This window comes from Kitasatospora sp. NPDC036755 (assembly GCF_040636595.1).
Classification (GTDB): Bacteria; Actinomycetota; Actinomycetes; order Streptomycetales; family Streptomycetaceae; genus Kitasatospora.
Genome location: NZ_JBEZUT010000023.1, coordinates 1 through 47,639 on the forward strand (window position 1 = coordinate 1; position 47,639 = coordinate 47,639).

Below are 47,639 nucleotides of genomic sequence, written 5' to 3' on the forward strand. Positions count from 1 at the left end.
GCTCACCATCTCCGGCGCCATGGTGGTCGGCTGCGAGCTGTTCGTCACCAAGTACGTGCAGCGCTGGCGGGCCGGCACCGCGGGCGGGGTCGGGCGACACCGCCGCACTGGACGCGGAGGCGGCCCGCAAGCTGGCGCTGACCGGTTCGGCGGCGACCGAGGTCTCGCACACCGCCTGGCCCTGGGTCGCGCTGGTCGGCGGGGCCCTGCTGGCGCTGGCCGGACTGCTCACCCTGCGCTACGGCCGGAGCTGGCCGGCCATGGGCAGCCGCTACGAGGCGCCGACCCGCCGGACTCCGGCGAAGACGGAGACGCCGGGTGACCTGTGGAAGGCGCTGGACCGCGGCGAGGACCCGACCGCGGTGTGAGCGGCGCGCATGTGACGCGATAGACCCACCACCCGCTTTGGGCCGCCGGTGTGTGGCCCGGCACAATGGAACCCGTCAACCCGCCGGCGGCCCCGCAGGCCCGGCCGGGCCCCGAGAGCCAAGGAGCACCACTCAGATGGCAGCAGCAGCACACGGCCACACCCCCGCCGCCTGGACCGGCGTCATCATCTCCTTCGTCGGCTTCGGCGTCGCGGGCGTCGCGATGATCCTTCCGTCGGTGCTGCTCACCATCGTCGGTGCGGCGATCATCGTGGCGGGCGGCGTGGTCGGCATGATCATGTCCGCCGCGGGCATGGGCAAGCAGGCGAGCACCAACGTCTACAAGACGCGCGAGGAGCAGATCGCGGCCCGCGAGGCCCGCGCCGCCGTCACCGCCTGACGATTCGCTCGTCGCACCACACGTTTGTCGTACATCGGAACGGCGGGCGCGCCGCGCCCGCCGTTCCGTCGTGTCCGGGCCCGACCCGGGCAGAATCGGGGCGTGAACGCCGCGCCGACCGCTTCCGCCACCTCCGCCCCGCCGCCCGTGCTGCGCCGGCTGGGCCCGCCGCTGGCCGCGCTGGCGGCGGTGGCCGTCCCCACCGCGTACGTCGCCGTGGTGGATCCGAACGCCCCCGGGCACTACCCCGAGTGCCCGTTCCTGACCGCCACCGGCTGGTGGTGCCCGGGCTGCGGGGGGTTGCGCTGCGTCCACGCGCTGGCCCACAGGGACCTCACCGGCGCCCTGCACGACAACGCCGTCGCCGTGCTGCTGTTCGGCGTGCTGGGGGTGCTCTGGCTGCGCTGGAGCTGGGCCGCGCTGACCGGTGGGCCGCCGCCCAGGATCACCGTCGGGGCCCGGCGCTGGGCGCTGATCGCCCTGCTGGTGCTGGTGTTCACCGTGGTGCGGAACTCGCCGGTCGGCGCGGGGCTGGCACCGCCGCTGGTCTGATCCGGCCACGTGTCCGCGGTCGGCCCGAAGACCGTCCGAAAACCGGTGCGCGGGACGTCCGAAAACCGGTGCGGCCCGGAGAAGCCGCAGCTGGGAGCCGTCGGAGCGGGAGTCCGGTCCGCGAGACGCGGTTCGAACCGATGCGCCCCCCGCCCCCGGGTGCCGATACCATCGAAGAGCCGGTGGGCTGTCGCCCGCCGGCTCACGCCGGCCAACTGGCAGAAAAGATGGGGGCTCCTGAGTGAGTGTGCTCGACTCGATCATCGAAGGGGTCCGCGAGGACCTCGCCGAGCGGCAGGCCCGGGTCTCCCTGGACGAGCTCAAGGAGCTCGCCGCCAGGGCACCGGAGGCCAAGGACGGCGTCGCCGCCCTCAAGGGCGACGGGGTCCGGGTGATCTGCGAGGTGAAGCGCTCCAGCCCGTCGAAGGGCGCCCTGGCCTCGATCGCCGACCCGGCCGCCCTGGCGGTCGACTACGCGGCGGGTGGCGCCGCCGCGATCAGCGTGCTGACCGAGCAGCGCCGCTTCGGCGGGTCGCTGGCCGACCTGGACGCCGTCCGCGCCGCGGTGGACACCCCGCTGCTGCGCAAGGACTTCATCGTCACCGCGTACCAGCTGTGGGAGGCCCGTGCGCACGGCGCCGACCTCGCGCTGCTGATCGTCGCGGCCCTCGACCAGTCGGCCCTGGTGTCGCTGATCGAGCGCGCCGAGTCGATCGGCCTCACCCCGCTGGTCGAGGTGCACGACGAGGAGGAGATCAAGCGCGCGGTGGACGCCGGCGCCCGGATCATCGGCGTCAACGCCCGTAACCTCAAGACCCTCGAAGTGGACCGCAACACCTTCGAGAACGTGGCCCACGCGATCCCGGACGGCATCGTCAAGATCGCCGAGTCGGGTGTGCGCGGCCCGCTGGACGTGATCAACTACGCCAACCTGGGCGCCGACGCGGTGCTGGTCGGCGAGACCCTGGTGACCGGCAAGGACCCGCGCGCCGCGGTCGCCGACCTGGTCGCCGCCGGGGCCCACCCCGCCGTCCGGCACAAGGACTGACACCACCCGATGAAGATCGCCGCCCGACTCGCCCCCGGCTGCCGCCCGCGCGGCTGCCGCGCACCCGCACGCCGGGTGCTGGGGCGTCGGGTGCGCTACGTCATCGGGTGCGAGCCCGGGCAGGTGCCGGGACGGCGATGGCGCGTGACGTCCGGCTGACTCCGACCGACCAGTCGGAGCCCGGCCGGGAAGACGTCATCGTCGTTCCTCTCCGTTCAAGGGAATCCACCATGTCCGAGAAGGACTACCTGCCCGGTGCCCAGGTGCCGGACGCCCGCGGCTACTTCGGCGCGTACGGCGGCCGCTTCATCCCCGAGGCGCTGGTCGCCGCGGTCGAGCAGGTCGCCGAGGAGTACGAGAAGGCCAAGACCGACCCGGCCTTCGCCGCCGAGCTCGACGCGCTGCTCAAGGACTACACCGGGCGCCCGAGCCCGCTGACCGACGTCCACCGCTTCTCCGCCGAGGCGGGCGGCGCGCGCATCCTGCTCAAGCGCGAGGACCTCAACCACACCGGCTCGCACAAGATCAACAACGTGCTGGGCCAGGCGCTGCTCACCAAGCGGATGGGCAAGACCCGGATCATCGCCGAGACCGGCGCCGGCCAGCACGGCGTGGCCACCGCGACCGCCTGCGCGCTGTTCGGCTTCGACTGCACCATCTACATGGGTGAGGTCGACACCCAGCGCCAGGCGCTCAACGTCGCCCGGATGCGGATGCTCGGCGCCGAGGTGGTGGCCGTCAAGTCCGGCAGCCGGACGCTCAAGGACGCCATCAACGAGGCGTTCCGGGACTGGGTCGCCAACGTCGACTCCACCCACTACCTGTTCGGCACCGTCGCCGGGCCGCACCCGTTCCCGATGATGGTCCGGGACTTCCACCGGATCATCGGTGTCGAGGCGCGCGAGCAGGTGCTCGAGCGGACCGGCAGGCTGCCCGACGCGGTCGTGGCCTGCGTCGGCGGCGGCTCCAACGCGATGGGCATCTTCCACGAGTTCATCCCGGACGCCGGGGTGCGCCTGGTCGGCTGCGAGGCGGCGGGCGAGGGGGCCGAGACGCCCCGGCACGCGGCCACCCTCACCAAGGGGGACCCGGGCGTGCTGCACGGCTCCCGGACGTACGTCCTCCAGGACGAGGACGGGCAGACCATCGAGTCGCACTCGATCTCGGCGGGTCTGGACTACCCGGGGGTCGGGCCGGAGCACGCCTGGCTGAAGGACACCGGGCGGGCGGAGTACCGGCCGGTCACCGACGACGCCGCGATGCAGGCGCTGCGGCTGCTGTCCCGCACCGAGGGGATCATCCCGGCCATCGAGAGCGCCCACGCGCTCGCCGGGGCGCTGGAGCTGGGGCGCGAGCTCGGGCCGGAGGCGACGATCCTGGTCTCGCTGTCGGGACGCGGGGACAAGGACATGCACACCGCGGCCGAGTACTTCGGCCTGTACGACGAGCCGGGTGCCGGGTCCGCCGGGGCGGCCGGCTCCGCCGAGGGGGGTAAGTGATCATGGCTTCCAAGCTGAGCAGTGTTCTGGCGGCCGCCAAGGCGGAGGACCGGGCCGCGCTGATCGGGTACCTGCCCGCCGGGTTCCCGACCGTGGACGGCGGCATCGGCGCGGTCAAGGCGCTGATCGAGGGCGGCTGCGACGTGGTCGAGGTCGGGCTGCCGCACTCCGACCCGGTGCTGGACGGCGCGGTCATCCAGACCGCCGACGACATCGCGCTGCGGGGCGGTGTGCGGATCAAGGACGTGCTGCGGACCGTCCAGGAGGTCGCCTCGGCGCACCCCTCGGCCGCGGTGCTCGTGATGACGTACTGGAACCCGGTGGACCGCTACGGCGTGGCGCGGTTCGCCGCGGACCTCGCGGCCGCCGGCGGGGCCGGCTGCATCCTGCCGGACCTCCCGGTGGAGGAGTCCGAGGAGTGGCGCAAGGCGGCGGACGAGCACGGGCTGGACACCGTGTTCGTGGTCGCCCCCAGCAGCAAGGACGCGCGGCTGGCGGAGGTCACCGCGGCGGGCAGCGGCTTCGTGTACGCGGCCGCGGTGATGGGCGTGACCGGGACGCGGTCGGCCGTCGGGTCTATGGCCGAGGACCTGGTCGCCCGGACCAGGGCGACCACGGACCTCCCGGTCTGCGTCGGGCTCGGGGTCTCGGACGCGGTGCAGGCGGCGGAGGTCGCCCGGTTCGCGGACGGGGTCATCGTCGGATCGGCGTTCGTGAAGCGGATCCTGGCGGCGGGCCAGGACGAGGCGGCGGCGCTGGACGCCGTGCGGGCCCTGGCCGGGGAGCTGGCCGCGGGCGTGCGCAGGCGCTGACGCGCGGCAGGAACGCCGGACCGGCGGCCCCCCACTCCTCGCGGAGCGGGGGGCCGTCGGGCTTCCCGGGGGCGTCGCCGGTCTCCCGGTGGGCGCGGGTGCGGGCGCGCGGCTTCGTCGTGCGCTCCGACCGGGGACGCGGACCCGAACGAGTGAACAAGGGGTGGGGACACGCAACAGCCGGGGTTGACGGACGTTGAGTGGAGGGGAGGAGTGCACGAACGGTTGCGGGGCGAGCGGAAGGGGTGAGCCGGTGCGGGGTCTCCAGCGGGCCGTCCTGCTCCGGGCGGTGGCGGCCGTCCTGGTGCTCGGTTGTGCGGTCGGAGTGCACGTCGAGGTGGGGCAGGCGCTGGCCAAGCGGGGGGCCGAGCGGGCCGAGCGGGAGGCGGTGGCGTGCGCGGAGGCGGCCCGGCACCCCGACCTGTTCGAGGCGGGGTGGCCGGCGGGGTGCCACTGATGAACGAATGTTCGGCCCATTCGGACAGAACATCACTCATCCGGCTTAATTCCTGAATCCGGAGGAACCACTCCTCGGCCCTGGCGGTTCATCAGGGAGTGAACGAGTTTCCCGAGGAGGGCCCCCTGATGACCGCGCAGCCCGGTGGCTCCGCGCCCGCGCCGCCGGCGGGGCGTCCGGTGCCGGCCCGGAGTGAGTGGCTCGGCACGGTCGTCCGGCTCGGCCTCGCGGTGGTCTGGGGGTGGGCCGGGCTGGCGAAGGTCTCCGACCCGGCGGAGGCCGCGCAGGCCGTCCGGGCCTACGAGATCCTGCCGGAGGGCCTGGTCAAGCCGATCGGCTACGGCCTGCCGTTCCTGGAGCTGGCGCTGGCCCTGCTGCTGGTGGTGGGCCTCGGCGTCCGGCTGGTGGCCGGGGTCTCCGCGCTGCTGCTGCTCGTCTTCATCGCCGGGATCGCCTCCGCCTGGGCGCGCGGCATCTCGATCGACTGCGGGTGCTTCGGCGGCGGCGGTCACGTCGACGCCTCGCAGACGGAGTACCTCCAGGAGATCCTGCGCGACACCGGGTTCCTGCTGCTGGCCGGCTTCCTGCTGTGGCGGCCCCGCACCCGGCTGTCGGTGGACGGCTGGCTGGCGAGCTGACCCCCGCACCCCCGCACCCCCGCACCCCCGCACCCCCGCACCCCCCCCCACATTCCTGCACCCGACGAAGGCCCCCCGACCGTGGATGTCAAGGCAATGAGCGACAAGAACCGAGAAGGCAAGCGCACCGCCCGCGAGCGGATGCTGGAGCAGCGGGCGGCCGACGAGGCCTCCGCCAAGCGCAAGAAGAAGCTGATCGTGGGCGGTTCCGTGCTCGCGGTGATCGCCGCCGCGGTGATCGTCGGCGTCGTGGTGCAGAACCAGCGCTCCAAGCCGGAGACACCCACCGCCGCCCCGGCCGGAACGATCGGGGACAAGAACCTGGTCATCCCCGTCGGCGCCGGGAACGCGCCCTCCGTCCTCACCGTCTACGAGGACCCGCGCTGCCCCGCCTGCGGCACCTTCGAGCGCGAGTTCTCGGCGACGATCGACCAGCTGGAGGACGCCGGCAAGATCTACACGAACTACCACATCGTGTCGTTCATCGACCGGGCCGTCCCCGGCAAGGGCTCCAGGAGCGGCGCCAACGCGCTGGGCTGCGCCCAGGACGCCGGGCACTTCCGGGACTTCCACGACGTGCTGTACCGCAACCAGCCGGACGAGACCAACGACGCCTTCGGCGACAAGAACGTGCTGCTCGGCCTGGCCAAACAGGTCAACGGCCTGGACACGCCCGCGTTCCAGTCCTGCGTCAAGGACAACAAGTTCGGCGGGTGGGTGTCCGCGGTGCAGCAGGACTTCGACAAGTCCAGCTTCAAGTCCACCCCCACGGTGCTGCTCAACGGCCAGCCGATCTACCCGAAGAACGGCAGCGACGAGATCACCCCGGCCAACCTGGTGAAGTGGGTGGACGCCGCGAACGAGGGCAAGCAGCTGGGCACGGCCGGCTCGCACGGGCAGACCCCGGCGCCGACCAGCACCGCTTCGGAGGCCAACAACCCGTCGCCGGCGGCCGGCTGAGCCCGTCCCGCCGTGCCGCCCCCTCCCCGTCCGGAGGGGGCGGCGCCGCCCGTTGTTCGGTTTCTGTGACATCAAGCGTGTCCGAGCGGGCCGCCGGACCCTGTAGCGTCGGAACTGCCATGGATATCGCCTACATTCCCAGCCCGTCGCGGGGCGTCCTGTACCTCGGACCGATCCCGCTGCGCGCCTACGCCTTCTGCATCATCCTCGGTGTCGTCGTGGCCGTCTGGCTCGGCAGCAAGCGCTGGGTCGCCCGGGGCGGTGCCAAGCACACCGTCGGCGACATCGCGGTGTGGGCCGTGCCGTTCGGCCTGGTCGGCGGACGCCTGTACCACGTGATCACCGACGGTGGCCGACTGTACTTCGCCGAGGGGAAGAACCCCTGGGACGCCCTCAAGATCTGGGAGGGCGGCCTCGGCATCTGGGGCGCGGTCGCGCTGGGCGCGGTCGGCGCCTGGATCGGCGCCCGCCGCCGGGGCGTGCCGCTGCCCGCGTACGCCGACGCCATCGCGCCGGGCATCGCGCTCGCGCAGGCGCTGGGCCGCTGGGGCAACTACTTCAACCAGGAGCTGTACGGCCGCTCGACGACCCTGCCCTGGGGCCTGGAGATCGACAAGACGCTGGCCAACGGCGAGGTCGTGAAGGGCGTCTACCACCCGACCTTCCTGTACGAGTCGCTCTGGTGCGTGGGTGTCGCGCTGCTGGTGATCTGGGCGGATCGCCGGTTCACACTGGGCCACGGCCGGGTGTTCGCGCTGTACGTGGCCGCGTACACGGTGGGCCGGTTCTGGATCGAGTGGCTGCGGATCGACGACGCGCACGTCTACTTCGGCCTGCGGCTGAACGACTGGGTGTCCATCGCGGTGTTCCTGGGCGCGGTGGCGTACTTCGTGCTCGTCGGGAAGAAGCTGCCCGGGCGGGAGGACCCGGCGAGCATCGACCCGGCCGCGCACCCGGCGCAGGACGTGGAGTCCGGCGAGCCGAGCGGCGGGGCCGGCGAGGCCGACGGCGCCGGGAAGGCCGAAAACGGCGGTAAGAAGGCCGGGGAGAAGCCCGCGGGCAAACCCGTGCTGACCGAGCAGGCCGAGCCGGCGGACGGCGAGGCGGCTGCCGAGACGGCCGGCAAGGACGCCAAGAACCCGATCTGACCTGGGGCTTTCCCCTGACTGAGGCCACCCTTCGCGCGTGCTGCGAAGGGTGGCCTCAGTGGTGTTCGGACAGCCTTACTTTGCTGGAAATGCCCAGGTCAGACGGGCTACGTTCAGGGCTGACGAACGACGACGGAGGGGAAGAGACGATGAGTGCGATCGCTGTGGAGGCCGACGCCGGGCAGCAGCCCCGGATACCCGCGGCCGACCACCACCGGGACGTCAACGGCGGCTGGCTGCGTCCGGCCGTGTTCGGCGCGGTGGACGGACTGGTGTCCAACTTCGCGCTGATGACCGGCGTGGTCGGCGGCGCGGCGTCCAACGGGACGGTGATCCTGACCGGGCTGGCGGGCCTGGCGGCCGGCGCCTGCTCGATGGCGGCGGGGGAGTACACCTCGGTGGCCTCCCAGCGGGAGCTGGTGCAGGCCGAGATCGAGGCCGAGCGGCTGGAGCTGAGCCGCAACCCGCACGGGGAGCTGGCCGAGCTGGCCCAGCTGTACGTCTCGCGCGGGGTGGATCCGGAGCTGGCCCACGAGGTGGCCCGGCAGCTGTCCGCGGACCCGGAGCTGGCCCTGGAGGTGCACGCCCGCGAGGAGCTGGGCGTCGACCCGACCGACCTGCCCTCGCCGCTGGTGGCGGCCGGCTCCTCGTTCCTGTGCTTCGCGCTCGGTGCGCTGCTGCCCCTGCTGCCGTACCTGCTGGGGGCGACGGCGCTGCTGCCCGCCCTGCTGCTGGCGGGGGCCGGGCTGTTCCTCTGCGGCGCGGTGGTGGCCCGGGTGACGGCCCGCAGCTGGTGGTTCAGCGGGCTGCGGCAGCTGGTGCTGGGCGGCGCGGCGGCCGGGGTGACCTACCTGCTCGGGTGGCTGATCGGCGGCCACCTGGGCTGACCGGCCCCCTCGGGCCGACCGGGGGGAGTGCATGACTATGCTGTCGAGTGCGTGACGTTTCACACATGGACGCCCGGTGGCGCCTGGCAGTGTCTCATCATTCGGGCCCCCGAGCCGCGGATTCGCATCCGCGGACGGGCTCCCGGGATGGATTCGCAGGCGCCCATGATCGGCTTCCATGGCGGCCCGGTTTCGCCCCTGTTTCAGGGCGCGCACGGTTGGGCACAATCGTCGGGACGCGCACTGTGGCGCGTCCTCTCGCACACCCCCTGACCTGCGCGTCGTCCCGCCATGTGGACGGGACATTTCCGTTACCCGGGATCATGGGCATCATGTAACTTGCACGACACCGCACCATCGCATCAGGGCCAACGTCGTCCCTCCTTGCACCAACTTGCCGAAAGACGACGACGGGAGAGCCGATGCTGTCTGCATCCATGCACTCCGCCAACGAGCCCCAGGCCGGCGCCGCCCGCCCGCCGTACGCGCTCGTGCCGGATGCGCGACCTGCTGCTCAGGGCCTGTACGACCCGCGGAACGAGCACGACGCCTGTGGCGTCGGTTTCGTCGCCACGCTGACCGGCATCGCCGACCACACCATCGTCGAGCAGGCGCTCAGCGTCCTGCGCAACCTGGAGCACCGCGGCGCCACCGGCGCCGAACCGGACTCCGGCGACGGCGCGGGCATCCTGACCCAGATCCCGGACGCCTTCCTGCGCGGGAACGTCCCCTTCGAGCTCCCGGCGGCCGGCTCCTACGCCGTCGGCATCGCCTTCCTGCCCGACGCGGACGAGGCCGACGCCGCCGCCGTCGCCCGGATCGAGGGCATCGCGGCCGAGGAGGGGACGACCGTCCTCGGCTGGCGCGACGTCCCGGTCACCCCCGACCTGCTCGGCTCCACCGCCCGCGGCGTGATGCCGCGCTTCCGCCAGCTCTTCCTGGCGCAGGACGGCAAGGCCGGCATCGAGCTGGACCGGATCGCCTTCGTGGTCCGCAAGCGGGCCGAGCGCGAGGCCGGGGTGTACTTCCCGTCGCTGTCCGCGCGCACCATCGTCTACAAGGGCATGCTGACCACCGGCCAGCTGGAGCCCTTCTTCCCCGACCTGTCGGACCGCACCTACGCCTCCGCGATCGGCCTGGTGCACTCGCGGTTCTCCACCAACACCTTCCCGAGCTGGCCGCTCGCCCACCCGTACCGCTTCGTCGCGCACAACGGCGAGATCAACACGGTCAAGGGCAACCGCAACTGGATGCGGGCCCGGGAGTCGCAGCTCGCCACCGACCTCATCCCGGACAACGCGAACGGGCAGGGCCTCAGCCGGATCTTCCCGATCTGCACCCCGGACCACTCCGACTCCGCCTCCTTCGACGAGGTCCTGGAACTGCTCCACCTCGGCGGCCGCTCACTGCCGCACGCCGTGCTGATGATGATCCCGGAGGCGTGGGAGAACCACGCCACCATGAGCCCCGCCCGCCGCGCCTTCTACCAGTACCACTCCAACCTGATGGAGCCCTGGGACGGCCCGGCCTGCGTCACCTTCACCGACGGCACCCGGATCGGCGCCGTGCTCGACCGCAACGGCCTGCGCCCGGCCCGGTACTGGATCACCGAGGACGGCCTGGTCGTCCTCTCCTCCGAGGTCGGCGTGCTCGACATCGAGCAGGAGCGGATCGCCAAGAAGGGCCGCCTCCAGCCCGGCCGGATGTTCCTGGTGGACACCGCCGAGGGCCGGATCGTCGAGGACGAGGAGATCAAGTCCGCCCTCGCCGCCGAGCACCCCTACGAGGAGTGGGTCGCCGGCGGGCAGATCCAGCTCGCCACGCTCCCCGAGCGCGAGCACATCGCCCACACCCACGCCTCCGTCACCCGCCGCCAGCAGACCTTCGGCTACACCGAGGAGGAGCTGCGGGTCATCCTCGCGCCGATGGCCCGCACCGGCGCCGAGGCGCTCGGCTCGATGGGCACCGACTCGCCGATCGCCGCGCTGAGCGAGAAGCCGCGCCTGCTGTTCGACTACTTCGTGCAGCTCTTCGCCCAGGTCACCAACCCGCCGCTGGACGCCATCCGCGAGGAGCTCGTCACCTCGCTGCTGTCCAACCTCGGCCCCGAGGGCAACCTGCTGGCCGCCGAGGCCGCCTCCTGCCGCTCCGTCGGCATCACCTTCCCGGTGATCGACAACGACGAGCTGGCCAAGCTCGTCCACATCAACGCCGACGGCGACCAGCCCGGCCTCAAGGCCGTCACCCTCTCCGGCCTCTACAAGGTCGCCACCGGCGGCGAGGGCCTGGCCTCCCGGCTCGCCGAGATCGCCGCCGAGGCCGACGCGGCGATCGCCGACGGCGCCCGGATCATCGTGCTCTCCGACCGGCACTCGGACGCCGAGCACGCGCCGATCCCCTCGCTGCTGCTCACCTCCGCCGTCCACCACCACCTGATCCGCACCAAGCAGCGCACCCGGGTGTCGCTGCTGGTCGAGGCCGGCGACGTCCGCGAGGTGCACCACGTCGCCCTGCTGATCGGCTACGGCGCCGGAGCGGTCAACCCGTACCTGGCGATGGAGACGGTCGAGGACCTGGTCGCCCAGGGCGTCTTCATCCAGGGCGTCGAAGCCGAGAAGGCCATCAAGAACCTGATCAAGGCGCTCGGCAAGGGCGTGCTCAAGGTCATGTCCAAGATGGGCATCTCGACCGTCGCCTCCTACCGCGGCGCCCAGGTCTTCGAGGCCATCGGCCTCTCCCAGGACCTGGTCGACGGCTACTTCTCCGGCACCACCACCAAGCTCGGCGGCATCGGCCTGGAGGAGATCGCCCGCGAGACGGCCGCCCGGCACGCCAAGGCCTACCCGGCCTCCGGCATCCCGGCCGCGCACCGCGCGCTGGAGATCGGCGGCGAGTACCAGTGGCGCCGCGAGGGAGAGCCGCACCTGTTCGACCCGGACACCGTCTTCCGCCTCCAGCACGCCACCCGCACCCGCCGGTACGACATCTTCAAGCAGTACACCGACCGGGTGAACGAGCAGTCCGAGCGCCTGATGACGCTGCGCGGCCTGTTCCGGCTGGACGGCCTCGGCCACGAGCCGATCCCGGTCGAGGAGGTCGAGCCGGTCTCCGAGATCGTCAAGCGCTTCTCCACCGGCGCCATGTCGTACGGCTCCATCTCGATGGAGGCGCACGAGACCCTCGCCATCGCCATGAACCGCCTCGGCGGCAAGTCCAACACCGGCGAGGGCGGCGAGGACCCGGAGCGCCTCTACGACCCCGAGCGCCGCTCGGCGATCAAGCAGGTCGCCTCCGGCCGGTTCGGCGTCACCTCCGAGTACCTGGTCAACGCGGACGACATCCAGATCAAGATGGCCCAGGGCGCCAAGCCCGGCGAGGGCGGCCAGCTGCCCGGCCACAAGGTCTACCCGTGGGTCGCCCGGACCCGCCACTCCACCCCGGGCGTCGGCCTGATCTCGCCGCCGCCGCACCACGACATCTACTCGATCGAGGACCTGGCGCAGCTGATCCACGACCTCAAGAACGCCAACCCGGCGGCCCGCATCCACGTGAAGCTGGTCTCCGAGGTCGGCGTCGGCACGGTCGCGGCGGGCGTCTCCAAGGCCCACGCCGACGTCGTCCTGGTCTCCGGCCACGACGGCGGCACCGGCGCCTCGCCGCTCACCTCCCTCAAGCACGCCGGCGGCCCCTGGGAGCTCGGCCTCGCCGAGACCCAGCAGACCCTGCTGCTCAACGGGCTGCGCGACCGCATCGTCGTCCAGACCGACGGCCAGCTGAAGACCGGCCGCGACGTCGTCATCGCCGCGCTGCTCGGCGCCGAGGAGTTCGGCTTCGCGACCGCCCCGCTGGTGGTCTCCGGCTGCATCATGATGCGCGTCTGCCACCTGGACACCTGCCCGGTCGGCGTCGCCACCCAGAACCCGGTGCTGCGCGAGCGCTTCTCCGGCAAGCCCGAATTCGTCGTCAACTTCTTCGAGTTCATCGCCGAGGAGGTCCGGGAGATCCTGGCCTCGCTGGGCTTCCGCTCGATCGAGGAGGCCGTCGGCCACGCCGAGCACATCGACGCCCGCGCCGCGATCGACCACTGGAAGGCGGCCGGGCTGGACCTCGCCCCGCTGTTCCACGTGCCGGCGCTGCCCGAAGGGGCCGCCCGGCACCGCACCACCACCCAGGACCACGCCCTCGACAAGGCCCTGGACAACCAGCTGATCACCCTGGCCGAGGACGCCCTGGAGCGCGGCGAGTCGGTGCGGGTGCAACTGCCGATCCGCAACGTCAACCGCACCGTCGGCACCATGCTCGGCCACGAGGTGACCAAGCGGTACCGCGGCGAGGGCCTGCCGGAGGGGACCATCGACGTCACCTTCACCGGCTCCGCCGGGCAGTCCTTCGGCGCGTTCCTGCCGCGCGGCGTGACGCTGCGGCTGGAGGGCGACGCCAACGACTACGTCGGCAAGGGCCTCTCCGGCGGCGTGATCGTCGTCCGCCCCGCCCGCGAGGCCGCCGCCATCGGCAACGACGCGCAGAACCACGTCATCGCCGGCAACACCATCGGCTACGGCGCCACCTCGGGCCGCGTCCACCTGCGCGGCAAGGCCGGCGAGCGCTTCGCCGTCCGCAACTCCGGGGCCACCCTGGTCGTCGAGGGCGTGGGCGACCACGGCCTGGAGTACATGACCGGCGGCCGGGTCGTCGTCCTCGGCGAGACCGGACGCAACCTCGCGGCGGGCATGTCCGGCGGCGTCGCGTACGTCCTGGACCTGCGCCCCGCCAACGTCAACGACGGCATGGTCGGCATCGAGGCCCCCACCGCCGCCGACCGCGACTGGCTGCGCGACACCGTGCAGCAGCACTACGAGGAGACCGGCTCCACCGTCGCCGCCGAACTCCTGGCGGACTGGGGCGGCGGGGTCTCCCGCTTCTCCAAGATCATGCCGACCGACTACAAGGCAGTGCTCGCCGCCAAGGACGCCGCTGAGCGCGATGGCCTCTCCGAGGCCGAGACCACCGCGAAGATGATGGAGGCGGCTAATGGCTGACCCCAAGGGCTTCCTGACCACGCCCAAGCAGCTGGCGGAGCGCCGCCCGGTCGACGTCCGGATCAAGGACTGGAACGAGGTCTACGTCGAACGCAGCCTCCTGCCGATCATCACCGAGCAGGCCGGCCGCTGCATGGACTGCGGCATCCCGTTCTGCCACAACGGCTGCCCGCTCGGGAACCTCATCCCCGAGTGGAACGACCTCGCCTACCGGGACGACTTCGTCGGCGCGATCGAGCGGCTGCACGCCACCAACAACTTCCCGGAGTTCACCGGTCGGCTGTGCCCGGCCCCGTGCGAGTCCGCGTGCGTCCTCGGCATCAACCAGGACGCGGTGACCATCAAGAACGTCGAGGTCACCATCATCGACAAGGCCTGGGACCGCGGCGGGGTCACCCCGCAGGTGCCCGAGCGGCTGTCCGGCAAGACCGTCGCCGTGGTGGGCTCCGGCCCCGCCGGCCTCGCCGCCGCCCAGCAGCTCACCCGGGCCGGGCACACCGTCGTGGTGTACGAGCGGGCCGACCGGATCGGCGGACTGCTGCGCTACGGCATCCCCGAGTTCAAGATGGAGAAGCGCCACATCAACCGCCGCATCGAGCAGATGCGCGCGGAGGGCACCCGGTTCCGCACCGGCGTGCACGTCGGCGAGGACATCACCGGGCAGCAGCTGCGCGAGCGCTTCGACGCCGTGGTCGTCGCCGCCGGCGCCACCACCGCCCGCGACCTGCCGGTGCCCGGGCGCGAGCTCAAGGGCGTCTACCAGGCCATGGAGTACCTGCCGCTGGCCAACAAGGTGCAGGAGGGCGACTTCGTGGAGTCGCCGGTCAGCGCCAAGGGCAAGCACGTGGTCGTGATCGGCGGCGGCGACACCGGCGCGGACTGCGTCGGCACCGCGCACCGGCAGGGGGCGGCCTCCGTCACCCAGCTGGAGATCATGCCGCGGCCCGGCGAGGAACGGCCCGGCCACCAGCCCTGGCCGACCATGCCGATGACGTACAAGGTCACCTCCGCGCACGAGGAGGGCGGCGAGCGGATCTACTCCGTCAACACCACCCACTTCAGTGGCGACGAGGACGGCAACGTCCAGGAACTGCACCTCGTCGAGGTGGAGTTCAAGGACGGCCGGTTCGAGCCGGTGCCCGGCACCGAGCGGGCCGTCCCGGCGCAGCTGGTCACCCTGGCCATGGGCTTCACCGGGACGGACGTGCGGAACGGGCTGGTCGAGCAGCTGGGAGCGGACCTCGACGCGCGCGGTAACATTGCCCGTGATGGCCGGTTCGCCACCAATGTCGATGGCGTGTACGTCTGCGGAGACGCCGGTCGTGGCCAGTCGCTGATCGTCTGGGCCATCGCGGAGGGCCGTTCGGCCGCCGCCGCGGTGGACAAGTACCTGGGCGGCAAGTCCCCGCTTCCCGCCCCGATCCGGCCCACGGACCGCCCCCTGGTGGTCTGACGGACGGACGGTCCGACCGGCCCCCACCGAACGCCCGGCGCCGCATCGCCGGGAGCTCAACCCGCTGCCCCCGCCAGCGTCGCCGGGCCAACGCGGTCTCCTGGCGCCTGCCCTCTTCCCCGACCAGTTGGAGGGCGGGCGCCGTCGCGTTCCCGCACGGCCGCCCCTCCGCGGGACGCTCCGCCGCCCCTTCGCGGGACGCTCCGCCGCCCCTCCGCGGGACGCTCCGGACCCGGACGAACGGCCGGAGTCCGCCACCCCCGCGGGATACCGGACAGTGGGCTGTTGTTCGTCGGTGCCAAGTGGCAGACTGCGGCCGACGGCCGGGGGGCTGGGCGAGTGCGGAGGACGACTTCGATGGGCACGACTCAGGCAGGCGGGGGCGCCACCGTACGGCGTCTGCTGCTCGGCACCCAGCTGCGCAGACTCCGCGAGGCCAGAGGCGTCAGCCGGGAGGAGGCCGGGTACTCGATCCGGGCCTCCGAATCCAAGATCAGCCGGATGGAACTCGGCCGGGTCGGCTTCAAGGAACGCGACGTCGCCGACCTCCTGACCCTGTACGGCGTCGAGGCCGAACAGGAGCGCGCCACCGTCCTCGGACTGCTGCGCGACGCCAACGCCACCTCCTGGTGGCACGAGTACGGGGACGTGCTGCCCGGCTGGTTCCAGAACTACCTGGGCCTGGAGGAGGCCGCGGCCGAGATCCGCAGCTACGAGGTCCAGTTCGTCCACGGGCTGCTCCAGACCGCCGACTACGCCCGGGCCGTGGTCACCGCCGGCTGCCACGGCAGCGGACCGGAGGAGATCGAGCGCCGCGTCGACGTCCGGCTCAAACGGCAGGCGGTGCTGACCGGCGAACGGGCACCGCACCTGGTCGCCGTGCTGGACGAGGCCGCGCTGCGCCGCCCCTGGGGCGGTCCGGAGCTCATGCGCGGCCAGCTGGACCGGCTGCTGGAGCTCGGCGAGCTGCCCAACGTCCGGCTCCAGGTGCTGCCGCTGGGCAACGCCGGGCTGAGCGCGGAGAGCGGCGCCTTCACCGTCCTGGGCTTCGCCGAGGCCGAGTTGGCGGATGTGGTGTACCTGGAGCAGTTCACCACCGCGCTCTACCTGGACAAGCCCGCCGAGGTGGCCGAGTACCGGCACGCGATGGACGATCTGGTCGCCGACAGCCTGAGCCCGGAACTGACCCGCGACCTGCTGCATGCGGTGCGCCAAGAGCTGTAATACGTCAGTACGATGAGTCCTCATCAGGTCGGTGCATGAGAGGGATCAGATGTCGTACTTCTCCGAGTTGGCGCTGCAGTACATCGACGGCGAGTGGCGCAGTGGCAGCGGCTCCTGGGACATCGTCGACGTCGACCCCTACACCGGCGACAAGCTCGCCACCATCACCGTCGCCACCGTCGCCGAGGTCGACCTGGCCTACCGCGCCGCCGCGCGCGCCCAGAAGGCGTGGGCCGCCACCAACCCGTACCAGCGGCGGACCGTCTTCGAGCGCGCGCTGCGGCTGCTGGAGGAGTGGGAGCCGGAGATCGTCCGGGCGATCATGGCGGAGCTCGGCGGCACCGCGCTGAAGGCGGGCTTCGAACTCTCGCTGGTCAAGGACGTGCTGCGGGACTGCCTCCACCAGTCGGTCGCCCCCGAGGGCCGGCTGCTGACCTCGCCCGCCCAGGGCCGGGAGAACCGGCTCTACCGGCTGCCGGTCGGCGTGGTCGGCGTGATCAGCCCCTTCAACTTCCCGCTGTTCCTGGCGCTCAAGGCCGTCGCCCCGGCGCTCGCGCTCGGCAACGGCGTCGTCCTCAAGCCGCACCAGGAGACCCCGATCGTCGGCGGCGGGCTGATCGCGAAGCTCTTCGAGGAGGCGGGGCTGCCGCCCGGCCTGCTGAACGTGGTGGTCACCGACATCGCCGAGGTCGGCGACAGCTTCCTGGAGCACCCGGTGCCCAAGGTGATCTCCTTCACCGGCTCGGACAAGGTCGGCCGGCACGTCGCCACCGTCGCCGCCGCGCACTTCAAGCGCACGGTCCTGGAACTCGGCGGCAACAGCGCGCTGATCGTGCTGGACGACGCCGACGTCGACCACGCCGTCGACGCGGCCGTGTTCAGCCGCTTCGTCCACCAGGGGCAGGTCTGCATGGCCGCCAACCGGGTACTGGTGGACCGGAGCGTCGAGGCCGAGTTCACCGAGAAGTTCGTCGCCAAGGTCGCCTCGCTCACCGTCGGCGACCCGCGGGACCCGGCCACCCACATCGGCCCGCTGATCAACTCCGTCCAGGCCGACGCCCTCTCCGCCCAGGTCGACCAGGCGGTCGCCGCCGGTGCCACCGCGCTGCTGCGCGGCAGCACGGTCGGCAGCCTGATGGCGCCGACGGTGCTCACCGGCCTGGCCGAGGACGCGCCGATCCTGCGGACCGAACTCTTCGGCCCGGTCGTGCTGCTGGTGCCGTTCGACGGCGAGGACGAGGCCGTCCGGCTCGCCAACGACACGCCGTTCGGGCTCAGCGGCGCGGTCCACACCGGGGACGTCGAGCGCGGCGTGCGGATCGCCCAGCGGATCGAGACCGGCATGATCCACGTCAACGGCGGCACCATCGCCGACGAGCCGGGCGTGCCCTTCGGCGGCGAGAAGAACTCCGGCGTCGGCCGCCTCAACGGCGAGTCCACGGTGGAGGCCTTCACCACCCTGAAGTGGATCTCCGTCCAGCACGAGCGCGCGGTCTTCCCCTTCTGACCGGGGCTTCGTACGCACGGGCCTCCCGGCGGCAGCCGCCGGGAGGCCCGTGCGTCTCAGGCCGGGTAGCGGAGCAGGCCGTCGGTGGCGAGTTCGAAGCCGAAGGGGGCCGGGAGGGGCACGCGGTCGCCGAACTCGCCGTTCCACTGCTGGTGGTAGCCGCTGCCGGACGGCTCGGAGTAGAGCGTCAGATCGCCCTCGCGGGGGTCGATCACCAGCTACAGCGGGATGGCCATCAGCGGGTAGTCGCGGACCTTGCCGACCAGGTCGTTCTCCGGGTTCGACGGGGAGACGACCTCCACGGCGATGGCCGCCTGCTCGGCGGGGACCTGGTTGCCGCCCTCTTCCACGGCGGAGAGGGGGATGTAGGTCAGGTCGGGGTTGCGCAGCTTGCCGACGTTCGGGGAGGCGAGGTCGGTGTTCTCGCTGGGCATCAGGCCGGCGGGTTCGTGGGCCTCGAACTGCCTGCGGATCAGCAGCAGGTTGCGCTGGTGGATCACCGAGGACCCGGCCATCACGATGATCTCGTCGCCGGAGATCTCGATCTTCCACCCGCTCGGCGGCGTCAGACTCTGCGCGTAGGCCAGCAGCCGAGCGTGGCGGTCCGGGATCCGGGACTCGCTCATGCCGCCATTCTTCCACCCGGACGGGCCGGAAGGCCGTCGCCGGACGGGGCGACGGCCTTCCGGTGGCGGGGTGCGGGTCAGAAGACCGGCTGGCCGGCGCGGACGAGGCGCCAGGAGTCGGTGAAGAAGTCCGCGGGGTCGATGACGCCCTTGGCCTTCACCCAGGCGATCATGGTGTTGCGGATCTCGTCGGAGTTCGCCCAGACCACCTTGGCCTTGGCGACGTGCGGGAAGTTGCCGCCGCCGTTGGCGCGGTAGTTGTTGACGGCGAGGACGAACTCGGCGGCCGGGTCGATCGGCTTGCCCTGGAAGGACAGGTTGACGATCCGCGAGCCCTTCGGCTGGGCGATGTCGATGTCGTAGCTCAGGCCGTAGACCGAGTCGTAGTTGTAGTCCGGGGTGGCCTCGGCGCCGGTCAGCTTGTCCTTGTCGACCGGGGCGCCCGGGGCGAGCTGGTTGTAGTACTTGACCGAGTACTCCAGGTAGTCCTTGAGCTGGGCGCCCGTCAGGATGCGGGCCTCCAGGGTGTTCTCGTAGATGTAGAGGCCCGCGGCGTCGCGCAGCTTGACCTGGCCGGACGGGATCAGCGCGGTGCGGTTGAACGGGGCGGCCTGGGCCAGCACCGGGAGGTTGGCGTACTGCCCGCCGGCCAGCGCGGCCTTGACCGCGTCGGCCTGGACCCTGCCGATCAGGTCAATGATCGGGGTGGCCTTGAAGGGGGCCTCGGCGATCGACAGCGCGATCTTGCTGGTGCCGATGTTCTGGTTGACGTACGCGACGACCTTCTTGTGCTGCTCGGCGATCGCGTCGGTGATCTCCGGGTTCTCCGGCACCGTGTTGGAGTTCAGCAGCCGGGCCGAGACCGAGGCGACCTTCCAGACGCCGGCCGCGAACTCGACCTCGAAGTCGAAGCAGGTCAGCCGCTGGCCGTAGCAGAGCGGCTCGGAGAGCACGACCGTCCGGCCGGTCTTCTTGTTGACGACCAGGCGCTGCGGGATCTCCTTGTGGGCGTGGCCCACCAGCACCGCGTCGATGTCCGGGACGGTCTCCGCCAGCGCGACCGAGGCGTTCTCGGCCCAGGGCAGCTGGTCGCCCCAGGTGGTCGCCTCGTCGCAGCCCGAGTGGGCGGAGACCACGATGACGTCCGCGCCCGCGGCCTTCATCTTCGGGACCCAGACGGCGGCGGTCTCGACGATGCCCGGGAAGACCATCTTGCCGCTCACGTTGGCCTTGTCCCAGATCGCGATGCCCGGGTTGGTGAGGCCGAGGATGCCGACCCGCACCGGGCGGCCCCCGCCCAGCCGCAGCTCCTTGATCACGTACGGCTTGAAGGCCGGCTTCTCGTTCTTGGCGTTCAGCGCGTTGGCGCCCAGTAGCGGGAACTCCAGCTGGTCCTGGTAGGCCTTCAGGAGCGGGATGCCGTAGTTGAACTCGTGGTTGCCGAGCGCGGCGGCGTCGTACTCCATGAGGTTCATGGCGACGGCCATCGGGTGGTCCGGCACCGTGTTGGCCTCGGTGTCGATCGACTCGATCCGGGCGTAGTAGTAGGACAGCTGGGTGCCCTGGATGGTGTCGCCGGAGTCGATCAGCAGGCAGCGGTCCCAGCCCTTCTCCTCGCGCACCTGGTTGGCCAGGGTGGAGATCTTGGCGAGGCCGACCGCGTTGTGGCCCTTGTCGGTGTACTCGGCGTCGGTGAAGTAGTCCCAGTTGAGCACCCGGCCGTGCAGGTCGGTGGTGCCCATGACGGTGAAGGCCTGCTTGTGCTGCGGCTGACGCCCGCCCTTGGCGGCCGCCGGCTCCGGCTGGGCGGCCGCGGCGGAGGGGGCGGCGGCCAGGGTGGCGCCACCGGCCAGGGCGGCGCCGGCGGCGGTGGCGGCGGACCGGGTGACGAAGTCACGGCGGTTCAGGGGCATGGACGACTCTCCCGAGTGGGACCGACGGCGGATGGACCGTCAACTGGCATTCGTTGGCAAAAGTGTGCGTCCACGCGTCGACGCGCGTAGAGGGACGCGCGTAGAAGTGTGCCGTGCGGGCCGGGGTGCTGAATAGCCCCCGGACCTGTCCAAGAGGTGAGATCTTGGCGACTCGTTCGTGACGGGAACGGGGGAGTGCGGAGTGGTAGGGCGGGCCGTTCCGCCGCCGGTCAGGACAGCTCGGCCACCAGCCGCTCGACCTCGCGGCCCAGCCGGACCGCCGGGTCCGGGTCGTCCGGCCCCGCCCACGGCTGCCAGGTCCGCGCCCGCAGGTAACCGGCCACCGCGACGGGCAGCCGGTCCCGGACGATCCGCTCCGCCACCGGGCCCGGCCCGGCCGCGTGCAGGGCCGTCAGCAGACCCTCCACCCCGGCCGAGGGAGGCAGCGGCACGGTGTCCAGATAGGCGGCCAGCGCCACCAGCTCCGGGTCGGGCGCGGGGGGTGGGGTCGGGACGGGGACGGGCTCCGGTTCGTGCGTTCCGGAGCCGGTGGGGTAGCCGGTCGGGAGCGCGGTCGGCGCCCCGGCCGTACCCGGGGGCCTACCCGCTTCGACTTCCGGACCCGTGCCGCTGCCGCTGCCCGCGCCCGGGCCGGGCCGCGGGCCGGGCGTCAGCAGCGCGCCCACCCCGTACAGCCCGGCCACGACCCCCGGCCACCAGACCCCGCCCAGCCCGGCGAAGTGCAGCCCCAGGCCGACCGCGCCGCCCGCGCAGCCGACCAGGTTCCGCGCCGACTCCAGGTAGCGCAGGGCCCGGCGGCCGAACCCGTCACTGGTAGCCACGGATCTCCTCGAACACCCCGTCCAGCGAGCCCGTCCCGTCGAACAGCTTGCCGCCGCTCAGGTCCGCGATCCCCTGGAGCTGGCCCACCGCCGCCTCCCCGAACTTGATCGGGAACACCGGGATCGCCTTCTCCCCGGCCGGCAGGGCGTCGTGGAAGCGCTTGAAGTCGCCGTCCGTCGCCCCGGCGTTGCTCTCCCCGTCGGTCATCAGCACGATCGACGTGAACCGGTCGTCGGCGGCCGCGGCCTGCTGGCGCTCGATCACCCGGTACGCCTCCTCCAGGGAGGAGTACACCGCCGTCCCGCCCGAGGCGGCCAGCGACTGCACGTCCGCGTCGATCTTCGCCAACTCCGCCTGCGGGCCCGGCTGGCCGCCGGTGGCCGGCACCACGTGGGTCCTGGTCCACTTCACCTCGGAGGCGAAGGAGAGCAGCGTGATCTCCTCGCGGTCCCGGAAGCGGCGCACCCCGCGGGTGTCGTCCGCCCCGGTCAGCCGGCCCAGCGCGCTCTTCAGCGCGGCGATCCGGGGGCCCTCCATCGAGCCCGAGGTGTCCAGCACGTACACCGTCCGGGACGGGCGGCGCAGCTCGTTCTGGTACGCGGCCAGCAGGCCGTCCGCGACCGCCCGGGTGCCCGGGAACGGCAGCTCCCTGCGGCGGTCCGTGGGCAGCCCGGCGGCCGGGGCCGCGCCGGCCGTCACCGGGCGGCGCAGCGTCGTCTCGGAGATGCGCTTCTGCACGTCCTCCTTGAGCAGGTACGCGGTCAGCCGCTGGAAGGAGTCGCGCTGCTCCTGCGCGGCGGAGGCCATCAGCGAGAGCGGGTAGTCCGCAGACACCACGCCGTCCACCGGCCGCACCACGGTCAGCTGCTGGGCCGGCGACAGCGTCCTGTTCAACGACAGCAGCACCGACTCGTAGTTCACCAGCGCGCTCACCGTGCCCGACTCGGCCCGGCCGTAGGCCTGCGCCAGCCAGCCGGAGGAGCCGGAGGTCAGCTTCTGGCCCTTGAAGAACTGCTTCAGCTGCGGGTTGGCCTTCTGCACGTCCGCGTCGGTCAGCGCCGCGCCGGCGCCGGAGAAGGCCGAGGCGACCGCGACGAGGGTGGAGAAGCCCGAGTTGGAGCGGGACGGGTCGGCCATCCCGTACGGCAGCTTGCCGGCCGAGGCCGCCTCGCCGACCTGCGCCCAGGTGACCTTGGAGCCGTCGCCCCAACCGAGGTCGCCGAGCGCCGAGGAGCGCACCCCGATCGCCACCGGCGAGACCATCACCGGGGTCTCGGAGACCAGTTTGGACTTGCCGGTCGGATCGAGCCGCAGGTACTGGTTGGACGGGAACCACACGGCGTCGTACTTGCCGTCGGCCCGCCCCGAGGAGACGGCGTCCGCGCCGTCCAGGGTGCCCGTCCAGGAGAACTGCACGGTCACCCCGGTGGCCTTCTTGGCCTCCTCCAACACCGGTGCCAGGTCCTGGAGTTCGCTGCCGGCCAGGACGCGCAGCACACCCGGCTTGGCGGTCGCGGCGGGCGAGCCGTCGGGGTCGGGTACGGGCTTCCCTCCGGCGGAGGTGCAGGCGCTCGCCGCGGCGAGCACGGCGGCCAGCGCGGCGGCGAGCAGGCCGCGGCGCTTCATCGGGATGGTCACTTGGTCCCCTTCGCCGCGGCGGTCAGCTCGCGCAGGTTGTCCAGCGAGGGCAACGTCGCCTGCTTGATCCTGGCGGCGGTCAGATCGGGTGCGAAAGTCGGCTTCTTCTCCCGCATCAGGTTCGCGAAGGCCTCCGGCTTGGCCTGCGGCCGGAGCCCGTACTTGGCCTCCAGGCCGCGCAGCACGTCGTCGTTCTGGAGGACGTCGGCGAGCGTGCGGCCGTTGTCGGTGTGGGCCACGACGGTGTGGTCCGAGTAGACCGTGGTGTCCGGGTACATCACCACCATGTCCCCGGTGGGCTTGCCCTGGAGCGGCAGGGCGGCGGCCTGCGACTCGTACGCGAAGATCAGCGGGCTGCCGATGCCCGCGCCGAAGTCCCGGAACGGTTCGTCGCTGCTGCTCTTCTGGATGCCCTGCAGGGCGTTCGCCTTGTGCAGGACGTCCTTGACGTTGGCGACACCGGCTTCGTCCGACACCACCTGGTGGCCGTTGACGATGTAGGAGAGCAGCGCGAGGTACATCGCGCCGGAGGACGAGCTCTCCGGGTCGGTGGTGGTCACGAACAGCTGGCCGGACAGCTCCGGGTGGGTGGCGGCGCCGGACAGCTCCTCCCACCGGCGGTTGCCCTTCAGGGCGTTGACGTACTCGTCCATCCGGAACGTCCAGACGCCGGTGACTGGGTCCAGATCGGCCAGTTTGTTGTCCCTCAGGACGTTGGCCACCGGCTCGTGGGCCACGATCACCAGCGGTGAGTAGAACGGCACCAGCGGGGAGTCCTGCAGCTTCCAGATGCGCTGGATCTCCCGTGCCGGCGCCGAACTGGCCGGGAAGGCGAAGTCCAGCCCCGGGGTCTTGGCCGCCTGGTCGCTCATCGTCCAGGAACCGGTGGAGTCCGCGCGGACCACCAGGCCCTTCTTCGCCAACTCCGCCTTGACCGCCTCGTCCTCGAAGAAGGCGCGCTTCTCCGAGCCGATCAGTCCGGTGACGGTGACCGCCGCGGTGTCGTCCTTCTTCTTGTCGTCGGGGATCAGCGCGAAGGCGACCCCGCCCAACAGGGCCAGGGCCGCAACCACCCCCAGTGCGCGTCGCATGCCGAACGCCTCCCCCTCGTCCGCTACTTCGTCCGGGTGGTCGCCCGGGGCGCCCCGGCATCCACCCGGGGGTGACGAGCGTCCCGCCGGGTGGGGAGCGGGGGCGGAAGCGGCGGTGAACCACGGGTGAACACCCCTTCACGGAATCGCATCGACGGGCGGCACGGGAGGTGTGCGGCGGGGCGCGACGCGGGTTCGGGAGGCGCGCGCCGGGGGGTGTTCACGCGGCCGTCCGAGGATGTGTCAGATTGTTCAACTCGCCTTACAGAAACGGTCATCCCGCAGTCCGGACCCGCGTCGTGGTTACGCGTCGGTAATGCCTAGTCTCAGCACTATGCGCCGAGCAAAAATCGTCTGTACCCTCGGGCCCGCCACCGACTCGTACGACCAGATCAAATCCCTGGTCGACGCCGGGATGGACATCGCCCGACTGAACCTCAGCCACGGAACGCACGCCGAGCACGAGGAACGCTACCGCCGCGTCCGCAAGGCCGCCGACGAGACCGGCCGCAGCGTCGGCGTCCTCGCCGACCTTCAAGGCCCGAAGATCCGGCTCGACACCTTCGCCCACGGCCCCGTACTCCTCGAACGCGGCGACGAGTTCACCATCTCCACCGACAAGGGCGTCGTGGGGGACAAGGACCGCTGCGGAACCACCTACTCGGGCCTCGCCGGGGACGTCGGCCGCGGCGAGCGCATCCTCGTCGACGACGGCCGGGTCACCCTGGAGGTCGTCGCCGTCGACGGGCCGCACGTGCGGTGCCTGGTCATCGAGGGCGGCCTGGTCTCCGACCACAAGGGCCTCAACCTCCCCGGTGTCGCCGTCTCCGTCCCCGCGCTCAGCGACAAGGACGTCGCCGACCTGCGGTGGGCGCTGCGGACCGGAGCCGACCTCGTCGCGCTCTCCTTCGTCCGCAGCGGGCGGGACGCCGAGGACGTCCACCGGATCATGGCGGAGGAGGGGCGCCGCGTCCCCGTCATCGCCAAGATCGAGAAGCCGCAGGCGGTGGAGAACCTGGAGTCCGTCGTCGACGCCTTCGACGGGATCATGGTGGCCCGCGGCGACCTGGGCGTGGAGATGCCCCTCGAACAGGTCCCGCTGGTCCAGAAGCGCGCCATCAAGCTCGCCCGCCGCAACGCCAAGCCGGTCATCGTGGCGACCCAGATGCTCGACTCGATGATCAACACCTCCCGGCCGACCCGCGCCGAGGCCTCCGACGTCGCCAACGCCGTCCTCGACGGGACGGACGCGGTGATGCTCTCCGGGGAGACCTCCGTCGGCAAGTACCCGGTCGAGACGGTCAAGACCATGGCCCGGATCGTGGAGGCCGCCGAGACCGACATCCTGGCGGCCGGGCTGCCTCCGCTGACCACCGGCAGCAAGCCGCGGACCCAGGGCGGCGCCGTCGCCCGCGCGGCCGCCGAGATCGGCGACTTCCTGCACGCCAAGTACCTGATCGCGTTCACCCAGTCCGGCGACACCGCCCGCCGGCTCACCCGCTACCGCTCGCCCATCCCCGTACTCGCCTTCACCTACGAGCCGGCCGTGCGCTCCCAACTCGCCCTCACCTGGGGCGTGGAGACCTTCCTCGGCCCGTTCGCGCCGACGACGGACCAGATGGTCGAACAGGTCGATGCGGCCCTGCTCTCGCTCGGCCGCTGCCAGAAGGGCGACATCGTCGTCATCACGGCGGGCTCCCCGCCCGGCCTGGCCGGCTCCACCAACCTCGTCCGCGTCCACCACGTGGGGACGCTGGACGTCTGAGCGGCCACTGCTCGGCGGCGCGGCCCGTCCGGGGCCGCGCCGCCGTCAGTACTTGGGGCCGATGTGGGCGTCCATGAGGGCGACGGACTCCTTGCGGGCGACGGAGATGTTGACCTGGCCGGTCGGGCGGGGGACCGATGCCTTCCACCGGACGCCGACGGCGTCGAGGGCGGCGGTGAACAGGCCGATGATGTCGGTCGAGGTGTTGGTGAAGAAGTAGCGCGGGTACTCGTAGCGCTTCGTGACGCCACCGACCGTGCGGGTCGCCCAGTTGGTGATGCGGCAGCCGTCGGAGTGGATCAGGCCGCGCAGGAACTCCCAGGGGTGGGCGTCGACGATCTCCTGCTGCCAGGGTTCCAGGGCTATGGTGCGCTCGTGCTTCTTGCCGGGGCCGTGCTGGGGGAAATGGCAGGTCAGGTGGTTCGAATAGATCTTGATGTCATGGCAGCCGGTGCGCCGCACCCGGCAAGGTTTGTTGTTGGGGAGGACCTGGCGCATGGCCTGTTCGACGGAGTCCATGACTCCCGGCCACTTGTCGTCGCAGGTGATCTGCAGGCTCTGGGTCCTGCGGTACTCGTTGGGCAGCAGGATGTGGCCGTCACCGAGATACAGGCCGAGAAGGTAGGAGTAGGCGGGGCGGTTCAGCTCGTCGCCGTAGCAGTGCCTGCACGCAGAGCGCTTACGGCCCGGGAGCTCGTTTCGTTTGGCAAGGTCCTGATGCTTCCACCAGGAGATCGTGCCCGTCGGGACACGAAGGCGGCGGGCCACCTCGGCATTGCTGACGCCCCGGCGGAGGAGGTGGACGGCCTGTTCGCGCACAGAAAGAGTGGTCATGTGCGACAGAATGAGACGCGTCAAGCCGAACGATGGGCGCTTCGAGTGAGGTCCACTGGATAAGGTGAACTTCCCGAAGTCTGGGAATATAAGGAAAAATCTGGTGCCGAGTGTGGGATTCGAACCCACACGCCCTTTCAGGCAATCGCTTTTGAGGCGATCGTGTCTGCCCTTCCACCAACCCGGCTGGTTCGCGCCCGTGAAGGATACCCTGTGAGCACCGTCGGGCGCAGCTAGGTACCCTCGTGCATGCAGTACCCCGCCGGAACTAGGAGCCCCGTGAGCACCGCCGACGAGCAGGCGCAGCCGCTTGAGACCGATACGCCCCAGATCACCCGGATCGTGATCGCCGAGGACGAGGCGCTGATCCGTCTCGATCTGAAGGAGATGCTGGAGGAGGAGGGGTACACCGTCGTCGGTGAGGCCGGTGACGGCGAGACGGCGGTGCGGCTCGTGGAGGAGCTGAAGCCGGATCTGGCGATCTTCGACGTGAAGATGCCGGTCCTCGACGGGCTGTCGGCGGCCGAGCAGATCCACGACAAGCACCTGGCCCCCGTGCTGATGCTGACGGCGTTCTCGCAGCGGGAGCTGGTGGACCGGGCGCGCGACGCCGGGGCGATGGCGTACATCGTCAAGCCGTTCTCGAAGTCGGACCTGGTGCCGGCGATCGAGATGGCGGTGTCCCGGTACGCGGAGATGCGGGCGCTGGAGAAGGAGATCGGGGATCTCAGCCAGCGGTTGGAGACCCGGAAGCTGGTGGACCGGGCGAAGGGCGTGCTGCAGACCAAGTTCGGGCTGAACGAGCCGGCCGCGTTCCGGTGGATCCAGAAGACGTCGATGGACCGCCGGATGACGATGGCGGCGGTGGCCGAGGCGGTCATCGAGGAGGGCGAGGCCCAGGACCGCAAGAAGGCGGACGAGGCCAAGCCCGAGTAGGGCGTGCACGCGAAGGGCCCGGCAGAACGTTTCTGCCGGGCCCTTCGCGTGCTGTGGCTCAGTCCTCGCCGAGGTAGGCCTTGCGCACCGACTCGTCGTGCAGGAGGTCGGCTCCCGTCCCGGACAGAACCACGCGGCCGGTCTCCATGACGTAGCCGCGGTCGGAGAGGGAGAGGGCCGCCTGGGCGTTCTGCTCGACCAGGAGGATGGTCGTCCCGGACGCCTTCAGCTCCACGATGGTGGACATGATCTTCTGCATCATCAGCGGGGAGAGCCCCATCGAGGGCTCGTCCAGCATGAGCAGCTTGGGCTGGGACATCAGCGCCCGCCCCATCGCGAGCATCTGCTGCTCGCCGCCGGAGAGCGTCCCGGCGGCCTGGCGCCGGCGTTCGCCGAGGATCGGGAACAGGCCGTAGGCCCGTTCGACGTCCGCGGCGATGCCGGCCGGGTCGGTGCGCAGGAAGGCGCCGAGGAGGAGGTTCTCCTCGATGGTCATCCGGGGGAAGATGTGCCGGCCCTCGGGGGAGTGGGCGAGGCCGAGCGCGACGATCTTGTGGGCGGGGACGGTCGAGAGGTCGCGGCCGTCGAAGGTGATCCGTCCGGCGGTGGGCTTGAGCAGGCCGGACAGGGTGCGCAGGGTGGTGGTCTTGCCGGCGCCGTTGGTGCCGATGAGGGTGGTGACCTCGCCCTGCTCGACGCTGAAGCTGATGCCCTTGACGGCCTCGATCTTGCCGTAGGCGACGCGGAGGTCCTGAACTTCGAGAAGTGCGGTCACTGGTCGGACTCCGTTGCGGCCGGGGTGGTGCCTTCGAGCGGTGCGCCCAGGTAGGCGGTAATGACGCGTTCGTCGTTCTGGACGGTCTCGCGGTCGCCCTCGACGATCTTCTGGCCCTGGACGAGCACGGCGGTGCGGTCGCAGAGGTTGAAGATGAAGCGCATGTCGTGCTCGATGACGAGGATGGAGATCCCCTTGTCGCGGATCGCGAAGACGAGCTCCTCGGCGGCCCGGGTCTCCTGGGGGTTCATGCCCGCGGTGGGTTCGTCGAGCAGCAGCAGGCCGGGCTCGGAGGCCAGGGCGCGGGCGATCTCCAGCTTGCGCTGCTCGCCGTACGGGAGGTTGCGGGCGAGGTGGTCGGCCTTCTGGGCGAGGCCGGTGAACTCCAGGAGTTCCATGGCCTTCTCGCGGCTCTCGGCCTCGGCGCGGTGGTAGCCGGGGCCGCGCAGGACGGCGGAGAAGATGCCCTCCTTGGTGCGGGTGTGCCGGCCGACCAGGACGTTCTCCAGGACGGTCATGTTGGCGAACAGCCGGATGTTCTGGAAGGTGCGGGCGATGCCGGCCTGGGTGACCAGGTGGGGCTTGGGCGGCAGCAGGGTGTCGCGGAAGCGGACGGCGCCCTCGGTGGGGACGTAGAGGCCGGTGAGGCAGTTGAAGAAGGTGGTCTTGCCGGCGCCGTTGGGGCCGATGAGACCGATGATCTCGCCGTCGCCGACGGTCAGGGAGACGTCGTTGACCGCGGTGAGGCCGCCGAAGCGCATGGTGACGCCGGTGACTTCGAGCAGGGGTGCGGCGGTGGTGGTCATCGGGTCGGTCACGCCCCTGCCTTGGTGAGTGCGGTCGGCTCGCCGGCGGCCTGGGCCGGAAGGTCGGCCTCGTGGAACTCCAGCTGCCGGCGCCGGTTGGGGATGAGGCCCTCGGGGCGGACCCGCATCAGCACGATGAGGGCGGCGCCGAAGGCGAGGAGCTGGTAGTCGGCGAGGAACTCGAGTTTCTTCGGGATGAGGAACAGCAGGGTGGCGCCGGCCAGCGGGCCGCTGATGGTGCCCATGCCGCCGAGGATGACCGCGGCGAGCAGGAAGGCGGAGTTCGGCGGGAGGGCCTCGGCGAAGGTGTACTGGTCGGGGGTGACGGTGTAGCTGACGTGGGCCTGGACGGTGCCGGCCAGGCCGGCCAGCAGGGCGCCGAGGGCGAAGGCGAGCAGCTTGAGCCGGAAGCCGTTGATGCCCATGGCCTCGGCGGCGGTCTCGTCCTCGCGGATGGCGACCCAGGCGCGGCCGATGCGGGAGTTGCCGACCCGGGCGAAGATCAGCACGACGAGGGCGGTGACCAGCAGCATCAGCAGGTAGTAGTTGGAGAAGCGGCCGAGTTCGACGCCGAGCACGGTGTGCGGCTTGCCGAGGTCGAGGCCGAGGATCTCCAGGTCCGGGATGCGCGGGATGCCGTTGGAGCCGTTGGTGACCTTGGGGCCGGTGGTGCCGTTGAGGTTGAGCATGGTGATGCGGAAGATCTCGCCGAACCCGAGGGTGACGATGGCGAGGTAGTCGCCGCGCAGCCGCAGGGTGGGGGCGCCGATCAGGACGCCGAAGACCATGGAGACGACGGCGCCGGTGAGCATCGCGGCCCAGAACGGGAACTGGACGTGGATGGGCGAGGCGGGGGAGCCGGAGACCAGGGCGGCGGCGTAGGCGCCGACGCCGAGGAAGGCGACGTACCCGAGGTCGAGCAGGCCGGCCAGGCCGACGACGATGTTCAGGCCGAGCGCGACGGTGGCGAAGATCAGGATGTTGGTGGCGACCGAGGTGTACTGGTCGCTGGTCTGGGTGAACGGGAAGCCGGCGGCGGCGGCGAAGGCGGCGCCGGTGGTGACCGGGCGGTGCTTGATGGTCAGCGCGCGCAGCCGGGCGATCAGACCGGACCTGGTGAGGGCGGGGACGGCGAGGGCGACGAACAGCAGGTAGCCGGTGAAGAGTTCGCCGTACTCGGTGTCGATGCCGAAGGTGATCGCGAACAGTCCGAGCCCGAAGGCGAGGACGATCAGCAGCACCTCGATCCAGGAGGGGAGCGCGCGCGGCGGGGCCAGCGGCCGGTCGGTCCGGCCCAGCCGCAGCCCGCTGTTGGCGAGGTGGCCGAGCTGGAGCAGCAGGACCGCGCCGGCCGCGATGACGAGGCCTCCGGCGAGGGCGGTCATGACCGGGGCCACCGGCTTGTCCGAGGGGATGGCGTGGGCGCCGAACCAGGCGACGGGGGCGGCCGGGACGAGCAGGAAGAGGCGCTTGTCGAGGATCCGCAGCGGGACGGCGGTGCGGCGGTCGAGCGGCAGGCCGAGGGCGCCGAGGACGGAGAGCAGGCCGCCCGCGGCGAGCACCCAGCCGCCGGGTTCGAGGTTGGCGAGGCCGCCGAGCTCGGAGGAGATCGCGGCGACGGCGTAGACGGCGACGGCGAGGGAGCCGGTGGCGGCGTACAGGACGGCGTTGTTGCTGCGGGCGGGGGCGGCCCAGCGCAGTCCGGGGACGCCCTGGCCGCCGAGCAGCAGGACGAGGGTGAGCAGGCCGGCGGCGAGGGCGAGCCACTGGAGGCCGGCCGGGGAGCCGTAGTACGTGAGGTCGCCGGGGAACTCGGCGGTCCAGGTCCAGGACATGGCGGCGGAGGCGGCGGTGGCGAGGGCGCCGAGTGCGGTGACGGCCGCGGCGGCGCGGGCCGGCAGCGGGACGACCGGGGTCGCCTCGGTGTGGGTGGTGGTCATGGTGGTCACGCCCTGTCCGCGACGCGCTCGCCGAGCAGCCCCTGGGGCCGGATCAGGAGCACGAGGATGAGGAGAACGAAGGCCCAGACGTCCTTCCAGGCGCCGCCCCCGAAGAGGTGCATGCCGGGCAGGTGCTGGATGTATCCGGTGGCGAGGGCTTCGGCGAGGCCGAGGGCGAGGCCGCCGAGCATGGCGCCGTAGATGTTGCCGATGCCGCCGAGGACGGCGGCGGTGAAGGCCTTGAGGCCGAGGATGAAGCCCATCCGGAAGTCGACCTGGCCGCTGCGCAGCCCGTACGCGACGGCGGCGACGGCGGCGAACGCGGCGCCGATGGCGAAGGCCATGACGATGATGCGGTCGGTGTCGATGCCCATCAGCTTGGCGGTGTCCGGGTCCTGGCTGGTGGCCTGCATGGCGCGCCCGGAGCGGGTGCGGGTGACGAACCAGCCGAGGGCGAGCATGCACAGCGGGGCGGCGATGATCAGGAAGAGGTCGCTGCGCTGGATGGTGACGGAGCCGAGGCTGAACGGGTCGCCGGGGAGCTTGGGGAAGACCCGGGCCTTCTTGGCGTCCGGGTAGAAGGAGAAGACGAGTTGCTGGAGGAAGATGGACAGCCCGATCGCGGTGATCAGCGGGGCGAGCCGTGGGGCGTTGCGCAGGGGGCGGTAGGCGAAGCGCTCGGCGGCGACGGCGGTGAGGGTGGAGACCAGGATGCCGGCGATCAGCATGAGCGGCAGGGCCAGCCACAGGGTGGTGCCGCCGGGGAGGGCGAGGTAGGCGGTCAGGGCGCCGAAGCCGCCGACCATGACGATCTCGCCGTGGGCGAAGTTGATGAGCTGGACGATGCCGTAGACCATCGTGTAGCCGATCGCGACGAGCCCGTAGAGGGCGCCGAGGATCAGGCCGTTGGCCAGCTGCTGCGGTAGGTCGTGCACCGCTGGGCCTCCGTAGTGCGTTCGGGGGTGTCCGCTTGGGTGGTGGATGTGGGTGCGCGCGGGGGCACTCGTGGCGCCCCCGCGCGCGGTGGTGGTGAAGTGGCGCTGGTGGTGCTGTCGGTGACGAGGCGTCAGTCGTGGGAGCCGGTGCGTCGGTGGTGCGGACGCGTCGGCGCTTCGGCGCCTCGGGTGCCGGTCGTCAGCCCTTGAAGGTGCCGGACTTCTCCACGGCCCACTTGCCGTCCTTGACGGTGTAGACGGTGAGCTGCTTGTTGGTGGTGTCGCCGAACTCGTCGAAGGAGACGGTGCCGGTGACGCCGGCGAAGGTGACCTTCTGGACGGCGTCGCGGACGGCCTTGCGGTCCAGGGTCTTGCCACTGGCCTTCGCGGCCTTGACGCCCTGGATGATGGCCCAGGCGCTGTCGTAGGAGTAGCCGCCGTAGGTCTCGTAGGCGTCCTTGTAGCCGGCGGTCTTGTAGTCGGCGATGAACTTCTTGGCGGTGTCGAGGCTCTCGACGGGCAGGCCGACGGCGGTGGCGTAGTCGCCCTGGCTCTTGGGGTTGAGCTTGATGAAGTCGCCGCTCTGGATGCCGTCGCCGCCCATCAGCGGGAGGTTGACGCCGGCCTCCTTGAGCTGGAGGGAGAGCGGGCCGGCCGCGGGGTACTCGCCGCCGTAGTAGACGGCTTCGGCGCCGGAGCTGCGGACCTTGGTGACGATGGCGGCGAAGTCGCGGTCGTCGGGGTTGACGTGCTCCTCGCCGACCAGGGTGCCGCCGAGCTTGGTGAACTCGCTCTTGAAGGTGCCGGCCAGGCCCGCGCCGTAGGTCTTCTGGTCGTCGATCAGGAAGACCTTGGTCTTCTTGGCGTCGTTGTAGAGGAACTGGGCGGCGAACGGGCCCTGGACGGCGTCGGTGGTGGCGGTGCGGAAGTAGGAGTTGAACGGGCGCTTCTTCTCGCCGCTGGCCCACTTCTCGCCCTGGCTGAGGGCGACGCCGGTGTTGGCGGGGGAGACCTCGACCAGGCTGGCGTCGTCGAAGATCTGCTGCATCGACTGCGCCACACTGGAGTTGAGCGGGCCGACGACGCCGAGGACCTTGGAGTCGCCGACCAGCTGGGTGGCGTTCTGCTGGCCGGGGGCGGGCTTGCCGGTGTCGTCGAGGGCCTTGATCTCGAACTTGACGCCGGGGACCTCGTTGGTCTCGTTGGCCTTCTTGATCGCGAGGTCGACGGAGTTGCGGATGCCGAGGCCGAGGGCGGAGAGGTCGCCGGTGAGCGGGGCGTCGACGCCGATGACGACGGTGGTGGCGGACGAGTCGGCCTTGTCGCCGTCGCCGCCCTTCTTCTCTCCGCGGGAGCCGCAGGCGCTGAGGCTGAGGGCGCCGATCACGGCAATGCTCACGACAACTGCTGAACGGTGACGCACGAGGGTCCCCTTCGGTTCAGGAGGCGCCCGCGCCTGAGTGGCGGGAGCCGGAGTGCGCGGAGGGCCTGGCCCAATCGAATGGCGCGGTGACTGGCCGTGACTCTAGATGCCGTTGGGCGGCTCGGGCAGTGCTGGGCGCAGGCTGTGATTCTCTTGTTATGAGCACACAGAGTACTTGTCTCACCATGTGGTCGTTCCGGTCCGATCGATCCCGCGATGGCGGGCGTTTAGCCGCTGATGGCGCGATGTAAGGCCCAGAAATGGGGGTTGCAGCTGGCAGTGCCGATTATCGGACACTTGCGTCCGGTGCTCTGGTTTCGACCCTGAGCGTCCGGATTGCGGACAAGGCGGGCGCGGCGAGGTGGTCCCGGGGCGCCTGAAGGCCTCGGAACCGGCAATTGATCGGATTTCCTACTTGTTACGCAGCGTTACAGGCGCGGGATGCGCGCCGACCGCCCCCGGACATGCGGACGCCCCCTTGTCCAGACCAACGCCTGCCCAGGCCGGCGGAAGGTCAAACAAGGGGGCGGAAAAGGGACTTGATGTTGTCCCGAGTGAACTCGCGGACACCGTAAGGACGTTGTCGGAAGGAATGCTTCCGGGTGCGGTCAGAGGTCGCGCAGCATGCAGGTCAGCCGGCAGCTGGTGACCCGCCGGCCGGTGTCGTCGGTGATCGCGATCTCGTAGGTGGCGGCGGTGCGGCCCTTGAACACGGCCGTCGCCACCCCGGTCACCAGCCCGGAGGTGGCCGAACGGTGATGGGTGGCGTTGAGGTCCACGCCCACCGCGTACCGGCCGGGGCCGGCGTGCAGCATCGCCCCGATCGAGCCCAGCGTCTCGGCCAGCGCGGCCGACGCCCCGCCGTGCAGCAGCCCGTACGGCTGCTGGTTGCCCTCCACCGGCATGGTGCCGACCACGCGGTCGCCGGACGCCTCGACGATCCGGATGCCGAGCTTCTCGCCGAGGTGGCCGCCGGAGAAGGTCTCCGGGTTCACGCCGAGCTTGGCGAAGTGGTCCAGCACGTCCTGCGGGACGTTCAGGACGGGAGTGCTGTCGTGGGAGGTGCCGGGGGCCGCGTCGGTCATGGGGGAACTCCTGCCGCTGGGGGGACGCCGGAGCGCGCCGGGCGACGCTCCGGGGGATCTGCCGCCTGTGATCGTACGACCGTCCTACTCGTAGGTAACAGCTCCCGCCGGACCGGCGCGGCGTCCTTTTTGTCGGTGCCGGGCCATAGGATCGGTGGCCGGTAGTGGAATCGGCAGGAACGGACGTTGACGTGGCTACGCAGAGTACGGACAAGGGCGCGACGGGTGGCGGCGGGGCCGGCCCGCGGCCCCGGCTGATGCTGCTCGACGGGCACTCGATGGCCTACCGGGCCTTCTACGCCCTGCCCGTGGAGAACTTCAACACCTCCACCGGCCAGCCCACCAACGCGGTCTACGGCTTCGCCTCGATGCTCGCCAACACCGTCCGGGACGAGCAGCCCACCCACCTCGCCGTCGCCTTCGACCTCTCCCGGCAGACCTTCCGCTCCGTCGAGTTCCCCGACTACAAGGCCAACCGGGCCAAGACGCCGGACGAGTTCCGCAGCCAGATCGGCCTGATCGGCGAACTGCTCGACGCCATGCACATCCCCCGGCTGACGGTCGAGGGCTTCGAGGCCGACGACATCATCGCCACCCTGGCCACCGCCGCCGAGGCGGCCGGCTACGACGTCGACATCGTCACCGGCGACCGCGACTCGCTCCAGCTGGTCACCGACCACGTCACCGTGCTCTACCCGACCAAGGGCGTCTCCGAGCTCACCCGCTTCACCCCGGAGAAGGTCGCCGAGAAGTACGGCGTCACCCCGCGCCAGTACCCGGACCTCGCCGCGCTGCGCGGCGACCCGTCCGACAACCTGCCCGGCATCCCCGGCGTCGGCGAGAAGACGGCCGCCAAGTGGGTCAACCAGTTCGGCTCCTTCGAGGAACTCGTCTCCCGCGCCGACGAGGTCAAGGGCAAGATCGGCGAGAAGCTGCGCGACAACCTCGACTCCGTCAAGCGCAACCGGGTGCTCACCGAGCTCGTCCGCGACGTCGAACTCCCGCTCGGCGTCGCCGACCTGGACCGCAAGCCCTTCGACAAGGACGCCGTCGCCACCCTGATGGACTCGCTGGAGTTCCGCAACGCCAACTTCCGCGACCGCGTCCACAACATCGACCCGTCCGCCGGCGAGGCCGCCGCCGAAGCCGAACTCGCCCCCGGCGTCGAGGTCGACGGCGAACTCCTCACCGACCCGGGCACCCTGGCCGCCTGGCTCGCCGAACACGCCTCCGACGGCAAGACCACCGTCGCGCTCGCCGCCGTCTACCAGTGGTCCCTCGGCGCCGGCGAGGTCACCGAAGTCGCCCTCGCCGCGGGGGAGTCCGCCGCCTGGTTCGACCCGGCGCTGCTCGCCGAGGAGGACGAGCGCGCCTTCGCCGACTGGCTCGCCGACGCCGGCGCCCCCAAGGCCCTGCACATCGCCAAGCAGGTCATGCGCGCCTTCGCCGAACGCGGCTGGACGATCCAGGGCGTCGTCGCCGACACCGCCCTCGCCGCCTACCTGGAGAAGCCCGGCCGCCGCACCTTCACCCTGGAGGTGCTCGCCGAGGAGTACCTGGCCCGCTCGCTCACCCCGGCCCCCGCCACCGAGACCGGCCAACTCGCCTTCGACGCACCGGAGGAGGACGAAACCGCCGCCGCCCGGTCGCTGATGCTCCAGGCCCGCGCCGTACTCGACCTCGCCGCGCTCTTCGACACCCGCCTCGCCGAGGTCGGCGCCGCCGGGCTGCTGCACGACATGGAACTGCCCATCGCCGCCCTGCTGGCCCGGATGGAGCGCTACGGCATCGCCGCCGACCGCGAATGGCTCACCGGCCTGGAGGCCCAGTTCGCCGCCGAGATCCAGCGCGTCGTCGAAGAGGCCCACGCCGCCGCCGGGCACGAGTTCAACCTCGGCTCGCCCAAGCAGCTCCAGGAGATCCTCTTCGGCGAACTCGCCCTCCCCAAGACCAAGAAGATCAAGACCGGCTACACCACCGACGCCGACGCGCTCACCTGGCTCGCCACCCAGACCGACAACGAACTGCCGGTCATCCTGCTGCGCCACCGCGACCAGGCCAAGCTGCGCACCACCGTCGAGGGCCTGCTCAAGACCGTCTCGCCCAAGGGCCGGATCCACACCACCTTCAACCAGATGGTCGCCGCCACCGGCCGGCTCTCCTCGCAGGACCCGAACCTGCAGAACATCCCGGTCCGCACCGAGGAAGGCCGGGCGATCCGCCGCGCCTTCGTCGTCGGCGAGGGCTACGAGTCGCTGCTCACCGCCGACTACTCGCAGATCGAGCTGCGCATCATGGCGCACCTCTCCGAGGACGAGGCCCTGATCGAGGCCTTCGCCTCCGGCGAGGACCTCCACAACACCGTCGCCTCCCAGGTCTTCGAGGTGCCGCGCGCCGACGTCGACGCCGAGATGCGCCGCAAGATCAAGGCCATGTCCTACGGCCTGGCGTACGGCCTGTCCGCGTACGGGCTCTCGCAGCAGCTCGGCATCAAGCCGGCCGAGGCCCAGGGCCTGATGGACACCTACTTCGAACGCTTCGGCGGCGTGCGCGACTACCTGCGCCGGGTCGTCGACGAGGCCCGGGCGACGGGCTACACCGAGACGCTGCTCGGCCGCCGCCGCTACCTGCCGGACCTCAACAGCGACAACCGCCAGCGCCGCGAGATGGCCGAGCGGATGGCCCTCAACGCCCCGATCCAGGGCTCGGCCGCCGACATCGTCAAGATCGCCATGCTCCGGGTGGACGAGGCGCTGCGCGCGGCCGGCCTCACCTCCCGGATGCTGCTCCAGGTGCACGACGAAATCGTGCTGGAACTGGCACCGGGCGAGCGCGAGCAGGTCGAGGCCGTCGTCCGCGAGCAGATGGCGGGCGCCTACCCGCTGCGCGCCCCGCTCGACGTCTCCGTCGGCGTCGGCCCGAACTGGGAGGCCGCGGCGCACTGACGCGGACTTTCCAGCCGGCGGCGGGCCCGGGCGCGTGGAGCGTCCGGGCCCGCCCTGCTATCGAGGGAGGCACAGGCATGGCAGCCGTCATCGACAAGGTGGCCTGGATCCACATCGCAGGCGGAAAGGTCCTGAGCACGCGTTCCCGCGGCAAGGACACCTACTACCTGCCGGGCGGCAAGCGGGAGCCCGGGGAGAGCGACCCCGACACCCTGGTGCGGGAGATCGGCGAGGAACTCACGGCCGCCATCGCACCGGATTCCGCGGCCCTCCTGGGCGTCTTCGAGGCTCAGGCCCACGGCCACCCGGACGGCGTCGTGGTCCGGATGACCTGCTACACCGCCGCGTACGAGGGGCGCCTGGAGGCGAGCAGTGAGATCGAGGAGGTGGTCTGGCTCACGTACGGCGACAGGCATCGCACGTCGCCTGTCGACCGGATCGTCTTCGACCACCTCCATGCGGCGGGCCTGCTGCGCTGACGTCAGGCAGGGGCGACGAAGGTCGAGGGCCGGCGGCCGTCGGTCGGCGGCCGGCGGTCGCGGGGACGCGCGGGAAGTCGGCGGGGCCGACTTCCCGCGCGCGGTGGCGCGGGGTACAGGTCTGGGACGGCGGAGCCGGCGCACTACGGAGTCCCCGGAAGCCCGTGCGATGGCTCAGGGCGGCCGGTTCAGACCGGCAGGTCCCAACCCGGGCCGTCCTCGCTGCCGAGCCAGACCCGCTGGCCCGCCGCCGAGACCGTGATGCCGAAGGCGTCCTGGTGCGGTTCACCTGCGCCCTGCCATGCCTCGATGGCGGCTTCCACTCGGTCCCACAGGCGCAGTGGTCCGCACTGGACCACCGTCCACCCACCTTCGGGGGCGGGCATGGTCCGGGCCTGCGATCCGGTGGCCACGTCCGACAGGATCTGTTGCCCTGCGGCTCCCATCCGTTCGGCCGAGGGCGCCGCGAGCTGCGCGACCCAACTCCCGGTCCACGTATCGAGCTTCGCGGGATCGATCCGGCTGGCGCGCTCCTCCCCGGGGAGCAAGGCCAGCCTTGGGCGGGGCGGCCGGTCGTGCGGCCGGGCGATCATGAAGCTGGTGTAGCCCGGCAGGAACCGGCCGGCGGCCTCGCCGGGCCCGGTGACGTCGAGCAGTGCCTGGGCGTTGGCGTAACTCCACCCGGACAGGGTGACCAGGATCCGGCCGCCCGGCTTCACCTGGCGAAGCCAGGCCATCGGCAGGTACCGGACCGAGCACGTCGCGATCAGCCGGTCGAAGGTGCCGCCGTCCGGATCCCCGCCGAGACCGTCGCCGGTGATCAGGCGCGGGGCGCAGCCGGCGGCGTGGAGTGCGGTGGCGGCGCGTGCGGCTACCTGGGGGTCGTACTCGATGCTGGTGACGTTCCCCTCGCCGAGGCGGTGTGCACCGAGGGCGGTCGAGTAGCCGGTCCCGGTGCCGACTTCGAGTACCCGGTGACCGACGTCGGCGCCGAGCTGCTGCCACATGCCCAGCACGAGCGAGGGCAGGGTGGAGGACGACGTCGGCGTGCCGGTCACCGACTGCTCTCCGGCGTCTTCGGGCCGTGTGCGGCCGTCGAGTTGGGTGATTCGGGTCTGGTCGGCGTAGATCCCTTCCAGCCACCCGGGGTCACCGCGGCGCACGCTTCGATAGCTGGTCGGGGTGCTGCCCTCGACCGGAACGAAGTAGCCGCCGACGAACAGTTCGCGCGGTACTGCGGCCGCGGCCTCCGTCCACGCGGGATCGGTGAGCGTGCCGTTGTCGGTGAGCTGCTCGACCAGGGCGGCGCGCAGGATGTCGGATGTGGTCACTCGTCGTGGCCCCTTTCCAGTTGGTCGGCGATTGCGAGCGCAATCCCGTCGGTGATCCCGGCCGGCTGCCACGCCCATTGCCCATTGGGGTTGCACTCCAGGAAGTACCACGTGCCGTTTGCCGTGACGGCGAAATCGAAGGCGCCGAAGGCCAGCCGGAAGGTGGCGAGGTAGTGGGCGACGGACTCGGCAACCGGCGCGGGGACGTCGATCGGGGTGCAGCGCATCCGGTCCTGTCGGTGCCGCCAGTCGAGATCAGGGCTGTCGATGCGGGCGGTGAACAGCCGGTCTCCGACCGCGGTCACCCGGGTGTCGAACACCTTGGAAACCCTGGCTTGGAACATGTGCGGACACGCCGTCACGGCCTCGGTGATCTCCTGGCTGCGGACCTCGCTCACCCATACGGCCTGAGCCTGTCCGCGGGCCGAGTACGGGGTGTTCCACACCGGCTTGTAGACCGCGCCACCGGCGTGGGCAGTGAACTCCCGCGCCTCGTGCTCGTTGTTGGTGATCAGCGTGTCGGGCACGTGGAATCCGCAGTGCTGTGCGGCGGAGAGCTGAGCCGGCTTGTACTCCGCCGCCCGGTTGTGCCAGGGATGGTTCACGTAGCGCGCCCCGGGAAGTGACGCCAGGATGCCACCCGCCCCCCCAGAACCCCTGCGAGGCAGCGAACCGGCGGTCCTGGCCGTCAAGATCCGGCGGTCCCGCGTAGGGCGAGGGCCTGCGAACCCAGACGGACCGAACAGCTGTGAGGTCCAGTTCACGGCTCGACGTGCGGAGGGCGCCCCGCTGACCGCCCGTGCGGTACGTGGCGGTCAGCGAGGCACCCTCATGCAGGTCGGTGCCGGGATCGAGACGCACCACCGGAACTCGGCGTTCGGCGAGCACCCGAAGTACCGCATCCGCTGTCACATCGGAGGAGTTGGTCAGCACCAGCACCGACCTGCTTCGGTTGTCCATCAGCCGGAACTCTGGTCCTGGTCGTAGGACTCGGTCACGTCGCTGTCCGTGGCCCCGCCCGGCGAGGCCCCGTCACCCGGGCTCGTGTGGGTGGGCGTGACACCGCTGGTGCTGGTGCCGTGGCTCCCCAGCTCGACCGTTCGGCCGTTCTCGTCGACGATGACGGCGATCTGCGTCTCGGGGTCGATCACCGGCGTGAACGCCGGGAGCGTGGCAGTGGCCGGGTAGGGCCCCATCCTGCCGATGCCCCACGGTTTGGGCGTCTGCGTCATGCGTCCTCCTCGTATCGATGGGTCTGGATCACTTCAACAACCCTGTTGCTGAGCAGGGTTGTTACAACCCCGCCCCAGCAGGGACGGGAGCTTCGGGAGCGGCCGGATGAACCGGGCGTGTTGCGTAGGAAGTCGGTGGGATCGACTTCTGGTGCTTGGCGGCTTGGGTGCGGCAGTGGGTGAGGGCGTAGGTGATGCGGGTGTCGCAGTGGTGGGTGGTGGTGAGGAGTTCGCCGGCGGTGGTGAGGGTGGTCCAGTAGCGGGCGGGGTCGCCGGTGCGGGGGAGGGTGTGGGTGGAGGTGAGGGAGAGGTAGGCGGTGGTGAGGTTGCCCGTGGTGAACCAGCGGTGGAGGCCGTGGCGGTGGCCGGGGCGGAGGCTGCCATGGGCGTCGATGGCGGTGAGGAGGTGGTCTACGACGGCGAGTTCGGTGTCGGTGAGGGACTTGGGGACGTCGAAGACGCCGAGGGCTTCGAGGAGTTCGCCGGTGTCGGTCTCGGAGTTCGGGTGGTGGTCGGCGAGGAGGGCGTCGTAGCAGTCGTTGAGGCGGCGGCCGGTCTCCGCGAGGGGGATGGTGAGGGCGAGGCAGACGGCGCGGGCGGAGGGGAGGGGCTCGCGGGTGCGGCGGGCGAGGAGGGCGTAGGTGTCGGCGGGGGTGCGACCGCGGGAGAGAGCGTGCCGGGCCAGGGTGGTGAGGTGCATGGGGGCGGGCTTTCAGGCGGTGGCGAGAGCGAGGGCGGAAGCGGGCGCGGGGGCGACGAGGACCCAGACGAACTTGCCGATGCCGCCGGGCCGGGACGAGCAGCCCCAGCGTTCGGCGAGCTCGTTGACGAGGAAGAGCCCGCGCCCGCGCTCCTCGGAGGGCGCGGCGGTGCGAAGGGACGGGCGGCCGCTGCCGGCATCGTGGACCTCCAGCCGGAGGCGGGAGTTGACGAGGGCGAAGCGGATCTCGATGTGGCGGTCGTCGGGCGCGTCGGAGTGCTGGACGGCATTGGCGAAGAGCTCGCCGAGGAGCAGTTCGGCGGTGTCGCGGTAGCGGTCTCCCGAGGGCAGCCCGGAGAGGTACGCGCGGAGCAAGTACCGAGCCAGGGGCGTGGATTCGGTGCGGGAGTCGAGCCGGGCGGCGAACGCGCGGGGGCGGCGGGACGTGGGCATGGGGATACCTCGGAAGGGGCGTGGGAATGGGGGAGCGCCGTGGGCTGGGCGCGCTTGAGGTGACCTCGCTCTGATGCCGGGAGCGATGCCATGAATGAAGTCGGCACCCTCCCTACGGGCGAATCAGAGGCCTTTGGGCGCCAGTGGGAGTGGGGGCTGTGGGAACGTGACCGGGACACCCGGGCCGGTGGCCCGGGGGCCGGTCCGTCTCGGCTGCCACGCGCGCCGACGCGTTCCCGAGGAACGGCGCCGGCAAGATCGGCAAGGGTCTCTCACATTGGGGTCGGTGTTATGGGTGTCACGCTGGGCGTGGTGGTGCTGACGATGGGAGACCGGCCTGCGGAGCTGGCGGCGCTGTTGGACTCGGTGCGGGCCCAGGACGGCGGCGGCAGCGGCGTGCGGACGGTGGTGCTCGGGCAGGGCGTGAAACTGCCCGAACTGCCCGACTGGGTGGACGCCGTGGAACTGCCCGAGAACCTCGGCATCCCCGGGGGCCGCAGCGCGGGCGTCGAACGACTGCGCGAACTGGGCGGCACGGACCTGGTGGTCGTCCTGGACGACGACGGCCTGCTGCCCCGCACCGACACCTTCCGGCTGGTCCGGGAGGCCTTCGAGCGGGACCCGGGGCTCGGGATCGTGTCTTTCCGTATCGCGGACGAGACCGGGTTCACCCAGCGCCGGCACGTCCCCCGCTTCGGCGCCAGTGACCCGATGCGGTCCGGGCCGGTCACCACGTTCCTGGGCGGCGGCCATGCCATCCGGATGAGCGTGATCGACCAGGTCGGCATGTTCCCCGCCGAGTTCTTCTACGCCCACGAGGAGACCGACTTCGCCTGGCGCGCCCTGGACGCGGGCTGGCGCATCGACTACCGCGCCGACATGGTGCTGCAGCACCCCCGCACCGACCCGGCCCGGCATGCCACCTACTACCGGCTGACGGCCCGCAACCGGGTCTGGCTGGCCAAGCGCCACTTGCCCGCCATCCTGGTGCCGGTCTACCTCACCTCCTGGGCGGCGTACACGGTGGTCCGCCGTCCACCGCTGTCCGGTCTCAAGGCGTGGTGGTCCGGCTTCTTCGAGGGCGTGCGCACGCCGTGCCCGCCCCGTCGGCCGATGCGGTGGAAAACGGTATGGCGGATGGCGAAGCTGGGTCGGCCGCCGGTGTTCTGACAGATGGCCCGGCACGGCCAGGGCCAGATGGAGGACGGCGTCGACGACGCGCTGTACGTCCGTGCTGGTTTTGAGCATGGGGGAGTGCCTCAGGGGAGGGACGGGTCGGTCGGCAGGCGGTATCAGGCGGTGCGCGGGTTGCCGCCGAACGAGAATCGGAAGACGGCGAATCCAGCGGCGGCGTCCGCGAGGGCTCGGCGGCGAGCGAGGTCTGCCGAGGTTCGGCGCGGCGGGTGCCTGTTGCCGTGGTCCGCGGTGGTGCTGTAGGGGACGGGGTGGGCGGTGACGAGGAAGCCGCCCCGGTCGTCGAGGACTGTGGGGAGGCGCTCGTGGGCCCCGATGCCCCGGACGGCCTGGCTGGTGGACACCATGTCGTAGGTCCAGGTGACCACGCCATGGATCGCGCGGGTGTTCAGGGCGTCGGCGATGGCCTGCCAGCCCGGCCACTGGCCGAGCGGGTGTGTGGGGTTGCCGTCCGCCCGGGCGAGGGCGACCGTCCAGTCGCGGGCCTCGGCGAAGGCGCGGGTGAGATTGGCGAGGATGAGGGCGGCGCCTTCATCACCGGTCGCGATGTACAGGGCGACCGTCACGCGACGGATGGGCGACCAGCCAGATTGAGTCGGCGTCATGATGCCAAGGCTGCCGCCGAGTCAGGCCATCGTGAACGTGCGGTGCGTGCCACTTCCAGAAGTAATACCGGCTCCGTGTGATACGGCTCGTGTCAGTCCGATCTCAGTGAGTGAACAGGCTGATACCGAGGATGCCGCCGAGCTTTCGCACGCGGGTGGTGCTGGCGTGACCGGCGCGCTGCATGATCGCCCCCGGAAGGGCCTGGTGACGGGCCCAGTCGGGCTGTGCGCTGCACACCTGGAGGAGGGTGTCCAGAGCTGCGTCGTACTGTCGGGTGTCGGCCTGGGCGAGAGCGATGTCCAGGGCGAGCCGGTTGCGGGCGGCCTGCGGCAGCGGGGACAGGTCGCCGAGGTTGCGGGCGAGCGTCAGGGCCTTGCCGGGGTCGCCCATGACGGTGTGGATGCCGATGGCTTGCGCGGTGACCGTGGTCGGCCCGAAGCTGGTGCCGTTGATCATCGCATCGCGGCCCATCCGCGCTGCCACCGCGTGTCCCTGGGAGAGCAGGTCGCGGGCCCGGTCGCCGTCGCACTTGCGGGAGGCGACGACGGCGGCGAAGGTGACGTGCCACCCGTAGGTGGCCAGCGTTTCCAGATCCCTTTCCGAGTAGCGGGGTTCGATGGATGCGAACGCGGTCTCGGCGGTGGTGGTGGCCTGGTCGAGGCGGGCGTCGCGCATGTAGATCCAGGACCGGCCGCAGTCCACCATCGCGGCCCGCAGCGGGTCTGCGGCCATGTGGACGTGGTGGCGGGCGTGGCCGATCGCCGAGTACGCGAGGTCGCGGGCACCGTGGAACTGCGCGGTGTAGGAGGCGAGTCGGTAGGCGTCGGCGAGGAGGCCGTGGGCCGCGCACCGCTCGCTGTCCGGGGCGGAGCGCAGGAGGGCGGCGGCCTCGGTGATGGCCGGGGCGGCGAGGCTGCCGGCCCGGGTGTAGTCCCCCGCCCGGTAGTCCGCCCAGGCCCGCGCCAGATCGGCCCGCAGTCCTGCGGCGTCCGGCGGTTCGACGTCGGTCCCGACCCCTGCGGCGGTGTCGTGCACGGTGCGGGACAGCCCTCGCAGCATCGCCCTGTCACCGATCAGCGAAGCCCTTCGGGGTGCCTGCTGCCCGAGGATCACCGACACGTCCGCATGCAGTGCGGCGGACAGTTTGAGCAGCGACGGCAGACCGATACTGCCGCCCTCCTTCTCGGCCTTGCGAACCGTCGGAACGGATACCCCGGCGGCCTCGGCGAGTTCTTCCTGGGTCATGCCTGCCCGCAGCATCTTGATGCGCTGGCCGGTGGAGTAGTCGGACCACTGCGTCATGGGAGCCTCCGAAGGTGAGCGGCCTCAGAACGGACCGTACCCCCGCCACTCCGCTCCCGGTGCCGGAACGACCTGGCTGTCAGCCGTGTTGGCGGCAGCTCAGAGAGTGCCTGGGCTTCGAGGACAGTAGTGATGCCGAGCGCTTCGACGGCAACATGATCGTGACGTTACTGCTGCTCGTCAGGATCGGCCGCGACGCCTGGATGGCGCATCTACCGTGAGCCCAGGACGACGGTGTGTCCGAGCGCTGTGGTCGACGAGGCCACCTCGCCACTCGCCATAGTCCTTCAGGGCTCTATCCTCCTGCACATGAGCAACGGTGCCGGGAAGACGCCGCTCCACTCGGTGTCCGTCGCCGGAGTGGTGGTGCGTGAGGACGGCTGCGTGCTGGCGATTCGCCGGGCTGACAACGGAACGTGGGAACCCCCGGGTGGCGTGCTGGAACTGGGCGAGGCCATCGAGGACGGCGTGCGCCGCGAGGTCTACGAGGAGACCGGGATCAAGGTCGGCGTGGAGCGGCTGACCGGCGTCTACAAGAACGTGAGCCGAGGGATCGTCGCCCTCGTCCTTCGTTGTCGACCGGAGAGCGAGGCGACGCGGCTCTCGGAGGAGTCGGTCGAGGTCGCTTGGCTCTCGCCGGCAGAGGTCTCCGAACGCATGGCCGAGGTCTATGCCGTACGCGTCTTGGACGGGCTTCGGAACGACGCTGTGCCGAGCGTCCGGGCCCATGACGGTCGGCACCTGCTGTGACAAGCCAGGCGGCGGAGGTGGTGGACGATGTCCAGGTGTGTCTTCGAGGGCGCCCCGGACGCTCCCGCGGCGGGCTCACTGGTCCCGGCCGCCATGTGAAGGCTCAGAGCACGGCAGGGAATCCCAGCAGAGCTGCGATGTGGGCGGCGTTGCCAGGTGTGCCGTCGGCGAGGACGGTGGTGATGCCGAGGGCTTCGGCCGGGGCCAGGTTCCTCGGTTGGTCGTCTACGAAGACACATGCCTCGCCCGGCAGTTCAAGTCGGTCCAGGGTGAGCTGGTAGATCGCCGGATCGGGTTTGGCGATGCCCTCCCGCTCGGAGATCACCGTCACGTCGAACAACTCCCAGACACCCAGGGCCTCGTACGGGTCGTACGGGTCCAGGCCGAAGGAGTTGGACAGCAGCGCGACCTTGAGGCCGGCCCGCCGGGCCGAGCGGGCGAGCGCGATCATGTCGTCGGCGGGCCGGACGCCCGACCATGCCCGGCCCATCAGGTTCTCGTGCTCCGGCACGCCGAGGATGGGAGCCACCCGCCGGTTCCACTCCGCCTGGCTCAGCCGTCCGGCTTCGAGCTCGGTGTACAGGCGGCCGGCTTCCGGTTCGGAACCGAGCGTCTGCCGCCACGCCCCGGCGTCGAGGCCCTGGGCGAGGCACCACTCTCCGTGCGCGGGCCCGGCATTGGCGGTCAGTACGCCCACGAAGTCCAGGATCAGGGCTGCGAAGGGGAGTTCGGCCTCGCCGGGGTGGGTGGCGGTCGGGGCGGTCAGGGCCATGGCGTCCTTTCCTGTCACTTCCGGGCGTTGAGGCGGCGGGTGGGTTCGGCTGTGGTCGGGTCCTCGGGCCAGGGGTGGCGGGGGTAGCGGCCCCTGAGGTCCGCTCGGACGGCGCGGTAGCCCTCGCGCCAGAAGGACTCCAGGTCGCCGGTGACGGCGGCGGGGCGGCCGGCGGGGGAGAGCAGGTGGATGGTCAGAGGGATTCTTCCGCCGGCCAGGGTGGGGGTCTTGGTCCAGCCGAAGAGTTCTTGCAACTTGACTGCGAGCACCGGGCGTTCGGTTGTGTAGTCGACTCGTATCTTCGATCCGCTGGGCACCGTGATGCGCTCGGGGGCCAGTTCGTCCAGCCGTCCGGCTTCTCCGCTTGCCCAGGGGAGGAGGCGTTGGAGGGCGGACGTCGTATCAATGCGGGCGAGGTCGGTGCGGCGGCGGGCGCGGGACAACTCGGGCTCCAGCCACTCGTCGGCGCGCGCGAGGAGGGCCTCGTCGCTGACGTCCGGCCAGGGGCCGCCGATGGCGCTGTGGAGGAAGGCGAGGCGTTCGCGGAGGCCGGGGCGGAACGTCAGCAGGGTGCTGACGCCCTCGCGGCCGAGGCCTTCGAGGAGGGCGGCGCGGACGAGGGAGCGGTCGGGCCGGTCGAGCGGCTTCTCGGCCAGCTCGATGGCGCCCAGCGACTCCACCCGGCGGGAGACGACCTCGCCCCGCCGGGTGTCCCAGTGGACCTCCTCGCGCGAGGTGACCAGCGCCGCCCCGGCGGTCAGGGCGGTGGCCTCGTCCAGTGCCGCCGCGTGCAGCACCCGCGCCGAGTGCGACCCCGCCGGGCGGTCGGCGACGGCGACGGCGAGCCAGGGCAGGGCGCCGAGCGCCGTGCCGGGGGCGAGTTCGGCGGCCGTCCCGGAGGCCATCAGGTACGGGCTGCGCTCGCCGGGGGCGGGCCGTTCGACGCGGGCGCGGGCGATCCGCTCCGGGAAGGCGAGGGCGACGACCAGTCCGGCAGCGGCCGAGTCCGGCAGGTCGGTGGCGGGCTCGTCGGAGGTGGCGCGCAGCAGGCGGCGGACTTCGTCGCGCCAGCGGCCGGCGTACGGGTCCTTGGCGGAGCGTACGGTCCGCCAGACCGCGCCGAGGTCGTCGCCGAGTGCCCGCGGCGGCTCCTCGGACAGCAGCGCCACGACCTCGGCCGCTCGTCCTGCGGACCGACCTGTCGGGCTCGCCGACGTTCGACGAGCTGCTGGGTCGGGTCCGGGAGGCGGATCTGGCGGCGTTCTCGAACCAG

Annotated in this window: 41 protein-coding genes, 1 tRNA gene and 2 pseudogenes; 21 read left to right on the top strand and 23 right to left on the bottom strand. The window is 71.4% G+C overall.

Going from position 1 to position 47,639, the window contains the following annotated elements:
- The 15 genes from AB0E96_RS05760 to AB0E96_RS05830 form a co-directional block, all read left to right on the top strand.
- Positions 1-368, top strand: a 368-nt coding sequence (locus AB0E96_RS05760) for a Trp biosynthesis-associated membrane protein (RefSeq protein WP_359818958.1), incomplete at its 5' end; no start/stop codon positions are given.
- Between the two features lie 136 nt (positions 369-504).
- Complete coding sequence (locus tag AB0E96_RS05765; protein WP_359818961.1) at positions 505-768, top strand: HGxxPAAW family protein; 264 nt, start codon at positions 505-507, stop codon at positions 766-768.
- Positions 769-870: 102 nt separating this feature from the next.
- A complete protein-coding gene (locus AB0E96_RS05770) occupies positions 871-1,320 on the top strand; it encodes a DUF2752 domain-containing protein (protein WP_359818963.1) in 450 nt (149 codons plus the stop codon).
- Between the two features lie 241 nt (positions 1,321-1,561).
- Positions 1,562-2,368 (top strand): indole-3-glycerol phosphate synthase TrpC, encoded by an 807-nt coding sequence (trpC, locus tag AB0E96_RS05775; RefSeq protein WP_359818967.1) that lies wholly within the window; start codon positions 1,562-1,564, stop codon positions 2,366-2,368.
- A 230-nt stretch (positions 2,369-2,598) separates the two neighbouring features.
- Complete coding sequence (gene trpB / locus AB0E96_RS05780) at positions 2,599-3,867, top strand: tryptophan synthase subunit beta (protein WP_359818969.1); 1,269 nt, start codon at positions 2,599-2,601, stop codon at positions 3,865-3,867.
- Between the two features lie 2 nt (positions 3,868-3,869).
- The gene (trpA, locus tag AB0E96_RS05785; protein WP_359818972.1) at positions 3,870-4,679 is read left to right on the top strand and encodes a tryptophan synthase subunit alpha; all 810 of its coding nucleotides are present in this window, start codon (positions 3,870-3,872) and stop codon (positions 4,677-4,679) included.
- A 253-nt stretch (positions 4,680-4,932) separates the two neighbouring features.
- A complete protein-coding gene (locus AB0E96_RS05790; RefSeq protein ID WP_359818974.1) occupies positions 4,933-5,136 on the top strand; it encodes a hypothetical protein in 204 nt (67 codons plus the stop codon).
- A 128-nt stretch (positions 5,137-5,264) separates the two neighbouring features.
- Positions 5,265-5,774, top strand: coding sequence for a MauE/DoxX family redox-associated membrane protein (locus AB0E96_RS05795; protein WP_359818977.1), 510 nt, complete (start codon positions 5,265-5,267; stop codon positions 5,772-5,774).
- Positions 5,775-5,870: 96 nt separating this feature from the next.
- Positions 5,871-6,734 (top strand): thioredoxin domain-containing protein, encoded by an 864-nt coding sequence (locus AB0E96_RS05800; protein ID WP_359818979.1) that lies wholly within the window; start codon positions 5,871-5,873, stop codon positions 6,732-6,734.
- 119 nt (positions 6,735-6,853) lie between these two features.
- Positions 6,854-7,882 (top strand): prolipoprotein diacylglyceryl transferase, encoded by a 1,029-nt coding sequence (gene lgt, locus AB0E96_RS05805; RefSeq protein ID WP_359818982.1) that lies wholly within the window; start codon positions 6,854-6,856, stop codon positions 7,880-7,882.
- 149 nt (positions 7,883-8,031) lie between these two features.
- The gene (locus AB0E96_RS05810) at positions 8,032-8,769 is read left to right on the top strand and encodes a VIT1/CCC1 transporter family protein (RefSeq protein WP_359818984.1); all 738 of its coding nucleotides are present in this window, start codon (positions 8,032-8,034) and stop codon (positions 8,767-8,769) included.
- A gap of 437 nt (positions 8,770-9,206) precedes the next feature.
- A complete protein-coding gene (gltB, locus tag AB0E96_RS05815) occupies positions 9,207-13,808 on the top strand; it encodes a glutamate synthase large subunit (protein WP_359819050.1) in 4,602 nt (1,533 codons plus the stop codon).
- Positions 13,801-15,261, top strand: a complete 1,461-nt coding sequence (locus AB0E96_RS05820) for a glutamate synthase subunit beta (protein WP_359818987.1) — start codon at positions 13,801-13,803, stop codon at positions 15,259-15,261. Before gltB ends, AB0E96_RS05820 begins: the two co-directional genes overlap by 8 nt.
- A gap of 357 nt (positions 15,262-15,618) precedes the next feature.
- Positions 15,619-16,485: a helix-turn-helix transcriptional regulator gene (locus AB0E96_RS05825; RefSeq protein WP_359818989.1), complete on the top strand. Its 867-nt coding sequence runs from the start codon at positions 15,619-15,621 to the stop codon at positions 16,483-16,485.
- 49 nt (positions 16,486-16,534) lie between these two features.
- Complete coding sequence (locus AB0E96_RS05830; protein ID WP_359818991.1) at positions 16,535-17,992, top strand: aldehyde dehydrogenase family protein; 1,458 nt, start codon at positions 16,535-16,537, stop codon at positions 17,990-17,992.
- Positions 17,993-18,048: 56 nt separating this feature from the next.
- On the opposite strand, the gene AB0E96_RS05835 is transcribed toward AB0E96_RS05830, so the two are convergent.
- The 6 genes from AB0E96_RS05835 to AB0E96_RS05860 form a co-directional block, all read right to left on the bottom strand.
- On the bottom strand, positions 18,049-18,207 hold the full coding sequence (locus AB0E96_RS05835) for a hypothetical protein (RefSeq protein WP_359818994.1): 159 nt from the start codon (positions 18,205-18,207) through the stop codon (positions 18,049-18,051).
- A 3-nt stretch (positions 18,208-18,210) separates the two neighbouring features.
- On the bottom strand, positions 18,211-18,618 hold the full coding sequence (locus tag AB0E96_RS05840; RefSeq protein WP_359818996.1) for a Uma2 family endonuclease: 408 nt from the start codon (positions 18,616-18,618) through the stop codon (positions 18,211-18,213).
- Positions 18,619-18,695: 77 nt separating this feature from the next.
- Entirely contained in the window at positions 18,696-20,531 is a 1,836-nt protein-coding gene (locus AB0E96_RS05845) for a 5'-nucleotidase C-terminal domain-containing protein (RefSeq protein ID WP_359818999.1), read from the bottom strand.
- Positions 20,532-20,761: 230 nt separating this feature from the next.
- Positions 20,762-21,373, bottom strand: coding sequence for a hypothetical protein (locus tag AB0E96_RS05850; RefSeq protein ID WP_359819002.1), 612 nt, complete (start codon positions 21,371-21,373; stop codon positions 20,762-20,764).
- Positions 21,360-23,012, bottom strand: coding sequence for a VWA domain-containing protein (locus AB0E96_RS05855; protein WP_359819004.1), 1,653 nt, complete (start codon positions 23,010-23,012; stop codon positions 21,360-21,362). The genes AB0E96_RS05850 and AB0E96_RS05855 overlap by 14 nt, the downstream gene beginning before the upstream one ends.
- Complete coding sequence (locus AB0E96_RS05860; RefSeq protein ID WP_359819006.1) at positions 23,009-24,103, bottom strand: hypothetical protein; 1,095 nt, start codon at positions 24,101-24,103, stop codon at positions 23,009-23,011. Before AB0E96_RS05860 ends, AB0E96_RS05855 begins: the two co-directional genes overlap by 4 nt.
- 334 nt (positions 24,104-24,437) lie before the next feature.
- On the opposite strand from AB0E96_RS05860, the gene pyk reads away from it, so the two are divergent.
- A complete protein-coding gene (pyk, locus tag AB0E96_RS05865) occupies positions 24,438-25,868 on the top strand; it encodes a pyruvate kinase (RefSeq protein ID WP_359819009.1) in 1,431 nt (476 codons plus the stop codon).
- Between the two features lie 45 nt (positions 25,869-25,913).
- Here pyk and AB0E96_RS05870 read toward each other — a convergent pair whose 3' ends face one another.
- Entirely contained in the window at positions 25,914-26,702 is a 789-nt protein-coding gene (locus AB0E96_RS05870; RefSeq protein ID WP_359819012.1) for a helix-turn-helix domain-containing protein, read from the bottom strand.
- 101 nt (positions 26,703-26,803) lie between these two features.
- Positions 26,804-26,889, bottom strand: a tRNA-Leu gene (locus AB0E96_RS05875).
- 92 nt (positions 26,890-26,981) lie between these two features.
- On the opposite strand from AB0E96_RS05875, the gene AB0E96_RS05880 reads away from it, so the two are divergent.
- A complete protein-coding gene (locus tag AB0E96_RS05880) occupies positions 26,982-27,638 on the top strand; it encodes a response regulator (RefSeq protein WP_359819015.1) in 657 nt (218 codons plus the stop codon).
- A 58-nt stretch (positions 27,639-27,696) separates the two neighbouring features.
- Here AB0E96_RS05880 and AB0E96_RS05885 read toward each other — a convergent pair whose 3' ends face one another.
- The 6 genes from AB0E96_RS05885 to AB0E96_RS05910 all read right to left on the bottom strand — a co-directional run bounded on the left by AB0E96_RS05885 (position 27,697) and on the right by AB0E96_RS05910 (position 34,602).
- On the bottom strand, positions 27,697-28,413 hold the full coding sequence (locus tag AB0E96_RS05885) for an ABC transporter ATP-binding protein (protein ID WP_359819018.1): 717 nt from the start codon (positions 28,411-28,413) through the stop codon (positions 27,697-27,699).
- Positions 28,410-29,219: an ABC transporter ATP-binding protein gene (locus AB0E96_RS05890; protein ID WP_359819053.1), complete on the bottom strand. Its 810-nt coding sequence runs from the start codon at positions 29,217-29,219 to the stop codon at positions 28,410-28,412. The genes AB0E96_RS05885 and AB0E96_RS05890 overlap by 4 nt, the downstream gene beginning before the upstream one ends.
- Before the next feature lie 8 nt (positions 29,220-29,227).
- Positions 29,228-31,159, bottom strand: coding sequence for a branched-chain amino acid ABC transporter permease (locus AB0E96_RS05895; RefSeq protein WP_359819055.1), 1,932 nt, complete (start codon positions 31,157-31,159; stop codon positions 29,228-29,230).
- Between the two features lie 5 nt (positions 31,160-31,164).
- Entirely contained in the window at positions 31,165-32,094 is a 930-nt protein-coding gene (locus AB0E96_RS05900; RefSeq protein ID WP_359819021.1) for a branched-chain amino acid ABC transporter permease, read from the bottom strand.
- A gap of 199 nt (positions 32,095-32,293) precedes the next feature.
- Positions 32,294-33,517, bottom strand: coding sequence for a branched-chain amino acid ABC transporter substrate-binding protein (locus AB0E96_RS05905; protein ID WP_359819024.1), 1,224 nt, complete (start codon positions 33,515-33,517; stop codon positions 32,294-32,296).
- A 608-nt stretch (positions 33,518-34,125) separates the two neighbouring features.
- Positions 34,126-34,602, bottom strand: a complete 477-nt coding sequence (locus AB0E96_RS05910; protein WP_359819027.1) for a hotdog fold thioesterase — start codon at positions 34,600-34,602, stop codon at positions 34,126-34,128.
- A 257-nt stretch (positions 34,603-34,859) separates the two neighbouring features.
- Between AB0E96_RS05910 and polA the strand changes: the two genes are divergently transcribed.
- Together polA and AB0E96_RS05920 are read left to right on the top strand one after the other, a co-directional pair.
- Positions 34,860-37,547 (top strand): DNA polymerase I, encoded by a 2,688-nt coding sequence (gene polA / locus AB0E96_RS05915; protein ID WP_359819057.1) that lies wholly within the window; start codon positions 34,860-34,862, stop codon positions 37,545-37,547.
- A gap of 77 nt (positions 37,548-37,624) precedes the next feature.
- Positions 37,625-38,026, top strand: a complete 402-nt coding sequence (locus AB0E96_RS05920) for an NUDIX domain-containing protein (RefSeq protein WP_359819029.1) — start codon at positions 37,625-37,627, stop codon at positions 38,024-38,026.
- A gap of 188 nt (positions 38,027-38,214) precedes the next feature.
- Here AB0E96_RS05920 and tgmC read toward each other — a convergent pair whose 3' ends face one another.
- From tgmC to AB0E96_RS05945, 5 genes and pseudogenes are all read right to left on the bottom strand, one after another.
- Entirely contained in the window at positions 38,215-39,357 is a 1,143-nt protein-coding gene (gene tgmC / locus AB0E96_RS05925; RefSeq protein ID WP_359819032.1) for an ATP-grasp peptide maturase system methyltransferase, read from the bottom strand.
- A pseudogene (tgmB, locus tag AB0E96_RS05930) lies at positions 39,354-40,317 on the bottom strand (ATP-grasp ribosomal peptide maturase). Before tgmB ends, tgmC begins: the two are co-directional and overlap by 4 nt.
- Complete coding sequence (gene tgmA, locus AB0E96_RS05935) at positions 40,317-40,589, bottom strand: putative ATP-grasp-modified RiPP (protein WP_359819034.1); 273 nt, start codon at positions 40,587-40,589, stop codon at positions 40,317-40,319. The pseudogene tgmB and the gene tgmA overlap by 1 nt, the downstream one beginning before the upstream one ends.
- Positions 40,590-40,650: 61 nt before the next feature.
- Positions 40,651-41,289, bottom strand: a complete 639-nt coding sequence (locus AB0E96_RS05940) for a hypothetical protein (protein WP_359819037.1) — start codon at positions 41,287-41,289, stop codon at positions 40,651-40,653.
- 12 nt (positions 41,290-41,301) lie between these two features.
- Positions 41,302-41,742, bottom strand: coding sequence for an ATP-binding protein (locus tag AB0E96_RS05945; protein ID WP_359819039.1), 441 nt, complete (start codon positions 41,740-41,742; stop codon positions 41,302-41,304).
- Between the two features lie 291 nt (positions 41,743-42,033).
- Here AB0E96_RS05945 and AB0E96_RS05950 point away from each other — a divergent pair, with 291 nt between their 5' ends.
- A complete protein-coding gene (locus tag AB0E96_RS05950; RefSeq protein ID WP_359819041.1) occupies positions 42,034-42,912 on the top strand; it encodes a glycosyltransferase family 2 protein in 879 nt (292 codons plus the stop codon).
- 122 nt (positions 42,913-43,034) lie between these two features.
- Here AB0E96_RS05950 and AB0E96_RS05955 read toward each other — a convergent pair whose 3' ends face one another.
- Together AB0E96_RS05955 and AB0E96_RS05960 are read right to left on the bottom strand one after the other, a co-directional pair.
- Entirely contained in the window at positions 43,035-43,502 is a 468-nt protein-coding gene (locus AB0E96_RS05955; RefSeq protein WP_359819043.1) for a hypothetical protein, read from the bottom strand.
- Positions 43,503-43,644: 142 nt separating this feature from the next.
- Positions 43,645-44,844, bottom strand: a complete 1,200-nt coding sequence (locus AB0E96_RS05960; protein ID WP_359819045.1) for a helix-turn-helix transcriptional regulator — start codon at positions 44,842-44,844, stop codon at positions 43,645-43,647.
- 297 nt (positions 44,845-45,141) lie between these two features.
- Here AB0E96_RS05960 and AB0E96_RS05965 point away from each other — a divergent pair, with 297 nt between their 5' ends.
- Positions 45,142-45,594, top strand: a complete 453-nt coding sequence (locus tag AB0E96_RS05965; protein WP_359819059.1) for an NUDIX hydrolase — start codon at positions 45,142-45,144, stop codon at positions 45,592-45,594.
- 103 nt (positions 45,595-45,697) lie between these two features.
- Here AB0E96_RS05965 and AB0E96_RS05970 read toward each other — a convergent pair whose 3' ends face one another.
- Together AB0E96_RS05970 and AB0E96_RS05975 are read right to left on the bottom strand one after the other, a co-directional pair.
- Positions 45,698-46,366 carry an HAD family phosphatase gene (locus tag AB0E96_RS05970; protein WP_359819047.1) on the bottom strand — a complete coding sequence of 223 codons (669 nt, stop codon included), beginning with the start codon at positions 46,364-46,366 and terminating at the stop codon, positions 45,698-45,700.
- Positions 46,367-46,380: 14 nt separating this feature from the next.
- Positions 46,381-47,556, bottom strand: a pseudogene (locus AB0E96_RS05975) (ATP-dependent helicase C-terminal domain-containing protein); the annotation flags it as partial.
- Positions 47,557-47,639 lie beyond the last annotated feature (83 nt).

Coding starts and splice junctions, on each gene's coding strand:
- gltB (WP_359819050.1), top strand. CDS start 9,207: ATGCACTCCGCCAACGAGCCCCAGGCCGGCGCCGCCCGCCCGCCGTAC.
- AB0E96_RS05845 (WP_359818999.1), bottom strand. CDS start 20,531: ATGCCCCTGAACCGCCGTGACTTCGTCACCCGGTCCGCCGCCACCGCC.
- AB0E96_RS05960 (WP_359819045.1), bottom strand. CDS start 44,844: ATGACGCAGTGGTCCGACTACTCCACCGGCCAGCGCATCAAGATGCTG.
- polA (WP_359819057.1), top strand. CDS start 34,860: ATGCTGCTCGACGGGCACTCGATGGCCTACCGGGCCTTCTACGCCCTG.
- tgmA (WP_359819034.1), bottom strand. CDS start 40,589: ATGACGCAGACGCCCAAACCGTGGGGCATCGGCAGGATGGGGCCCTAC.
- trpB (WP_359818969.1), top strand. CDS start 2,599: ATGTCCGAGAAGGACTACCTGCCCGGTGCCCAGGTGCCGGACGCCCGC.
- AB0E96_RS05920 (WP_359819029.1), top strand. CDS start 37,625: ATGGCAGCCGTCATCGACAAGGTGGCCTGGATCCACATCGCAGGCGGA.
- AB0E96_RS05870 (WP_359819012.1), bottom strand. CDS start 26,702: ATGACCACTCTTTCTGTGCGCGAACAGGCCGTCCACCTCCTCCGCCGG.
- AB0E96_RS05800 (WP_359818979.1), top strand. CDS start 5,871: ATGAGCGACAAGAACCGAGAAGGCAAGCGCACCGCCCGCGAGCGGATG.
- AB0E96_RS05910 (WP_359819027.1), bottom strand. CDS start 34,602: ATGACCGACGCGGCCCCCGGCACCTCCCACGACAGCACTCCCGTCCTG.
- AB0E96_RS05840 (WP_359818996.1), bottom strand. CDS start 18,618: ATGAGCGAGTCCCGGATCCCGGACCGCCACGCTCGGCTGCTGGCCTAC.
- pyk (WP_359819009.1), top strand. CDS start 24,438: ATGCGCCGAGCAAAAATCGTCTGTACCCTCGGGCCCGCCACCGACTCG.
- AB0E96_RS05860 (WP_359819006.1), bottom strand. CDS start 24,103: ATGCGACGCGCACTGGGGGTGGTTGCGGCCCTGGCCCTGTTGGGCGGG.
- AB0E96_RS05830 (WP_359818991.1), top strand. CDS start 16,535: ATGTCGTACTTCTCCGAGTTGGCGCTGCAGTACATCGACGGCGAGTGG.
- AB0E96_RS05820 (WP_359818987.1), top strand. CDS start 13,801: ATGGCTGACCCCAAGGGCTTCCTGACCACGCCCAAGCAGCTGGCGGAG.
- AB0E96_RS05810 (WP_359818984.1), top strand. CDS start 8,032: ATGAGTGCGATCGCTGTGGAGGCCGACGCCGGGCAGCAGCCCCGGATA.
- AB0E96_RS05895 (WP_359819055.1), bottom strand. CDS start 31,159: ATGACCACCACCCACACCGAGGCGACCCCGGTCGTCCCGCTGCCGGCC.
- AB0E96_RS05945 (WP_359819039.1), bottom strand. CDS start 41,742: ATGCCCACGTCCCGCCGCCCCCGCGCGTTCGCCGCCCGGCTCGACTCC.
- lgt (WP_359818982.1), top strand. CDS start 6,854: ATGGATATCGCCTACATTCCCAGCCCGTCGCGGGGCGTCCTGTACCTC.
- AB0E96_RS05940 (WP_359819037.1), bottom strand. CDS start 41,289: ATGCACCTCACCACCCTGGCCCGGCACGCTCTCTCCCGCGGTCGCACC.
- trpA (WP_359818972.1), top strand. CDS start 3,870: ATGGCTTCCAAGCTGAGCAGTGTTCTGGCGGCCGCCAAGGCGGAGGAC.
- AB0E96_RS05890 (WP_359819053.1), bottom strand. CDS start 29,219: ATGACCACCACCGCCGCACCCCTGCTCGAAGTCACCGGCGTCACCATG.
- AB0E96_RS05765 (WP_359818961.1), top strand. CDS start 505: ATGGCAGCAGCAGCACACGGCCACACCCCCGCCGCCTGGACCGGCGTC.
- AB0E96_RS05950 (WP_359819041.1), top strand. CDS start 42,034: ATGGGTGTCACGCTGGGCGTGGTGGTGCTGACGATGGGAGACCGGCCT.
- AB0E96_RS05825 (WP_359818989.1), top strand. CDS start 15,619: ATGGGCACGACTCAGGCAGGCGGGGGCGCCACCGTACGGCGTCTGCTG.
- AB0E96_RS05970 (WP_359819047.1), bottom strand. CDS start 46,366: ATGGCCCTGACCGCCCCGACCGCCACCCACCCCGGCGAGGCCGAACTC.
- AB0E96_RS05795 (WP_359818977.1), top strand. CDS start 5,265: ATGACCGCGCAGCCCGGTGGCTCCGCGCCCGCGCCGCCGGCGGGGCGT.